Source organism: Pseudomonas sp. AC136, from assembly GCF_979258585.1.
The window spans coordinates 3,033,476-3,087,977 of record NZ_OZ409865.1 but is presented as its reverse complement, the minus strand read 5'-3'; the positions used below and the strand labels follow the sequence as shown (position 1 = coordinate 3,087,977).

At 59.2% G+C, this 54,502-nt stretch carries 58 protein-coding genes (2 of these 58 cut by a window edge); 23 read left to right on the top strand and 35 right to left on the bottom strand.

Translation table 11 applies throughout. The features are described 5' to 3' along the window. From ilvD to ACZZZU_RS13860, 3 genes are all read right to left on the bottom strand, one after another. Positions 1–930, bottom strand: the 5' portion of a protein-coding gene (gene ilvD / locus ACZZZU_RS13870; RefSeq protein WP_122492150.1) for a dihydroxy-acid dehydratase. Its footprint begins 912 nt before the window's first position; 930 of the gene's 1,842 nt are visible here — the first part of the coding sequence; the start codon lies at positions 928–930; the stop codon falls past the left edge of the window. 292 nt (positions 931–1,222) lie between these two features. Next, on the bottom strand, positions 1,223–2,419 hold the full coding sequence (locus tag ACZZZU_RS13865; RefSeq protein ID WP_122453000.1) for a class I SAM-dependent rRNA methyltransferase: 1,197 nt from the start codon (positions 2,417–2,419) through the stop codon (positions 1,223–1,225). 162 nt (positions 2,420–2,581) lie between these two features. Further along, the gene (locus ACZZZU_RS13860; protein ID WP_463550927.1) at positions 2,582–3,121 is read right to left on the bottom strand and encodes a type 1 glutamine amidotransferase domain-containing protein; all 540 of its coding nucleotides are present in this window, start codon (positions 3,119–3,121) and stop codon (positions 2,582–2,584) included. 214 nt (positions 3,122–3,335) lie between these two features. Here ACZZZU_RS13860 and ACZZZU_RS13855 point away from each other — a divergent pair, with 214 nt between their 5' ends. The 3 genes from ACZZZU_RS13855 (at position 3,336) to ACZZZU_RS13845 (ending at position 5,649) form a co-directional block, all read left to right on the top strand. After that, complete coding sequence (locus ACZZZU_RS13855; protein ID WP_463550926.1) at positions 3,336–4,202, top strand: HDOD domain-containing protein; 867 nt, start codon at positions 3,336–3,338, stop codon at positions 4,200–4,202. 77 nt (positions 4,203–4,279) lie between these two features. Next, on the top strand, positions 4,280–5,092 hold the full coding sequence (gene mutM, locus ACZZZU_RS13850) for a bifunctional DNA-formamidopyrimidine glycosylase/DNA-(apurinic or apyrimidinic site) lyase (protein ID WP_122492147.1): 813 nt from the start codon (positions 4,280–4,282) through the stop codon (positions 5,090–5,092). Between the two features lie 206 nt (positions 5,093–5,298). Continuing rightward, the gene (locus ACZZZU_RS13845; RefSeq protein WP_122492146.1) at positions 5,299–5,649 is read left to right on the top strand and encodes a multidrug transporter; all 351 of its coding nucleotides are present in this window, start codon (positions 5,299–5,301) and stop codon (positions 5,647–5,649) included. 80 nt (positions 5,650–5,729) lie between these two features. Here ACZZZU_RS13845 and ggt read toward each other — a convergent pair whose 3' ends face one another. The 6 genes from ggt to ACZZZU_RS13815 all read right to left on the bottom strand — a co-directional run bounded on the left by ggt (position 5,730) and on the right by ACZZZU_RS13815 (position 12,166). Further along, complete coding sequence (gene ggt, locus ACZZZU_RS13840; protein ID WP_463550925.1) at positions 5,730–7,442, bottom strand: gamma-glutamyltransferase; 1,713 nt, start codon at positions 7,440–7,442, stop codon at positions 5,730–5,732. Between the two features lie 4 nt (positions 7,443–7,446). Then, positions 7,447–7,698 carry a YfhL family 4Fe-4S dicluster ferredoxin gene (locus ACZZZU_RS13835; protein WP_122492144.1) on the bottom strand — a complete coding sequence of 84 codons (252 nt, stop codon included), beginning with the start codon at positions 7,696–7,698 and terminating at the stop codon, positions 7,447–7,449. Positions 7,699–7,864: 166 nt separating this feature from the next. Beyond that, on the bottom strand, positions 7,865–8,344 hold the full coding sequence (gene coaD / locus ACZZZU_RS13830) for a pantetheine-phosphate adenylyltransferase (RefSeq protein ID WP_122492143.1): 480 nt from the start codon (positions 8,342–8,344) through the stop codon (positions 7,865–7,867). A gap of 108 nt (positions 8,345–8,452) precedes the next feature. Then, the gene (locus ACZZZU_RS13825; RefSeq protein ID WP_463550924.1) at positions 8,453–10,048 is read right to left on the bottom strand and encodes a GMC family oxidoreductase; all 1,596 of its coding nucleotides are present in this window, start codon (positions 10,046–10,048) and stop codon (positions 8,453–8,455) included. 62 nt (positions 10,049–10,110) lie between these two features. Continuing rightward, entirely contained in the window at positions 10,111–10,656 is a 546-nt protein-coding gene (locus ACZZZU_RS13820) for a twin-arginine translocation pathway signal protein (protein WP_463384197.1), read from the bottom strand. A 79-nt stretch (positions 10,657–10,735) separates the two neighbouring features. Continuing rightward, entirely contained in the window at positions 10,736–12,166 is a 1,431-nt protein-coding gene (locus ACZZZU_RS13815) for a coniferyl aldehyde dehydrogenase (protein WP_463550923.1), read from the bottom strand. 306 nt (positions 12,167–12,472) lie between these two features. On the opposite strand from ACZZZU_RS13815, the gene ACZZZU_RS13810 reads away from it, so the two are divergent. Further along, the gene (locus ACZZZU_RS13810) at positions 12,473–13,132 is read left to right on the top strand and encodes a TetR/AcrR family transcriptional regulator (RefSeq protein WP_122492139.1); all 660 of its coding nucleotides are present in this window, start codon (positions 12,473–12,475) and stop codon (positions 13,130–13,132) included. A 3-nt stretch (positions 13,133–13,135) separates the two neighbouring features. Here the strand turns inward: ACZZZU_RS13810 and ACZZZU_RS13805 are convergent, their stop codons facing one another. The 4 genes from ACZZZU_RS13805 to ACZZZU_RS13790 are packed head-to-tail and all read right to left on the bottom strand — an operon-like array spanning position 13,136 to position 17,592. Beyond that, complete coding sequence (locus ACZZZU_RS13805) at positions 13,136–14,119, bottom strand: hydrolase (RefSeq protein WP_122492138.1); 984 nt, start codon at positions 14,117–14,119, stop codon at positions 13,136–13,138. Between the two features lie 2 nt (positions 14,120–14,121). Beyond that, the gene (rsmD, locus tag ACZZZU_RS13800; protein ID WP_463550922.1) at positions 14,122–14,721 is read right to left on the bottom strand and encodes a 16S rRNA (guanine(966)-N(2))-methyltransferase RsmD; all 600 of its coding nucleotides are present in this window, start codon (positions 14,719–14,721) and stop codon (positions 14,122–14,124) included. Further along, positions 14,721–16,244 carry a M16 family metallopeptidase gene (locus tag ACZZZU_RS13795; RefSeq protein ID WP_463550921.1) on the bottom strand — a complete coding sequence of 508 codons (1,524 nt, stop codon included), beginning with the start codon at positions 16,242–16,244 and terminating at the stop codon, positions 14,721–14,723. Before ACZZZU_RS13795 ends, rsmD begins: the two co-directional genes overlap by 1 nt. After that, positions 16,237–17,592, bottom strand: coding sequence for a M16 family metallopeptidase (locus ACZZZU_RS13790; RefSeq protein ID WP_463550920.1), 1,356 nt, complete (start codon positions 17,590–17,592; stop codon positions 16,237–16,239). The genes ACZZZU_RS13795 and ACZZZU_RS13790 overlap by 8 nt, the downstream gene beginning before the upstream one ends. A gap of 146 nt (positions 17,593–17,738) precedes the next feature. Between ACZZZU_RS13790 and ftsY the strand changes: the two genes are divergently transcribed. The 5 genes from ftsY (at position 17,739) to ACZZZU_RS13765 (ending at position 22,450) form a co-directional block, all read left to right on the top strand. After that, positions 17,739–19,106, top strand: a complete 1,368-nt coding sequence (gene ftsY, locus ACZZZU_RS13785) for a signal recognition particle-docking protein FtsY (protein ID WP_463550919.1) — start codon at positions 17,739–17,741, stop codon at positions 19,104–19,106. Then, entirely contained in the window at positions 19,103–19,771 is a 669-nt protein-coding gene (gene ftsE, locus ACZZZU_RS13780) for a cell division ATP-binding protein FtsE (RefSeq protein WP_122452983.1), read from the top strand. The genes ftsY and ftsE overlap by 4 nt, the downstream gene beginning before the upstream one ends. Next, on the top strand, positions 19,771–20,793 hold the full coding sequence (gene ftsX / locus ACZZZU_RS13775) for a permease-like cell division protein FtsX (protein WP_122492133.1): 1,023 nt from the start codon (positions 19,771–19,773) through the stop codon (positions 20,791–20,793). Before ftsE ends, ftsX begins: the two co-directional genes overlap by 1 nt. Before the next feature lie 111 nt (positions 20,794–20,904). After that, entirely contained in the window at positions 20,905–21,759 is an 855-nt protein-coding gene (rpoH, locus tag ACZZZU_RS13770; RefSeq protein ID WP_122452981.1) for an RNA polymerase sigma factor RpoH, read from the top strand. Between the two features lie 82 nt (positions 21,760–21,841). Next, positions 21,842–22,450 (top strand): hypothetical protein, encoded by a 609-nt coding sequence (locus tag ACZZZU_RS13765; protein WP_122492132.1) that lies wholly within the window; start codon positions 21,842–21,844, stop codon positions 22,448–22,450. Positions 22,451–22,462: 12 nt separating this feature from the next. On the opposite strand, the gene mtgA is transcribed toward ACZZZU_RS13765, so the two are convergent. Beyond that, positions 22,463–23,173: a monofunctional biosynthetic peptidoglycan transglycosylase gene (mtgA, locus tag ACZZZU_RS13760; protein ID WP_463550918.1), complete on the bottom strand. Its 711-nt coding sequence runs from the start codon at positions 23,171–23,173 to the stop codon at positions 22,463–22,465. Between the two features lie 358 nt (positions 23,174–23,531). Here mtgA and ACZZZU_RS13755 point away from each other — a divergent pair, with 358 nt between their 5' ends. From ACZZZU_RS13755 to ACZZZU_RS13705, 11 genes are all read left to right on the top strand, one after another. Next, complete coding sequence (locus ACZZZU_RS13755; RefSeq protein WP_463384192.1) at positions 23,532–24,095, top strand: fimbrial protein; 564 nt, start codon at positions 23,532–23,534, stop codon at positions 24,093–24,095. Between the two features lie 59 nt (positions 24,096–24,154). Further along, positions 24,155–24,682, top strand: a complete 528-nt coding sequence (locus tag ACZZZU_RS13750; RefSeq protein WP_463550917.1) for a fimbrial protein — start codon at positions 24,155–24,157, stop codon at positions 24,680–24,682. A gap of 36 nt (positions 24,683–24,718) precedes the next feature. Continuing rightward, entirely contained in the window at positions 24,719–25,468 is a 750-nt protein-coding gene (locus ACZZZU_RS13745; RefSeq protein WP_463550916.1) for a fimbria/pilus periplasmic chaperone, read from the top strand. Positions 25,469–25,485: 17 nt separating this feature from the next. After that, complete coding sequence (locus ACZZZU_RS13740; RefSeq protein ID WP_463550915.1) at positions 25,486–28,065, top strand: fimbria/pilus outer membrane usher protein; 2,580 nt, start codon at positions 25,486–25,488, stop codon at positions 28,063–28,065. Between the two features lie 170 nt (positions 28,066–28,235). Next, positions 28,236–29,342, top strand: a complete 1,107-nt coding sequence (locus tag ACZZZU_RS13735; protein WP_463550914.1) for a hypothetical protein — start codon at positions 28,236–28,238, stop codon at positions 29,340–29,342. A 61-nt stretch (positions 29,343–29,403) separates the two neighbouring features. Beyond that, positions 29,404–30,687 carry a hypothetical protein gene (locus ACZZZU_RS13730; protein WP_463550913.1) on the top strand — a complete coding sequence of 428 codons (1,284 nt, stop codon included), beginning with the start codon at positions 29,404–29,406 and terminating at the stop codon, positions 30,685–30,687. Next, positions 30,687–31,136, top strand: coding sequence for a DUF423 domain-containing protein (locus ACZZZU_RS13725; RefSeq protein WP_463550912.1), 450 nt, complete (start codon positions 30,687–30,689; stop codon positions 31,134–31,136). Before ACZZZU_RS13730 ends, ACZZZU_RS13725 begins: the two co-directional genes overlap by 1 nt. Positions 31,137–31,254: 118 nt before the next feature. Continuing rightward, positions 31,255–31,455: a sulfur carrier protein ThiS gene (gene thiS / locus ACZZZU_RS13720; RefSeq protein WP_122492123.1), complete on the top strand. Its 201-nt coding sequence runs from the start codon at positions 31,255–31,257 to the stop codon at positions 31,453–31,455. A gap of 56 nt (positions 31,456–31,511) precedes the next feature. Then, positions 31,512–32,306: a thiazole synthase gene (locus tag ACZZZU_RS13715; protein ID WP_122452972.1), complete on the top strand. Its 795-nt coding sequence runs from the start codon at positions 31,512–31,514 to the stop codon at positions 32,304–32,306. Between the two features lie 95 nt (positions 32,307–32,401). Continuing rightward, positions 32,402–33,049, top strand: coding sequence for a tRNA (guanosine(46)-N7)-methyltransferase TrmB (gene trmB / locus ACZZZU_RS13710; protein WP_241000495.1), 648 nt, complete (start codon positions 32,402–32,404; stop codon positions 33,047–33,049). A gap of 205 nt (positions 33,050–33,254) precedes the next feature. Continuing rightward, a complete protein-coding gene (locus ACZZZU_RS13705; protein WP_463384770.1) occupies positions 33,255–34,577 on the top strand; it encodes a DUF1329 domain-containing protein in 1,323 nt (440 codons plus the stop codon). Positions 34,578–34,702: 125 nt separating this feature from the next. Here the strand turns inward: ACZZZU_RS13705 and ACZZZU_RS13700 are convergent, their stop codons facing one another. The 13 genes from ACZZZU_RS13700 to ACZZZU_RS13640 all read right to left on the bottom strand — a co-directional run bounded on the left by ACZZZU_RS13700 (position 34,703) and on the right by ACZZZU_RS13640 (position 44,773). Next, complete coding sequence (locus tag ACZZZU_RS13700) at positions 34,703–34,957, bottom strand: hypothetical protein (protein WP_463384188.1); 255 nt, start codon at positions 34,955–34,957, stop codon at positions 34,703–34,705. A gap of 51 nt (positions 34,958–35,008) precedes the next feature. After that, positions 35,009–35,332, bottom strand: a complete 324-nt coding sequence (locus ACZZZU_RS13695; RefSeq protein ID WP_122492118.1) for a DUF3392 domain-containing protein — start codon at positions 35,330–35,332, stop codon at positions 35,009–35,011. Positions 35,333–35,363: 31 nt separating this feature from the next. Then, positions 35,364–36,572, bottom strand: a complete 1,209-nt coding sequence (gene hemW / locus ACZZZU_RS13690; RefSeq protein WP_463550911.1) for a radical SAM family heme chaperone HemW — start codon at positions 36,570–36,572, stop codon at positions 35,364–35,366. After that, positions 36,569–37,177, bottom strand: coding sequence for an RdgB/HAM1 family non-canonical purine NTP pyrophosphatase (rdgB, locus tag ACZZZU_RS13685; RefSeq protein ID WP_463550910.1), 609 nt, complete (start codon positions 37,175–37,177; stop codon positions 36,569–36,571). Before rdgB ends, hemW begins: the two co-directional genes overlap by 4 nt. Then, entirely contained in the window at positions 37,174–37,596 is a 423-nt protein-coding gene (locus ACZZZU_RS13680; protein ID WP_122452965.1) for a DUF4426 domain-containing protein, read from the bottom strand. The genes rdgB and ACZZZU_RS13680 overlap by 4 nt, the downstream gene beginning before the upstream one ends. Positions 37,597–37,622: 26 nt before the next feature. Then, positions 37,623–38,243 (bottom strand): methionine biosynthesis protein MetW, encoded by a 621-nt coding sequence (gene metW, locus ACZZZU_RS13675; protein WP_122492114.1) that lies wholly within the window; start codon positions 38,241–38,243, stop codon positions 37,623–37,625. 8 nt (positions 38,244–38,251) lie between these two features. Continuing rightward, positions 38,252–39,391 carry a homoserine O-succinyltransferase MetX gene (gene metX / locus ACZZZU_RS13670; RefSeq protein ID WP_463550909.1) on the bottom strand — a complete coding sequence of 380 codons (1,140 nt, stop codon included), beginning with the start codon at positions 39,389–39,391 and terminating at the stop codon, positions 38,252–38,254. 72 nt (positions 39,392–39,463) lie between these two features. Further along, complete coding sequence (locus ACZZZU_RS13665) at positions 39,464–40,075, bottom strand: zeta toxin family protein (RefSeq protein WP_463550908.1); 612 nt, start codon at positions 40,073–40,075, stop codon at positions 39,464–39,466. After that, positions 40,075–40,263, bottom strand: a complete 189-nt coding sequence (locus ACZZZU_RS13660; protein WP_122492112.1) for a hypothetical protein — start codon at positions 40,261–40,263, stop codon at positions 40,075–40,077. Before ACZZZU_RS13660 ends, ACZZZU_RS13665 begins: the two co-directional genes overlap by 1 nt. Before the next feature lie 62 nt (positions 40,264–40,325). Then, on the bottom strand, positions 40,326–42,308 hold the full coding sequence (locus ACZZZU_RS13655; protein ID WP_463550907.1) for a dynamin family protein: 1,983 nt from the start codon (positions 42,306–42,308) through the stop codon (positions 40,326–40,328). Positions 42,309–42,578: 270 nt separating this feature from the next. Continuing rightward, the gene (locus ACZZZU_RS13650) at positions 42,579–43,169 is read right to left on the bottom strand and encodes a YggT family protein (protein ID WP_463384183.1); all 591 of its coding nucleotides are present in this window, start codon (positions 43,167–43,169) and stop codon (positions 42,579–42,581) included. A gap of 10 nt (positions 43,170–43,179) precedes the next feature. Beyond that, a complete protein-coding gene (gene proC / locus ACZZZU_RS13645) occupies positions 43,180–44,013 on the bottom strand; it encodes a pyrroline-5-carboxylate reductase (protein WP_122492109.1) in 834 nt (277 codons plus the stop codon). 52 nt (positions 44,014–44,065) lie between these two features. After that, on the bottom strand, positions 44,066–44,773 hold the full coding sequence (locus ACZZZU_RS13640; RefSeq protein WP_463550906.1) for a YggS family pyridoxal phosphate-dependent enzyme: 708 nt from the start codon (positions 44,771–44,773) through the stop codon (positions 44,066–44,068). 92 nt (positions 44,774–44,865) lie between these two features. Between ACZZZU_RS13640 and ACZZZU_RS13635 the strand changes: the two genes are divergently transcribed. Continuing rightward, positions 44,866–45,900 (top strand): type IV pilus twitching motility protein PilT, encoded by a 1,035-nt coding sequence (locus ACZZZU_RS13635; protein WP_110615318.1) that lies wholly within the window; start codon positions 44,866–44,868, stop codon positions 45,898–45,900. Positions 45,901–46,064: 164 nt separating this feature from the next. Beyond that, a complete protein-coding gene (locus ACZZZU_RS13630) occupies positions 46,065–47,210 on the top strand; it encodes a PilT/PilU family type 4a pilus ATPase (RefSeq protein WP_122492107.1) in 1,146 nt (381 codons plus the stop codon). Between the two features lie 39 nt (positions 47,211–47,249). Here ACZZZU_RS13630 and ACZZZU_RS13625 read toward each other — a convergent pair whose 3' ends face one another. Further along, positions 47,250–47,849: a C40 family peptidase gene (locus ACZZZU_RS13625; protein ID WP_463550905.1), complete on the bottom strand. Its 600-nt coding sequence runs from the start codon at positions 47,847–47,849 to the stop codon at positions 47,250–47,252. A gap of 332 nt (positions 47,850–48,181) precedes the next feature. On the opposite strand from ACZZZU_RS13625, the gene ACZZZU_RS13620 reads away from it, so the two are divergent. Next, positions 48,182–48,586, top strand: coding sequence for a TM2 domain-containing protein (locus ACZZZU_RS13620; protein WP_122492105.1), 405 nt, complete (start codon positions 48,182–48,184; stop codon positions 48,584–48,586). A 69-nt stretch (positions 48,587–48,655) separates the two neighbouring features. On the opposite strand, the gene ACZZZU_RS13615 is transcribed toward ACZZZU_RS13620, so the two are convergent. The 7 genes from ACZZZU_RS13615 to gshB form a co-directional block, all read right to left on the bottom strand. Further along, complete coding sequence (locus ACZZZU_RS13615; RefSeq protein WP_463550904.1) at positions 48,656–49,927, bottom strand: dihydroorotase; 1,272 nt, start codon at positions 49,925–49,927, stop codon at positions 48,656–48,658. Further along, on the bottom strand, positions 49,927–50,955 hold the full coding sequence (locus ACZZZU_RS13610; RefSeq protein WP_122492103.1) for an aspartate carbamoyltransferase catalytic subunit: 1,029 nt from the start codon (positions 50,953–50,955) through the stop codon (positions 49,927–49,929). Before ACZZZU_RS13610 ends, ACZZZU_RS13615 begins: the two co-directional genes overlap by 1 nt. An 11-nt stretch (positions 50,956–50,966) precedes the next feature. After that, positions 50,967–51,482: a bifunctional pyr operon transcriptional regulator/uracil phosphoribosyltransferase PyrR gene (pyrR, locus tag ACZZZU_RS13605; protein WP_122492102.1), complete on the bottom strand. Its 516-nt coding sequence runs from the start codon at positions 51,480–51,482 to the stop codon at positions 50,967–50,969. Positions 51,483–51,515: 33 nt separating this feature from the next. After that, positions 51,516–51,953, bottom strand: coding sequence for a Holliday junction resolvase RuvX (ruvX, locus tag ACZZZU_RS13600; RefSeq protein WP_122492101.1), 438 nt, complete (start codon positions 51,951–51,953; stop codon positions 51,516–51,518). Next, positions 51,950–52,519: a YqgE/AlgH family protein gene (locus ACZZZU_RS13595; RefSeq protein WP_463550903.1), complete on the bottom strand. Its 570-nt coding sequence runs from the start codon at positions 52,517–52,519 to the stop codon at positions 51,950–51,952. Before ACZZZU_RS13595 ends, ruvX begins: the two co-directional genes overlap by 4 nt. Before the next feature lie 86 nt (positions 52,520–52,605). Next, the gene (locus ACZZZU_RS13590; protein ID WP_122492099.1) at positions 52,606–53,499 is read right to left on the bottom strand and encodes an energy transducer TonB; all 894 of its coding nucleotides are present in this window, start codon (positions 53,497–53,499) and stop codon (positions 52,606–52,608) included. A 194-nt stretch (positions 53,500–53,693) separates the two neighbouring features. Continuing rightward, positions 53,694–54,502: the 3' portion of a glutathione synthase gene (gshB, locus tag ACZZZU_RS13585; RefSeq protein ID WP_463550902.1), read on the bottom strand. 145 nt of this gene lie beyond the right edge of the window; only the last 809 of its 954 coding nucleotides appear in the window; the start codon falls outside the window, past its right edge; the stop codon is at positions 53,694–53,696.

Sequence of the window (54,502 nt, the reverse complement as noted above, 5' to 3'; positions counted from 1 at the left end):
GCACAGCTGCGGCACCAGGCGCGAAAGACGGTCGATATCGCGAAGGTCGAAATCGATTTCGGCTTCCTGGGCAGCGGCCAGCAGGTGAAGGATGGTGTTGGTCGAGCCGCCCATGGCGATGTCGAGCATCATGGCGTTTTCGAAGGCTTTGAAGTTGGCGATGTTGCGCGGCAGAACCGATTCGTCGCCCTCGCCGTAGTAGCGTTTGCACAGCTCGACCACGGTGCGGCCGGCTTGCAGGAACAGCTGCTCGCGGTCGCTGTGGGTGGCCAATGTAGAACCGTTGCCCGGCAGGGCCAGGCCCAGGGCTTCGGTCAGGCAGTTCATCGAGTTGGCGGTAAACATGCCGGAGCACGAGCCGCACGTTGGGCAGGCGCTGCGCTCGTATTCGGCGACTTTTTCGTCGGAGGCGGTGGAGTCGGCGGCGATGACCATGGCGTCGACCAGGTCTAGGCCATGGCTGGCGAGCTTGGTTTTGCCCGCTTCCATCGGCCCACCGGAAACGAAGATCACCGGAATGTTCAGGCGCAAGGCGGCCATCAGCATGCCGGGGGTGATTTTGTCGCAGTTGGAAATGCAGACGATGGCGTCGGCGCAGTGGGCGTTGACCATGTACTCGACGGAGTCGGCAATGATCTCGCGGCTTGGCAGCGAATAGAGCATGCCGTCGTGGCCCATGGCGATGCCGTCGTCGACCGCGATGGTGTTGAATTCTTTGGCCACGCCGCCGGCTTTTTCGATTTCGCGGGCGACCAGTTGGCCGAGGTCCTTCAGGTGCACGTGGCCGGGCACGAATTGGGTGAAGGAGTTGGCGATGGCGATGATCGGCTTTTTGAAATCTTCGTCTTTCATCCCGGTGGCACGCCACAGGGCGCGGGCGCCGGCCATGTTGCGACCGTGGGTAGACGTTTTTGAGCGGTAATCAGGCATGACGTGTTCCTGCGGCTAATCAGGTGTCTGTTTATTTACGTGTGTGAGCAGAGCCTGGGGCAACGGCAGATGGCCGCGCGGTCGGGGCAGGTCGCAATTCGAAACGGGGTCACCGCTCGTGCGGCCGGGGCTCATAAGCCCGCCGGGGATGGTTGGCGAGGAATGGGCCCGATTCTACGCCGCTCAGCGCGGGCGAGGAAAGGCTGGCTGTCAGGATGGGCGTTTGCAGGAATCGCGGCTAAAGCTTCCACAGACAGAGGTGGGAGCTTTAGCCGCGATCGGCCTCAATGCCTTAAGCGTTCGGCAGCAACCGGCAGGTCAGGCTCTTGATGTAGCGGGTTTCGGCAATCGCCATGTGCACCGGATGATCCGGGCCCTGGGCGCCGCGTTCGAGCATGATGATGTTGCGGTCCAGGTGACGGGCGCTCTGCAGCAGGATGTTCTGCAGGTTGTCTTCTTCCAGGTGCATGGAGCACGAGGCGCTGACCAGAATGCCGTCTTTGCTGAGCAGGCGCATGGCCATTTCGTTCAGGCGACGGTAGCCGGCTTCACCGTTTTTGATGTCTTTCTTGCGTTTGATAAAGGCGGGCGGGTCGCAGACGACCACGTCGAAACGTTCTTCCGACGACTTCAGCTCTTTCAGCGCGGCGAACACATCGCCTTCGATGCAGGTCACCTTTTCGGCCACGCCATTAAGGGTGGCGTTGCGCTCCACGCCGTCCAGGGCGGTGGCCGAGGCATCGACGCAGAACACTTCGCTGGCACCGAACGCAGCGGCTTGCACGCCCCAGCCGCCGATGTAGCTAAACAGGTCGAGCACGCGCTTGCCGTTAACGTACGGCGCCAGGCGCGCGCGATTCATACGGTGGTCATAGAACCAGCCAGTTTTCTGGCCTTCGATTACGGGCGCTTCGAACTTCACGCCGTTCTCTTCCAGCGCCACCCATTCCGGCACCACGCCGAAAGGCGTTTCCACGTAACGCGGCAGGCCTTCGGCATCACGGGCGGCGGAGTCGTTTTTGAACAACACACCGCGCGGTTGCAGCACTTGCACCAGGGCGGCGAGCACGTCGTCTTTGTGACGCTCCATGGTCGGCGAGCTGATTTGCACCACGAGAATGTCAAAGAAACGGTCCACTACCAGACCTGGTAGCAGGTCGGAATCGCCGTACACCAGGCGGTAGCACGGCTGATCGAACAGGCGCTCGCGCAGCGACAGGGCCACGTTGATGCGGTGCACCAGCAGCGATTTGTCCAGTTCGTGTTTGGTGTCGCGCGACAGCAGGCGGGCGCAGATCAGGTTGTTGGGGCTGATGCCCACAACGCCCAGCGGCTTGCCACCGGCGGCTTCGAGAATGGCTTGGTCGCCGGCCTGAAAGCCGGACAGCGGCGTGACGGCGACATCGATTTCGTTGCTGTAAACCCACAAATGCCCGGCGCGCAGACGGCGATCGGCATTGGCTTTTAGGCGCAGGCTGGGCAGGGACATGGGGGCGCTCTCCGAAAAAAGAGCGGGAGTATAGCCCAGACAGCACAGCGTCCGAAGCGCTGACGAGGGCCCTCTGTGGAAGCGGCTTTAGCCGCGATGCCTTTCTATAAGATCAAAAGCATCGCGGCTGAAGCCGCTCCCACAGGTTGGGGAGGGGCGTTGTTATGCCGCCAGGGTCTCAATCAGCTTCTTACTAAACGCCGGAATATCGTCCGGCTTGCGGCTGCTGATAAAGGTGCCGTCTTGCACCACTTCTTCATCCACCCACTTGCCGCCGGCGTTGGTGATGTCGTCTTTCAACGAGCTCCAGCTGGTCATGGTGCGGCCTTTCACCAGGCCGGCCGACACCAGCAGCCAGGCGCCGTGGCAGATCACGGCAATCGGCGTTTCTTTCTGCGCCGCTTGCACCACCAGGCTTTGCGCCTCGGGAATGGTGCGGATGGTGTCGGAGTTCATCACGCCGCCCGGCAGCACCAAGGCGTGGTAGTCGTCGATGTTGGCCGCTTCGAAGGTTTTGGTTACGGGGAAGTCGTCGGCAGGCTTGTCGTGGTTCCAGCCTTTCACTTGGCCGGTGCTCTTGGACAGGATGTCGACCGTCGCGCCGGCTTGTTCCAATGCTTCTTTCGGGCCGGTCAGCTCAACCTGTTCGAAACCGTCGGTCACCAGAAGGGCAACACGCTTACCTTGCAGAGAGGTGGTCATGGCAGCTCCTTTAATTTTGTGGAAGGTGTATTTCCGAGGGCGCTGGCGAAGGGAAAGTTCAGGCTGTTTGCTCCAGACGAGCGGCGCTGGCCGCTCGCCCGCGCCGTTGTTGATATCTTTCCGTCTGTCGGTGTTTTCCTACGTTGGTGAGGGTTACGTCTGCGAAGTTGGCGGTTAGACTGTGTAACTCGTCACGCTACTAGCCCGTGCAGTCATGGCCCACGAACTCTCCGCCGAACAAATCCAGAAAGTCCTGCAAGGCATCAGCGTACCGCCGCAGCCTCAGATCATGGTCGACCTGCAAATGGAGCAGGTGATGCCGCACCCGGATCTGAAAAGCATCGCCAAGCTGATCAGCCAGGACCCCGGCTTGTCTGGCGCCTTGCTGAAAATCGTCAATTCGCCGTTTTTTGGCCTATCGAACCGCATCGCCTCGATTCAGCAGGCGGTCAATTTGCTGGGCTGCAACACGGTCATCAACTTGATCAACGCGCAGTCGATCAAAGGCGAAATGACGGACGAGGCCATCGTCACCCTCAACCGCTTCTGGGACACCGCGCAAGACGTGGCCATGACCTGCCTCACGCTGGCCAAGCGCATCGGCTACCAGGCGGCCGACGAGGCCTACACCCTGGGCCTGTTCCACAACTGCGGCATTCCGCTGATGATCAAACGCTTTCCTCACTACATGACCGTGTTGGAAGAGGCGTATGCCAGTGCCACGGCGGAGCGGCGCATCGTCGACACGGAAAATCGCGTGCTCAATACCAACCACGCCGTGGTTGGTTACTTCACCGCCAAGTCGTGGAATTTGCCGTTGCACCTGTGCGACGCCATCGCCAACCACCACAACGCGCTGTCGATTTTTACCGACGACTCGGTGCGTGATGCCCAGCTGAAAACGCTGTTGGCGATTTTGAAAATGTCTGAGCACATCTGCGAAAGTCACCGCGTGCTGGGGAACCAGACCGACGATTACGAATGGCAAAGCATCGAGCAACTGGTGCTGGAGTACGTCGGCCTGTCTGAGTACGACTTCCAGACGCTTAAAGAAAGCATCCGCGATCTGAGCATGCACTGAGCCTCGGCGCCGCAGCCGAGCTTTGCTAAGGTGCTCTCCCTCTTTTTTCTGACCTGGCGTCACGCCTGAGCGAACCCATGCCTGAGTTGCCCGAAGTCGAAACCACGCGTCGCGGCATTGCGCCGTATTTGGAAGGTCAACGTGTGAGCCGCGTGATTGTGCGCGACCGCCGCCTGCGCTGGCCGATTCCGGAAGACCTCGACGTGCGCCTGTCTGGCCAGCGCATCGAAAGCGTAACGCGGCGGGCCAAGTACCTGCTGCTCACCGCTGAAGCGGGCACCTTGATCAGCCATTTGGGTATGTCCGGCAACTTGCGTCTGGTGCCCATCGATACGCCGGTGGCCAAGCACGAACACGTCGATATCGAACTGGAATCCGGCCTGGCGCTGCGTTACACCGATCCGCGCCGGTTCGGTGCGATGCTCTGGAGCACCGAGCCGCTGCTGCATGAGTTGCTGGTGAAGTTGGGGCCGGAGCCGTTGACCGAGCTGTTTGATGGCGACCGCTTGTTCAAGCTATCGCGCGGCAAAAGCATGGCGGTGAAGCCCTTCATCATGGACAACGCGGTGGTGGTGGGGGTCGGCAATATCTATGCGACCGAAGCGCTGTTCGCTGCGGGCATCGATCCGCGACGCGAAGCCGGGTCTATCTCCCGCGCGCGTTATCTCGAGCTGTCGCTGCAAATCAAACGCATCCTGGCCCACGCCATCGAGCGCGGCGGCACCACCCTGCGCGATTTCGTTGGCGGTGACGGTCAACCGGGTTATTTCCAGCAGGAATTGTTCGCTTACGGGCGCGGCGGCGAGTTCTGCAAAACCTGCGGCACCACGTTGCGTGAAGTGAAACTCGGACAGCGCGCCAGCGTGTACTGCCCACGGTGTCAGCGCTGATACAACGGTGAAAAAGCAGCGTGCTTGAGCGCGCTGTTTGCAGGGCGTGTGTAAGCGCACAGTTACAGGCGGTTTTTCGCTCGCCAATTGCCCTGTAAAACCCGCAGAATGCGATCTCCAGCGCTTGACGGCCGTCACGCTGACAATTTCCGGGGCGCTGTTATAGTTACAGCCACCGCACTTTGAATCGATGAAGGACCGCACTCATGAACCTGTTCCGCTCAACCGCTGTCGTCCTGGCGCTGACCACTGGCTTCCTGGCACTGCCGGTGATGGCAAATGGGTCGGGTCCTAGCAACCAGAGCGGCGACCCTGCTTATGACGTTCAGGCGCCACCTGCCTGGGCGATGATGGGCGACCTGATCGTTGCGCGTCCGTTGCTGATCGCCGCCACCATCATCGGCGCCGGCGCCTTCGTTATCAGCCTGCCGTTCACTGCCGCTGGCGGTAACGTCGGCGAAGCCGGCAAGGCGCTGGTGGTTGATCCGGGCCGTGAAGCCTTTGTGCGCTGCCTGGGCTGCACCGAAAGCGGTTACAAGCGTCCTGAGCAGCAATAACCCGCCTCGCTCGGCGACATAAAAAAGCCGGTCCATGTGACCGGCTTTTTTGCGCCCGCGTTTCGCCTTGCAAGGTATCGCTAGGGCTTGGCGCCCATCGACAACTTCGCCTGGCCAATGCCGCGAGGGTCGCTCGCCGCTTCCACCGTGCGGCTGTCTTTATTCCACAGCAGCACTTGCTGGTTGCCATAGGGCCGCGCTACCGGTTTGGGCGTGTAGCCGCGCGCTTGCAGGGCGTCGAGCTCGGCGGCCGTGAAGGCGTTGGGTTCGTACTCGACCACGTCGGGCAAATATTGGTGGTGATAACGCGGGGCCGCAGGCCAGCTCGCCACCGGTTGGCCGTCGAGGTATTGCAGCATCGCCAGTAGCACCATGCTCGGAATGCGGCTGCCGCCCGGTGTGCCGAATGCGCTGAATTGCGTGGGGCTTTCGATAAAGCTTGGGCTCATGCTCGACAGCGGTCGCTTGCCGGCGGCGACGGCATTCGCCTGGCTGCCGCTCAGACCATAGGCGTTGGCGCCTTGCACGTTGGCGGCGAAGTCGTCCATTTCGTCATTGAGCAACACGCCAGTGCCTGGCGGGGTGAAGGCCGCGCCGAAGGGCAGGTTCACCGACAGCGTGGCGGACACCGCGTTGCCCGCAGCATCCAGCACCACAAAGTGCGTGGTGTGGTTGCCTTCTTTCCAGGCGGGCGACGGCGGCAGGGCGCTGCTGGGCGTGGCTTTTTGCGGGTCGATGCCGCTGGCCAGCTGCTTCAAGTAAGCGGGGTCGAGCAATTTGGCGACGGGGTTGGCGATAAAGTCCGGGTCGCCCAACAGACCGCGATCCCGATAGGCACGGCGCAGCACTTCAATCACATAGTGCGCGCGCTGCAGTTTGTCGGCCTCCCGCCACGGCAGTTGCTGCAACATCGCCAAGCTTTGCGCCAACGCAATACCGCCGGCCGACGGTGGCGGGGCGCTGATTAGCTCACGGCCATCCTGTAACGGATAACGCAGCGGCTGGCGCTCCACCACCTCGTATTGCTCAAGGTCGGCAAGCGTCCAGATGCCGCCAGCGGCGCGGACACCGTCGACCAATTGTTGCGCCGTTTCGCCGCTATAGAAGCCTGGCTTGCCGTAGCGGCCAAGCCGCTCAAGGGTGTTAGCCAGCTCCGGTTGGCGCAGCAGGGCGAGCGCTTCGGGGATATCACCTTTGTCGTCGAGAAACAGCCGTGCGGTTTCCGGGTTGTCGCGCAGCGCCGACAACCGCCACTGGGCGCGTTCACGGTACACGGGGTCGATGGAGAAACCGTCACGGGCCAAGCGAATGGCCGGGGCCAGCGAATCCATCAGCGGCAGGCGGCCGTATTTGCGCGCCAGTTCCACGAGGGCGGCGGGCAAGCCGGGAATCGCGGCGGCGAGGCTGCCGTCGAGCGACAGCTTCGGGTCTATTTTGCCGTCGCGCTTGTACAAGTCGGCATGGGCTGCGAGCGGCGCGCGCTCGCGGGCGTCGAGGAAGCGGTACTGAGGTTGGTCGCCGGCTTGGCGCAACAGAAAGAAACCGCCGCCGCCCAAGCCCGAGCTGTAAGGCTCAACCACCGCCAATGCGGCGCTGACGGCGATGGCAGCGTCGAAGGCGTTGCCGCCGGCGGCCAGTGTTTCGAGGCCGGCGATGGTCGCGGCGGGGTGCGCGCTGGAGATGGCTGCCTGATTGGGCAGCGGCGCCGCGCTGGCGCTGAATACGACAAGAAGCAGCCAGGCCGCCAAAACAGCCTTGCTTGTGAAGGTGCTGAGTCGGCGGCAGTGGTGCATGGCGTTACGCTTTCCCTGTGAGGTGTCGATACTTTTGCATCAACTCATCCTTGCTCTCGACGTTGTTTTCATCGAGCGGGATGCAGTCGACGGGGCACACCTGCTGGCACTGCGGCTCGTTGTAGTGGCCGACGCATTCGGTGCACAGGTTGGGGTCGATTACGTAGATTTCTTCACCCTGCGAAATAGCGGCGTTCGGGCACTCGGGCTCGCAAACGTCACAGTTGATACAGTCGTCGGTGATGATTAAAGACATGAAACACAACTCCTGCCGCAGCTTACGGCCACGGCATGTTCGGACAGCGGAGCGCAAATTGTGCCGGATTGTCGGGGGAGGCGCCAATCGGCATGAGGCGGCCGGGCGATGAATGCCCAGCCGCAGCTGATCGTTCCCATGCAAACCGCGCAGGTGGCAGCGGCGTTTAGCGCTTGAAGCGTTCCAGCAATGCCTCGGCCACCGCAGGGTGAACGAATTTGCTGATGTCGCCGCCCAGGTTGGCGATTTCGCGTACCAGGGTGGAGGAAATGAAGGAGTACTTCTCGGACGGCGTAAGGAACAGGCTTTCCACGTCCGGCACCAGTTGGCGGTTCATGTTCGCCAGCTGGAATTCGTATTCGAAGTCGGACACCGCACGCAGGCCACGCAGGAAAATATTGGCGCCCTGCTCCTTAGCAAAGTGCGCCAGCAGCGTGGAAAAGCCCACCACTTCCACGTTGGGAAGGTGCTTGGTGACTTCACGGGCCAGTTCGACGCGTTGCTCCAGCGGGAACAGCGGGTTCTTCTTGGGGCTGGCCGCGACGGCTATAACCACTTGATCGAACAGGCGCGAGGCGCGTTCAACGAGGTCGCCGTGACCCTTGGTAATGGGGTCAAAGGTACCGGGGTACAACACTCGATTCATCGTGACGTCCTGGCGCAGGCCATAGGGGAGTCGGATGGTAGCGCAGCAACCCCCGTGGGCCAAGTCATCGGCGCGTTGGGGCGTAGGATTAATCCTGCACCCCTAGTCTCATGCGCTTTTCAGGCGATCAGCCAATTGTGTGGCGAGTTGCGCCGTGAGGCCGTACACCGACAATTGCGGGTTCGCGCCAATGCTGGTGGGGAACAGCGAACCGTCGTGAATCGACAAATTGCGTAGTTGGTGATGGCGTCCGAGGCTGTCGGTGACCGCCTGCGTTGGGTCTTCGCCCATGGCGCAACCGCCCATCACGTGGGCGCTGCCCAGGCGGGTGCGGTAGATCTCCATGCTCAAGCCGTCGATCAGGGTTTTCGCCTCGCCGATGGTTTTTACATAGTCGGCGTCGGCGTGCAGCGGCAGCACGCTTTTCGCCCCGGCCGCGAATTGGATGTCGGCCATGGTGTGGAAGGCGCGGCGAATGCCGTCCCAGGTGTAATCGGTCATCGGGTAATCGAGCACGGGGCTGCCGTCGCTGCGCAGCTCCACCGTGCCAGTGGTGCTGTCCGGATGGAAACCGTCGCGCAGCAAGGCGAGCATGGCGTTCGTATGCGGCAGTTGCTCCATGCGCATGGCGTTGTCGATGCCGAAGCGCCCGAGCAGCGTGGCGGTGAGCGCCGGTTGCATGGGCGGCACTTCGAGCTTGAACGACATGCGCCCGGTGGTGCCGTCGTCCCATTGGAAATGGTCGGAATAAATCGACTGCGGCGCACCGTAGAACGGGTTCACCACCTGGTCGAACTGCGCGGCGGAGAAGTTCACCACATGAATAAAGGTGCGTTTGCCCGCGCGGTTGTGCGGGTCGGGCGCGTTGGAGCGCAGCAGAATCGCCGGCGTGTTGATGCCGCCGCCGGACAGAATGTAATGCTTGGCTTTGACCGTAATGGTGCGGCCGGTGGGCGCCACGCAACGGTCATCCATGGCTTGGCATTGAATGCCGGTGACCTTGTCGCCCTCGATCAGCAACTTGTCGGCGCGCGCCAAATAGAGCAATTCGCCGCCCTTTTCCAACGTGGCCGGAATGGTGGTGACCAGCATCGATTGCTTGGCATTGGTTGGGCAGCCCATGCCGCAGTAGCCGAGGTTCCAGCAGCCGCGCACGTTGCGGGGAATGACTTTCCAGTGATAACCGAGCTTCTCGCACCCGGCGCGCAGCACGTCGTTATTGGCATTGGGCGGCATGATCCACGGCGCTACACCGAGGCGTTGTTCCATTTTCTCAAACCAGGGCGCCATCTCGGCCGCGCTATGGCCTTTGACGTTGTGCTCTTTGGCCCAGTGCTCGAGGGTCGGCTCGGGCGTGCGAAAGCTCGACGTCCAGTTCACCAGCGTGGTGCCGCCCACCGCTCGGCCTTGCATGATGGTGATGGCGCCGTCTTTGCTCATGCGCCCGATGCCTTCCTGATACAGCGCCGGGTAGGCCTCGGCCTCCTGCATTTTGAAGTCGCTGCTGGTTTTCAGCGGGCCTTCTTCAATCAGCAGCACCTTGTAACCGGCCGCGCTGAGAATTTCGGCCGTGGTGCCGCCGCCCGCGCCGGTGCCAACGATGGCCACGTCGGCTTCCAGGGTCAGGTCCTGTTCCAGGCGCGAGCCGTTATAGGTTTTCCAGCCGCGGCTCAGGCCTTCGGCAAACAGATCGGGTACGGGCATGCAGGCGGTTCTCGGTTAAGTCTTCGGTCGGTTCTTATTAGTAGAGGGTGCTGCGGCGCGGCTCAGACCTTAGGCGGGCCGGGATAACCGCAATGCGCCCACGACTCTGTGCGGCCGTACCAGGCCATCATCACCAGCTGCAACAGCGAGGCGTAGCCCATGCGCAGCAGGCTGAGCGAGCTGTTCTGCCAGCGGTCGAGGAAGTGGCGAACGTCGTCGCTGCTGGCGTTTTCCCAACTGCCCCAAATGCCGGTCAGCGGGCCGCGGGTAACCGCCATGGCCAGTACATCGAACAATTGCACGGTGAGCTTGAGCATTTCCGGCGACAGGCGATTGAGGCTGTAATCGAGGTTTTGCAGCGTGCCGTTCACGGCGCTTGGCATTTGCTCCGGCGGCACGGCGCCGGTCAGCATCACTGGAATCAGCGCCTTGAGAAACGGCAGGTCGGACTCGCGCAAGATGGCGAAACCGTTAGCCGGGGTGCTGGCCGAGCAGCCACTCAAGGTGGCGGTGAGCCCGGCCGTGGCCAGAAAGGCCGAGCCCATCAGCCCCACTTTGAGCAGGCCGCGACGGGAAAGGCCAGGTGTAGCGATTACCGAGTCATTCATTTTTATTATTGACCTCGCGCTAGCGCGTTTTAAAACGGCGCACCGGCAGGCAAACCGGGCGCCGCAAGCTCAGCTTGGTTTAGCGGATGAACAGTTTCAGCACCAGTTTTTGCAGTGCTTTGCCATACGGCGGGTAGATCACTTTCGAGGCGTTGAAGCGTTGTTTGATAAACACGCCCTTGGCCTTGGAGAAGGTCAGGAAGCCTTCGTGGCCGTGGTAATGGCCCATGCCGGAGGGGCCGACGCCGCCAAAAGGCATGTCGTCCTGGGCGACGTGCAGCAAGGTGTCGTTCAGGCACACGCCGCCGGCATGGGTTTCATGCAACACGCGTTTTTGCTCGGCCTTGTTGTAGCCGAAGTAATAAAGGGCGAGCGGGCGCGGACGGTCGTTGATGTAGGTGAAAGCGTCTTCGAGGCGGTCGTACGGCACGATGGGCAGCAGCGGGCCGAAAATTTCGTCCTGCATCAGCTTCATGTCGTCGTTCACGTTCAACACCACGGTTTGCGCCATACGCCGGCCCTGGCCTTCCGGGAACAACGGTATGAGTGTGGCGCCCTTGCTCTCTGCGTCGGTGAGCAGCCCTTTGAGGCGGTTCAACTGGCGGTCGTTAATGATGGCGGTGTAGTCGGCGTTGTCTTTGAGGCTGGGGTAGAAGCTCTGCACGGTTTTGCGGTACGCCTCGACGAACCCTTCCACGCGATCTTTGGGCACCAACACGTAATCCGGCGCCACGCAGGTTTGCCCGGCGTTCATGGTTTTGCCAAAGGCGATGCGTTCGGCAGCGTCGCTCAACGGCACATCCGCAGACACGATGGCAGGCGATTTGCCGCCCAGCTCCAAGGTGACTGGAACGAGGTTTTCCGCTGCTGCGCGCATCACGTGCTTGCCGATGCTGGTAGCGCCGGTGAACAGCAAATGGTCGAAGGGCAGTTTCGAGAAGGCCATGCCGACTTCGGCTTCACCGAGTACGACGCACACCAGGTCTTCGGGGAAGATGCGGGCCAGCAGGTCTTTGATCAGCTGCGAAGTTATCGGGGTGGATTCGCTCATTTTGATCATCACCCGATTGCCAGCCGCCAGGGCGCCAACCAGCGGGCCCATGGCCAGGAACAGCGGGTAGTTCCACGGCACGATCACGCCGACCACGCCCAGCGGCTGATAAACCACTTTCGCACTGGCCGGCTGAAAGGCCGAACCGACCGAACGGCGCGACGGCCTCATCCATTTTTTGATGCGCTTGGTGGCGTAGTGAATGCCGTGCACGCTGGGCATCACCTCGGCCAGCAGGGTTTCCTCGGCGGCGCGGTTGCTGAAGTCTTGGGAGATGGCCTGAACCAGCGTGTCTTTCTCTTTCAGCAGCAGGTCGCACAAGCTGTTGAGCCACTGAATGCGCTGCCCGGCTTCGGGCATGGGGTTGGCGCGGAACGCTTCGCGCTGGCGCTGCAACAATGAATCAAGCTGGTCGATTTGTTGTTGGTTGTGTTGCAGGTAAGCAATGTCGGCGACCATTTTCGAAGGCTCCTGGGCAGTCCAGTTAAAAGAACCCGGAACCGTCTTGAAGGTCGGTTTAGGGTTGCGCAAAACAACGTCGCTGGATTTTTAGAGCAATTACTCTAATGTGTCAAATAGGATGCCGAGAAGGGCTCTGGGATGCACCCCAACGAAAAGTTAGGGTGCGCAGTCGCTGTGTTGATGAGTAACAATTGCTGCGCTTGTGCGTGTACCTTTGGCGCAGCAAGGGAGCTGGACCGTTTAGGCAGGACGCAGTTGCTGACGGCTTTTTGTTCAAGAAACAGTGTGTGAGGTACGAGCGCCATGGCCGCGCCAATGAAAACCCGTGAGCGCATCATTCAAGCCAGCCTGGAGCTGTTCAATCTGCAGGGCGAGCGCAATGTGACGACCAATCACATCGCTGCGCATCTGGCGATTTCCCCCGGCAATTTGTATTACTACTTCCGCAATAAGCAGGCGATCATCGCCGAACTGTTCAGCCAGTACGAACACCAGGTCGACACCTTTCTGCGCCCGCCCGAGGGTCGTTCGATGACGGTGGAAGACAAAACCTTCTACCTCGAAGCCTTGCTTGCAGCGATGTGGCATTACCGCTTTTTGCACCGCGACCTGGAGCATTTGCTGGAAAGCGACACCGGCCTGGCGGCGCAGTACCAGCAGTTTTCGCTGCGCTCCATGGGGCAGGCGAAAGCGATTTATCAGGGCTTTGTCGACGCGCAGATTCTGGTGATGGGCGAACGGCAGATTGAAGCGTTGACGCTGAACGCCTGGATCATCATGACCTCGTGGGTGCGCTTTCTCTGCACCTCGCGAGGCGACATGGGCGACCTCAGTGAAGAGATGCTGCGCCGTGGCATTTATCAAGTGTTGGCGCTGGAGGGTGGCTATATCGCACCACAGGCGCGCGAGGCGGTGGATGCGCTGCAACAGCGCCTGTTCGTGCCGCTCGATGGCGTGGTGTAAGCCTTAACCGAGTGCGGTTAGCCACTGCGGAATGCGCCGTTCCAGGTAGTACTCCGGACGGCGCCACGAGCCCTGAACGAAACCCACATGCCCACCATGGTCGTGCAATTCGAATTGCACGCAGCTCGCCAATTCGCTCGCTTCGGGCAGGCTGTGGGGAAACACGAACGGATCGTCGGCCGCCTGAATCAGCAGCGTCGGCGTCTGGATGCGGCCCAGAAAATAGCGGCTCGAAGATCGCTTGTAATAGTCGTCGGCATCGGCAAAACCGTGGAGCGGGGCGGTGACGCGGCCGTCGAAATCCCAGAACGTGCGCATGTCGGTCAGCGGGCCGAGCTTTTCCAGAATCGATAACTGATCGGCCTGGCCTTTGTGAGCAAACAGGCGCTGCTTGTCCTTCACGTAGGCGACCATCTCCCGCATGAAGTGCGCCTGGTACACCTTGGAAAAGCCCAAGCCGATACGGTCAGCGCATTGGTCCAACCGAAACGGAACCGACACCGCGACCGCACCTTGCAGATGGCTGTCGGCGCCGCTTTCGCCCAGGTACTTGAGCAGCACGTTGCCGCCCAACGAATAGCCGGCGGCATACAGCGGTGCCATGGGACGCTTGGCGCGCAGGTGGCGGATGGTTTCGGCCAGGTCTTCGCTGGCGCCGGAGTGATAGCCGCGCGGCAATAAGTTGGGCTCGCCGGAACAACCGCGCCAGTTCAGCGCCACACTCGCCCAGCCTTGGGCGGCCAGGTTTTGTTGCAGACCGAGCACGTACAGCGAACTCGATGAACCCGTCAGGCCATGCAGCACCAGCACCAACGGCGCATCGGCTTCGTGCGGGCCGTGCCAGTCCAGGTCCAGGAAATCGCCATCCTCCAGCCACAGCCGCTCGCGCTGACGCTCAAGCGCAGGCGGCTTGCGACACAGCGAATTCCACAAGGTTTGCAGATGCGGGTTGGGCAACCACCAGGCCGGGGTGAAACCAGTGTTCATGGTTACGCCGTGCGGTGCCACAGGGCGTAATACACCTGGCCGGCTTTCTGCTCGCGGTGCAGGCGCCAGTTGCCCGGCATGGTCAGGCTCGACGGCGGGTTTTCGCTTTCGGTGTATACCCATGCGTCATCGGCCAACCAGCCTTTTTCCTCCAGCAGCGTGCAGGTGGGTTGCAGCAGGTTCTGGTTGAACGGCGGGTCGAGAAACACCAGGTCGAACGGCGACGGGCTCTGGGTTTCCAGGTAGCGCAGGGTGTCGGTTTGCAGCAGTTGGCCGGTGGCGCATTTCAACGCGTCGAGCGTTTGCCGCAGGCTGGCGATCGCGGCGCCGTTGAGGTCGAGCGCCAATGCCAAGCTGGCCCCGCGCGACAACGCTTCGAGGTATAGCGCGCCACTGCCGGTGAACAGGTCCAGCACCCGAGCGCCTTGAATGTAAGGCGCCAACCAGTTGAACAAGGTTTCGCGCACGCGGTTGGGCGTTGGCCGCAAGCCGTGAGCCATGGGAAAGCTGAACTGGCGACTGCGCCACTCACCGGCAATGATGCGCAACTGGCCTTGGCCGCCATGGGCGGGGGCGTTACCTGGTTTTACGGGACGGGCCATCAGTGCTCCGGAACGCCAAGCGCGGGCTCGGCGGGATGATCGGTTGGGGGCGGCAGTGGCTTCTGCGGCACGGTAGGTCCGGCCGTGACGATGACCAGCGCATCCGCATTCAGATGCTTGGCCATGGCGGCTTTGACCGATGCCACGTCCAGCGCCTGTACCTGCTGCATGAAGTCTTCCAGGTAAGTCAGCGACAGGTCGTAGAAGCCAATGGCGCCCAATTGCGAAACTATATCGCTATTGCTGGCGGTAGACAGCGGAAAGCTGCCCGCGAGTTCCCGCTTGGCGTCATCCACTTCTTTTTGCGTCGGTCCATTGGCCAGGTAGTCGCGCAAAATGTCTTGCACCAGCTTCAGCGCGCCTTCGCTTTGCTCCGCCCGGGTTTGCAGGCTGATCATAAAAGGCCCGCGCGCCTGCATAGCCGTGAAGCCCGAGGAGATGCCGTAAGTAAGGCCGCGTTTTTCTCGCACCTGATCCATCAAACGCGTGCCAAAGCCGCCGCCACCGAGAATCTGATTACCCAGAAACAGCGCGGCGTAATCCGGTTCGGCTCGGTCGATGCCCATTTGCGCCAGCATCAACGTGGTTTGTTTGGACGGGAACTCAATGTGGCTGAGGCCCGCTTTCGGTTCGGCTGGCTGTGGCATTTTCGGCAACGCTGGCCCTTTGGGCAGCGCGGCGGACACTTGGGCAGCCATGGCTTCGGCCTCTGCACGCGACAAGTCGCCCACCAGCGCGATCACCACGTTGCCGGCGGCGTAGGCCTTGCGATGGAAGGCCTGCATTTGCGCAACGGTAATGCGCGGAATGGACGCCGCATCGCCGTCGCTGGAATGCGCGTACGGATGACTGCCGTACAGACGCTTGAACAGCTCCAGGCCCGCGAGGCGGCCGGGGTTTTGTTTCTGGTATTCGAAGCCAGCCAGCACCTGATTGCGGATGCGCACGAGCGAGTCGGCGGGGAAGGTCGGTTTGCCGATCACTTCGGTGAACAGTTTCAGCGCCGGCTCACGTTTGTCGGCGGCGGTGAGGCTGCGCAGGCTGGCCACGCCCATGTCGCGGTAAGCGCCGTTACCAAAGTCGGCGCCCAGGTCTTCGAAGCCGGCGGCGATGGCGCTCACGTCTTTACCGGCAATGCCTTCGTTGAGCATGGCGTTGGTCATCATCGCCAGCCCTGGCGCGTCGCCGTCCTGGCTGCTGCCAGCGGCAAAGGTCAGGCGCAGGTCGAACATCGGCAATTGGTGCGCTTCAACAAACAGCACCTTGGCGCCTTCAGCGGTTTTCCAGGTTTGAATGTCGATGGCGCGATGGCTCGGCGCCTGGCCTTCCAGCGCAGCCAGCGACTCCAAGTGGCCTTCGGCTTTCGCTGGCGTTTCTGCAGCCGGCTGAGCGGCGGCAGCTTCGCTAGGCGCCGGCTCGGTTGGCGCTTGCGCCGGGCGGCTGACCACAAACACCAGCACCGCCAGCAAGGCCAGCAGGCTTAGGCCGAGGAGGCCGTATCGCAGACCGTTGCGTTCACTCATGGGTTTGTTCCTTCGGCAGTACTTCGGCGACGCTCAGGCGTTCGCGAGTGAAATAGGTGCGGGCGGCTTGCTGGATGTCGTCCGGCGTGACGGCCTCGATGGCGGCCAGGTCTTCGTCCATCAACTTCCACGACAAGCCAACGCTCTCAAGCTGGCCAATGGTGCTGGCTTGGCTGCTGATGGAGTCGCGCTCGTACACCAGGCCGGCGATAACCTGCGCGCGAACGCGGGCCAGTTCGGCAGCGGTGGGCGGGGTCTTTTTCAGCGCTTCCAACTGGCGCCATAGGCCCGCTTCGGCTTGGGCCAAGGTTTTGCCGGTTTGCACGTTAGGCGTGGCGGAGAGCATGAACAGGCTGTCGCCGCGGTTGTAGGCGTCGTAACTGGCGGAGGCGCCAGACACCAATTCCTCGCCGCGCTCCAATTGCGTGGGCAAGCGCGCGCTATAGCCGCCGTCGAGCAGCGCCGAAATTAGGCGCAGGGCGTGGGCATCGCGCGGGCTGGCGGCGGTGGCCAGGCTTGGCACGTTGAAGCCCATCATCAGGCTTGGCAGTTGCGTTTGTAGGTACAGACGCAGGCGTCGCTCGCCCGGCTCCGCCAGTTCCAACGGCGCTTTCGCGGTGGGGATCGGGCGGCTGGGAACGGGGCCGAAGTAGCGCTCGGCCAGGGTTTTCACCTCGGCGACCGTGACGTCACCTACCACCACCAACGTGGCGTTGTTGGGCGTGTACCAGGTTTCGTACCAGTGGCGCAGTTCTTCCACGCTCATGCGCTGCAAGTCGGCCATCCAGCCGATGGTGGGGGTGCCGTAGCCGCTGCCGGGATAGGCCATGGCCTTGAAGCGCTCATAAGCCAAGGAGCTGGGTTTGTCATCGGTGCGCATCCGGCGCTCTTCTTTGATGACTTCGATTTCACTGCGAAATTCTTCCGGCGGCAGGCGCAGGCTGGCCATGCGGTCGGCTTCAAGCTCGAAGGCCACGGGCAGACGGTCGCGGGCCAGCACTTGGTAGTAGGCGGTGTAATCGTCGCTGGTAAAGGCGTTTTCTTCGGCGCCCAGTTCGCGCAGCACCAGGGACGCTTCGCCGGGTTTCATCTTGGCGCTGCCCTTGAACATCATGTGTTCGAGGGCGTGGGAAAGACCGGTTTGCCCGGGCGTTTCATAGCTGGAGCCGACCTTGTACCAAACTTGGGAAACCACCACCGGCGCGCGGTGATCTTCGCGCACCACGACCTTCAGGCCGTTGGCCAGGGTGAACTCTTCAGTGGGTTGGGTATCGGCGGCAAATGTAGACAGCGGCAGGCAAAGGGCCGCGAGCAGCAGCCCGGTGGCGCTGCGGGCAAGCATTTTCATGAAGTGAATGACCTGTCGAGAAGGCCCGCTTGGTCTTAGCGTCGGCGGGCGCGGAGGTGCTAGGATACTCATCCATTTTATTGGCGGCCACGGCTGTTGGGTTTTTACCCTGTTGGCGCGTCGCACCCTTGAGATAGCCGCTCTCCATGTTTGGTTCCAAAGACGACAAGAAGACCCCAGCCGCTGCTGGGAACGACGCTCCGGTCACTTCCGATGAGAAGGCCGGCGAGAAAAAAAGCCTGTTCGGTTGGCTGCGCAAAAAGCCTCAGGAGCCCGCTGCGGCGCCTGAAACTGCGGTCGAAACCATAGCGCCGAGCGAGTTTGCACCTGCTGAGGCGGCACCGGTTATGGACGCTCCGGTAACCGAGTTGCCCGCTCAGGAACAGCAACCGATCGTAGTGCCCGAAGTGGTCATCGCGCCGGTTGTGGAGCCCATTGCGGCACCCATCCCAGCGCCAGAGCCGATCTTTCCGACACCGGAACCGGTTGTGGCTGAGGCAGTTGTTGCTGCGCCAGTCGCGCTGCCTGTAAGCGAAGCCCCCGTGGTGGTCGCGCCAGCGCCTGCGGCATCGCCAGAAAGCAAAGCCGGCTTCTTCGCCCGCCTCAAGCAAGGGTTATCGAAAACCAGCGCCAGCCTCGGCGAGGGCATGGCCAGCCTGTTCCTTGGCAAAAAGGCCATCGATGATGACCTGCTCGATGAAATCGAAACACGTCTGCTGACCGCCGACGTTGGCGTCGAGGCCACCACGGCAATCATCCAGAGCCTCACGCAGAAAGTAGCGCGCAAGCAGTTGGTCGATAGCGGTGCCTTATATAAAGCTCTGCAGGAAGAACTGGCGTCGCTGCTCAAACCGGTCGAGCAACCGCTAGTGATTCCGGCGGAGAAGAAGCCATTCGTGATTCTGGTAGTCGGCGTTAACGGCGCCGGCAAAACCACCACCATCGGCAAATTGGCCAAAAAGCTTCAGCAGGAAGGCAAGAAAGTGATGCTCGCTGCAGGCGACACCTTTCGCGCGGCGGCGGTCGAGCAGTTGCAGGTGTGGGGTGAGCGTAACCAGATTGCGGTGATTGCTCAGCACACCGGTGCCGACTCGGCCTCGGTCATCTTCGATGCGGTTCAGGCGGCGACTGCCCGTGGCATCGACGTGCTGATCGCCGACACAGCGGGCCGTCTGCATACCAAAGACAACCTGATGGAAGAGCTGAAAAAAGTCCGTCGCGTGATCGGCAAACTCGACGAAACCGCCCCGCACGAAGTGTTGCTGGTGCTGGACGCCGGCACTGGGCAGAACGCCATCAGCCAGGCCAAGCAATTCAATCAGACCGTTAACCTCACCGGCCTGGCGCTGACCAAGCTGGACGGCACAGCCAAGGGCGGCGTGATCTTCGCGCTGGCCAAGCAATTCGGTCTGCCTATCCGCTACATCGGCGTGGGTGAGGGCATTGATGACCTTCGCACCTTTGAAGCTGAAGCCTTTGTTCAGGCCTTGTTCGCCGAGCGGGAGCACGCATGATTCGCTTTGAGCAGGTGGGTAAACGCTACGCCAACGGCCACGTCGGCCTGCATGAGCTGAGTTTTCGCGTGCGACGTGGCGAATTTCTGTTCGTGACCGGGCATTCGGGCGCCGGCAAGAGCACCTTGCTGCGCTTGATTCTGGCGATGGAGCGGCCCACGTCCGGCAAGCTGCTGCTGGCGGGCCAGGACCTGGCGCAAATTACCACCGCTCAGATTCCTTTCCTGCGCCGCCAGATCGGCGTGGTTTTCCAGAATCACCAGCTGCTGTTTGATCGCACCGTGTTCAACAACGTGGCGTTGCCGCTGCAGATTCTCGGCTTGTCCAAGCCTGATATCGCCAAGCGCGTCGATGCCGCACTCGAGCGCGTTGCCCTGAGCGACAAGCGTGATCTGTTTCCTGGCGATCTTTCCACTGGCCAGCAACAGCGCGTCGGTATCGCCCGCGCCGTTGTGCACCGCCCCGCCTTGCTGCTGGCGGATGAACCGACCGGTAACCTCGACCCTCGATTGGCGGCGGAAATCATGGGCGTATTCGAAGATATCAACCGCATGGGCACCAGCGTGCTGATCGCCAGTCACGACCTGGCACTGATCGCGCGCATGCGCCACCGCATGTTGACGTTGCAACGCGGCCGATTGATCGGTGATGGGGAGGCTGGTTAATGAGCGCCACTCGTAATCCTCAGGAACCGTCATCCGCCGCTGAGCGCGTCGGCGCCGCGCCAAAGAAGAACGATCAGAAAAAAGACGACGGCAGCCCGGATTTTTCCACCTTGCTGCACGCCTGGGTGGAAGCCCATCGTTCGAGCTTGATCGACAGCTTGCGCCGCCTGGCCAAGCAGCCCATCGGCAGTTTCTTTACCTGTCTGGTCATGGCCGTGGCGCTGAGCTTGCCCATGGGCTTGTCGCTGCTGCTCAACAATGTCGAGCGCTTGGGCGGTTCCTGGCAGCGCGCGGCACAGATTTCTTTGTTCCTGACGCTCGATGCCAACGAAGCGGACGGCGAAAAGCTGCGCGCGCAGATCGCAGAAATGAACGATGTGGCTGAGTCTGAATGGATTAGCCGCGAACAAGCGCTGGCCGAGTTTCAGCAGCAGTCCGGCTTGGGTGAAGCGCTGAAAGAACTACCCGAGAACCCGTTGCCGGCCGTGATTCTGGTGACGCCGAAGGAAGTGGATAAACCTGCGCTGGAAGCCTTGCGCTTACGCCTGGCGGAACTGCCGAAGGTTCAGCAGGCGCAGCTGGATTTGCTGTGGGTTGAACGCTTGAGCGCCATTTTGAAACTGGGCGAGCGGTTCGTCTTCGGGCTGACGCTATTGCTGGTGATGGCCTTGCTGCTGGTGATCGGGAACACCATTCGGCTGCACATTGAAAATCGTCGCACCGAAATTGAAGTCATCAAGCTGGTAGGCGGAACTGACAGCTACGTGCGGCGTCCCTTCCTTTATATGGGCGCGTTGTACGGCTTGGGTGCCGGCGTCCTGTCTTGGGCCGTGCTGGCGTTTGGTCTGGATTGGCTAAACGGCGCCGTGGTGCGTTTGGCCGGGCTTTACGGCAGCGATTTTGCGTTGGCTGGGGTGCCATTATCCGATGGTCTATCCCTGCTGCTTGGCGCTGTGCTGTTGGGGTATATTGGCGCCTGGCTTGCGGTTGCCCGTCACTTGAACGAGTTGGCCCCGAAGTAGTAAGTTATTGTTTATTAGTGTTTTTTCGTGTTTTTGAACTTTCGAGTCAACTGTCTGGTCTTATCCGGGCAGTGCTCAAAAGGCACGAGTTTCGTGAGTCGGAGGATTCGCATGAGCAATTCTTTGCAACCTGTCCATGCTTTAGTCCCGGGTGCAAACCTTGAGGCCTATGTGCATGCTGTCAATAGCATTCCGCTGCTGACTGTTGAGCAGGAGCGCGAACTGGGCGAGAGTCTTTTTTACCATCAAGACCTCGAAGCCGCTCGCCAAATGGTGCTCGCGCACCTGCGGTTTGTTGTCCATATCGCCAGAAGTTATTCCGGTTACGGCCTGGCTCAGGCCGACCTGATCCAAGAAGGCAACGTTGGCCTGATGAAGGCCGTCAAACGTTTCAACCCAGAAATGGGCGTGCGTTTGGTGTCGTTCGCTGTGCACTGGATCAAAGCTGAAATTCACGAGTTCATCCTGCGCAATTGGCGCATCGTCAAAGTGGCCACCACCAAGGCCCAGCGCAAATTGTTCTTCAACCTGCGCAGCCAGAAAAAGCGTTTGGCTTGGCTCAATAACGACGAAGTTCACGCTGTGGCCGAAAGCCTGGGCGTGGAGCCGCGCGAAGTGCGCGAGATGGAAAGTCGCTTGACCGGTCACGACATGGCGTTTGACCCTGCCGCAGAGGCGGACGACGAAAGCGCCTTCCAGTCGCCGGCCAATTACCTGGAAGACCATCGCTACGACCCTGCTCGCCAATTGGAAGATTCCGATTGGAGCGACAGCGCCACGGCGAATCTGCATGAAGCGCTGGAAGGCCTTGATGAACGCAGCCGCGATATTCTCTACCAGCGCTGGCTGGCTGAAGAAAAAGCGACTCTTCATGAGTTGGCCGCGAAGTACAACGTTTCAGCCGAGCGTATTCGTCAGCTGGAAAAGAACGCTATGAACAAACTCAAAGGCTCAATCGCCGCCTGAGTGTCAAAGCGAAAGGACTGAAGCCGCACCCAGGTGCGGCTTTTTTCTGCCCGTGTGTTTATTCCTGTTTCGGAGACTGACCATGTCCATGCCACCGCTACGTATGCAGCACTGGCTGCTTTTTGTGGTGATTGCCGTTGCCTTCTTTGCCTGGGGCGGCTGGTTAATGTACGGGCGGAGCGTTCCGGAACCGCTGCCTGGCATGGCGCGCTGGCAGAAAGAAATTGTCTCGCCGATGGCAGAAGGCACACTCACGTTGGGACGTTTAAACGCAGTGAATACTGGAGAGCTATGGCTAAAACCTAGACTGGACGGCCCTCAGCTACTGTACCGGTCGAGGCTGGGAAGCATGGGTGAACAATGGAAGCTCGAAGCCGTTCTGGTGCTCACCGAGCAAGAGCACACCAGCTTGATGAAGGCGACGGGCCTCAAGCCTACCGACCCCGAACAACCCCTGAGCAGTCACATGCTGGGCGAGCTGAGCGGTCACGGGCTCTCTGCTTTGATGCTGCGTCCGGAACAGCCTGTGGCCGAAGATCAGATCGTCGCGACTTTTGGGCCGCCGCGTTTGCGCTTGCAGCTCAATAGCGGGGAAGGCTGGGTGTATCCCGCGCAGGGGTTAACGGTTCATGTAGAAAATGGGGCCCTCTTGCTACTGCACGTCGTGCCCCGCAGCTCGCTTAAACAGTAAGCGAATCGCCAATCAGGAGCGGCGGCCTTTCTGCATTTGCACGATGTAGTCACTGCCGCCTAGCTGGCGCATCTGTTGGCGAATCCAGTTCGCTCGACGGTTGATATAGCCGGTCGGCTTACCGGCGCTCCACTTCAGCGGATTGGGCAACACAGCCGCCAACAAACTGGCCTGCCTCGCGGTTACATAAGAAGCTCCCACGCCAAAGTGTGCGCGCGCAGCCGCCTCTGCTCCAAACACCCCGCTACCCCATTCCACGGTGTTTAAGTAAACCTCAAGGATTCGCTGCTTCGGCCAGAGCAACTCCAGCAAGCCGGTAAACCACACCTCCAGTCCTTTACGCAGCCAGCTTCGCCCGGGCCAAAGGAAGAGGTTCTTCGCCACTTGCTGGCTGATCGTGCTAGCGCCGCGCAAATTGCCGCCACGTTCGTTGTGATCAAGGGCCGCCTGAATAGCCTCCACATCAAACCCCCAATGCTCGGCGAACTTCTGGTCCTCACCCGCGATCACGGCGATTTTCAAATCATCCGACAGCTCCGCCCATGGGCGCCACGTGCGCTTGAGGTCGATCGGCTTGCCATCAATCCATGACTCAATCTTTCGCTCCACCATAAGAGCGGAACCAGGCGGCGGCACCCAGCGGAACACAAGCACCAGCAGCACAGAGGCTGCGGCGAACCAGAGCAAAAACCTGAACATACGTCCGAAAAGTTTGCAAACCATGCGTAGCGGGGCCTTAAAAGTAGGCAAAGAGTATAGCGCTGGTCGCATAGAGAGCCTCACCCACATTAAGGGTTTTGAGGTCAAAGGCTCCCGCAAGCTCCCGGGAGCGTCTTCGCGACCTGTCCGGGAGCGAACATTTCTGAGTCTCGTCTACCGAAGTCCGGCATGCCGTGCACAGTATTTCGACGACACCTTAGACATATATCCGTCTTTCAGGTCGGGAAATTCCACGCTCTACGGATTATTCCCACGTCTCGGTCGGAGGCTGATTGCAGTTTCGAAGTGAGATTTAACTAAAATTACTCGGGCTTTAGATATCAATATTTTTTCAAGTTAAACAAAACTTTACGGGTCTTCTATGAAAAACAAATTGGCTGTACTCAGCGCTAGCGTCGTTCTGGCTAGCTTTGCCCAAGTGGCGACTGCGAACGAAGGAAAAATCAACTTTGAAGGCGGTGTTTCTGATACCACTTGCACGGTAGTAGTAAATAAGCAAACCAATAACGCAACGGTGAAACTGCCCATCGTTTCATCCAAGCTTCTTGCGACGAAAGACTCTACTGCGGGTCGCGTCTTCTTAAATTTTCAGCTTTCCGATTGCTCGTCCGCGTCCACGCTGGCAAGTAAGGCAAAAGTGTTTTTTTCCGCTGGAGGTAACATTACTCCGGAAGGGCATTTGCGGAATACTGCACAAACGAACGCAACCAAGAACGTCGAACTTCAAATATTGAACAAAGATGGCAAAGTAATGGATTTGTCTCTGGAGGCTGATTCGCAAGGCGCTATCGGAGAAGACCTTGTTGCTGACGCTAATGGTATAGGAACCGCATATCTTAGCCATTTTGTCCAGTACATCTCACAAGGCAATGCTACTGCGGGTGGCTTGACCTCCAGTGTCGACTATGAAATTGACTATGAGTAAAGTCTAAGTTAAATGCCTGGCCTCGCCAGGCATTGCTTTTCCAATATACTGGGTGCTACATGAAAAAATCAAAAGTTTACGCACTCTTGTTTTTGTTCTCGCACTATTGCAATGGGGCAACTTCGAGTTTCACAGTCGAAGGAAAAGTTACCGCCGCTACATGTGCTGTTGTAAGCAAAGAGCAGCGGGTTAAGTTACCAATCGCGCCGAGTACTTCACTTAGGAATGCCAGCGATACGACTGGCCGGACACCGTTTTCAATCGAGATTAAAGGCTGTCCACCTGATTCGTTCATCTACTTCGAAGGCGATCCGCTCGCATCAATTGTAGTTGGGACTTCAGGACGACTGCCAAATACTGCGGTTAAAGGGGCGCAAAATGTCCAGTTGCAGATACTGAATTCCGATGGGAGTGCAGTGGATGTAAATGCAGCGAAAGGCCAGCAAGTTAGCAGCGCGGGCGTTGCTGTAGGAGGGGCGGACGAAAATAGAGTGAAATTCGATTTTTTTGTTCAGTACTACGCTACCGGTGCAGTCGTCGCAGGAAAAGTGACTGGTACAGTTACCTTTTTAGTCGAGTCAATTTAATAGTTTTAGTTTTGGTTTTCGGTGTCAGGTGAAAATATGCACACTAATATACTTCAGTACTTACGGTCAGCTTTTAAAATATCCCCGTTTATTATTTCTATTATTTTTTCCGGTCCTGTATTTGCCTCGGTCGTTTTGGATGGCACGCGCGTGATATATCCCGAAGAGAAGACCGAAGTTTCTATACGTATGACAAATGAAGGCGCAGAACCAAAACTCGTTCAGATTTGGATTGACGATGGCGACAAAAAAGCGAGTCCGGAAAATATTCGGGTTCCATTTGTCGTGACGACCCCAATCTTCCGAATTGATCCGAAAAAGGGGCAGGTCGCGAAGATACAGTACACCCGTAATCTTCCGGTGCCGTCGGACCGAGAGTCAGTGTATTGGTTGAACGTTCTGGAAATTCCCAGCAAGCCAACCTTAAACGCTGATGATGATAACTATCTACAGTTTCGCTTTCGAACCCGCATAAAAATATTCCTGCGGCCTAAAGGGTTGAATGGGGTCGCGAATGATGCTCCGGAAAAGTTGGTTGTTAAATACCAGCCTGGGAGAGTGATGTTAGAAAACCCTACTCCCTATCACGTGGATATCAGCACGTTAGGCGTCGGATCTAACGCTGATGGCGGCGTTGTAGAAGCGGAAATGATAGCGCCTTATACGACAAAAATATTTGAATTAAAAAGAGTGCGTAGCTCTCAGCATTCGCCATCAGTTACCTATAAGTCAGTCAATGATTATGGCGGGTCCCCTGTTTGGAATAAGCCCGCCGCTACGTTCTAATACCTTCTGGTTATAATATGAAAAATCGAAGCCGGAACCTGACAGCGTTTTCACTCATGTGCGCGCATTTTGTGTTGATCTTCGCTGCTCCAGCGTTGGCCACACCAGAAAAATACGCCGCCGTCGAGTTCGACAATCGTATGTTGTGGGGCGCGCCTGGCGAGAAGCACGGTGCAGATTTATCGAGGTTTACTGACGGTAATCCAGCGCCTCCTGGAAACTTTAAAGTAGATTTATATCTGAACGACGATCTGCAAAGGTCAACTTCGATAAAATTTATTTCTGTGGCAGACAAAAAGTCTGCAATAGCCTGTTTTACTGCAAAGGATTTTTCCTTGCTTGGTATTGACATCTCCAGGTTGCCTGAAGAAGACTCGAAGTGGATTTCGGAAGGCGCAGCCACTGGTAAATGCCGTCAGATAGGAAACGTCGTACCTGGCGCCTCGGTGAACTTCGATTTTTCCGAGCAACGTCTTGAAGCTTACATTCCTCAGGCCTATTTAATAGAGCGGCCCAAGGATTATATTAGTCCGCTTGAATGGGATAGAGGCATCAACGCCGCGCGGTTGAACTATTCCATAGATGCATTTAATTCAAGCAGTTATGGTAACGCCTCGACACAAGCCTTCGCGTATTTTGAAAGCGGAATGAATGTCGAGGGGTGGCGGATTCGGAACATTTCCTCTGTAGCGGCTGACGGTGAAAACCGTTCATATCAAAATCAGCGTACCTATGCGCAGACGGATCTAGAGCGGTTGAGCAGCACCCTTACGGTTGGGCAGAATTATACCGATGGCCAACTGTTCGACTCCTATGGCTTGCAAGGCGCGTTTGTTTCAACAGATACGCGGATGTTGCCTGCCTCGCTGAGAAGTTATGCGCCGGTGGTAACCGGAACGGCGGACTCGAACGCTAAGTTGACGATCAAACAGGGGGGCGCAATTATCTATGAACGAGCCGTGCCGCCGGGCCCTTTTGAAATTAAAAATTTAATGCTGAGTGGTTACGGTAATGATTTGGACGTTACCGTCACGGAGGCGGATGGCTCGAGTAAAAGCTTCACTGTGCCGTACTCGTCTTTAGTGCAATTGCTCCGTCCTGGTCAGTCTAAATACTCGGCGAGTCTCGGGGAAGCTTGGGCGCCGTCTTACAGCAGTTTTAAACCCGTGGTTGGGCAGGTTAACTTTCAGCACGGCGTAAACAACTACGTTACAGCGTTCGGTGGATTTGTCGGAAGCGAAGCCTACCAGGCTGTGGCCCTAGGCAGTGCCGTTAGTACGTATTTAGGTGGTATATCGGCTGACTACACCTACTCAAGTGCGAGTCTGGGAGGATCGGATGCTATTAATGGCGATAGCATCCGATTTGTCTATTCAACGCTTTATGAGCCAACTGGCACTAACGTCACGCTATCCAGTTACAGGTTCTCCAGTCGCGGCTTCTGGTCATTTAGTGAGTTTGTTACGAGCCAGGATTCAAAGTTTCAGAACGGACCCACCGAGGACGGTCTGGGATACGGTTACCGGGCGAAGCAGAAAGGGCGTTTTGATATGAGCTTGCGCCAAAGACTCCCTTACGATCTTGGCGCTGCATCTGTCAGCGGCTCTACGCGCAATTTCTGGAATCGCGAAGGGTCAGATACACAGTTTCAGCTCTCGTATGCAAATCGTTTCCGAGACCTAAATTATGACGTCGCTCTATCACGGGTCAAAGATAAGGATGACAGGAGATATAACGAATTTCGGCTGAACTTTAGCATCCCGATTTTCGCTTCTAATTATGGCCGAAACTATGTTTCGGCAAGTACGACGCGTAATTCGGAGTCGGGCAGTTACGGGCAGATGCAACTGGGTGGTATAGCAGGCAATGACCAAGAGTACACTTACGGCATCTCAACCACCCAAGGTCTTGACAGCCAGAATGCGTCCGCCAGCTACGGGCTCAATGGCACCTATCAAGGCTCCAAAGGATTTGTCACTAGTGGTTATACCAAAGGGGACGACTATCAGCAGGCTTCTTTAGGTGTGTCTGGATCGGTGCTGGTCCATGATGGGGGCGTGACGTTAGGTCAAACTTTGGGCGAAACCGTTGCATTAATAGAAGCCAAAGATGCCGATGGCGCTCGTATCACCAATTCCAGCGGCGCGGTGGTGGATGGCCGGGGCTACGGAGTCGTTCCATATCTTTCAGCCTATTCGCGTAATCGGGTCGAAATTGACTCGGAGGGATTGTCGTCAGATATTTCAATTGCCGATACAAGCAGCGAGTCAGTCCCTGTCGCGGGATCAATCGTTAAAGTTACGTTTGAAACGCTGCGCGAAAACACCATTGTTATAAATGGTATGTTCGAAGATGGCAGTGCGTTGCCATTTGGAGCGGAAGTGTTCAACAACACGTCGGGCAACGTTGTGGGATATGTAGGGCAGGCAGGAAGTATTTTTGCTCGGGGTGTGGACGCGCAAGGAAAACTTCTCGTGAAGGTGGGTGGACGCAATTGCATGATGGATTATCAGTTTAACAAGCAGGATAGCGCTGCGAACTTGGATATGCGCGCTTCAGGTAAGGACAGAAATTACACGACATGTAAATATGAGTAATCACCATGCTTGCGTTAGCTAGGCTCTTTATCCGACGGGTAATCGTTGTCACGTGTGCGGGGGGCGCTTTGTTCTGGTCGTTGATGGCGTCGGCTGCCTGCTCTTGGGGCGGAGCGTCGTTACCGAATGCCATTACTACACCCATCGTTTTCCAAACCGCAGGTTTTAAGATGTTGGCGAACAAACGCTGGTATAACGATTCCCGTCATCCCGTCGGAACGTATATGGGAATGTCTTTGACAACCCTAACAGGAAGTGTATGTACCAACCTTCGAGAGCTTAAAGGGCAGAAAGCGGCCGTTGTTTACGTGCCCCCATTGAATGCAATACAGACTGGATCCGGATTTCGAATACCGACTAATGCTGCGGGCGTCGCCATTGAAATAGAGTTTCCGAACGGGACATTCCAGGCCGGAGGCATCTATCTTACTGCCAGCGCAGGGAATGTCGCTGCCTCCGGCGCTCTCACGCAATCCACCGCCAAATTCGCGCCTATCCCTGTAAAACTGTCGGTGGTTAAAACCGGCTTATTTGCCAATACTTCTGGCGACTCCAGTAAAGGCGAGATAACCGTTGCAGGCGGACTGGGTTGGTTCACCTATCGCGGAGTTCAAGATCCTACCTTAGTTTCAGCGGCTCAAGATCAACTGTTGATGCCTGCCCGTTATAACGGTGGGGGGAATAACCTCACTTATCTCGGATTAGCCAGCGCACCGAGCTGCGAAATATTGGGGTTTGACAAAATCCCCCTGAACTCGGGGCTTAAGATTATTTCTATGTCGCCGGTGAGTACATCTGCGTTTCAGGGCATTGGACCGGTCGAAGCGTCGTCCAAGTCTCATCAATTTAGGTTTTCCTGCAAAGGGGTCGCTGATACCAGACCTGCCATTTCCTTTAGCGCAACGTACCCACTTAATAAAGGGGCGGAGGGGGTCGGTATGCCTGAAGCCGACAGCGATATCGGCATACAGCTGCTTCTGGATGACGTGCCCGTAAAGTTTGGCGTTGCATCGAAAGCGTTACCTTGGAACCTGACCGCTCTCAATAACGATGTTGCAGACCAGTTTCACGGTCTTCTTAAACAACAGGGTTGGATTTGTGAGAAAAATTGTGACGCAGATATGATTGGCCCTAACTGGGAGAATAGCGGCGCTGCTTCGGGTAACAATGACGGTTTGGGTGCGACGGTTACGTTTAAATATTATCAAACGACCACGGCTGCGCCTGAGCCACGCACTATCTCGGTCCCGTTTACCGTAACGTTAGATGTGCTTTAGCTCGGTGTTTTATTTACATTTTTAGGTTTATTTTGCAAATGGATTTGCGGGAGTGGCGAAGATGGATCTTGGCACATCATGTAGTTCGGCCGGTTTATTGTCCGGCTTTCTTTTTATTTGTTTTATTTCACTTTCTCCTAGCTCGTTTGCCGGCTGCGATTGGTCGAGCGCAAGCGCTGGTGTCAGTAGTTCTGTAGCCTCTCGGCAGATCGTGTTAGAGGCGCCCAGTTATCGAATGTTATTCAATCGTTCGTGGCGTGAGGATTCTCGCTTTCCTGCTGGCTCCTTATTAGCGCTAGAAACGCTAACGCTTAGTGCCCGAATGTGCAGCGACCTGTACGAGCTAAGCGGCAAACTTCTCGATGTTATTTACTATCCTCCTTCGAACTCCAGTCCGCGGGGCTTGGGGTTTATGGTGCCAAGCAGTGCCGATGGCGTTTCGATGTTTGTCGAATTTCCATCCGGAAGCGTCCGAGCCGGTGCCGTCGTGCTGGCGACCAGCAGTGAAACGGTTCGTCCGGGTGGACAGCTGTTGCTGAACCGAACAGGCATCCCTCCAGTTCCTATGCGGCTGAGCTTGGTGAAGACGGGAGCGTTTTCCGGCGATACAGCTAATGCCGTGATCCATTTTCCTGAGGGCGTCGGTTTCATTAAATATTTCGCCGCCGGCCAGGTGGATACGTCAGCAGCTGATAACCAACTCGTCGTTTCGGGGTTGCTGAACCCCGCTGTTGCAAATGACGCTAGCCGTCTTGCTAACGCTAAAAATCCTGCATGCCAAGCTCACGATTCAAGCGGAACGGGCATGAACGCTCTGTCCACTATTCGGTTGGCGTCGCTCCCAACAACTTCCTTCGTTGGTCCCGGCGCAACTGAGTTGGCGCTGCACCGTCAGCCGCTCTTATTCAGTTGCGAAGCCGCTTTGAGTAGCGTGGTTTCTGTGTCGTTTAACGCCGCCTTTCCACTGAACAATGGGGTCGACGGTGTAGGCATGCCGTCCGCAGCGAGTGATGTCGGCGTGCAGATCCTGCTCAACGATTCGCCAGTGGTGTTCGAACAAAATTCGCCTGCATTGCCTTGGTCTCCTGTCAGCTATGACGCGCAGGGCCGAGGCTACGTCGACCCGGCTTCAGGCACCGTCTCTTCTTCACATGGTCATTATTGCCGGGCGGATTGCGGGGACCATATGGCCGGTTCGAACTGGTTCGACGGTGGACCCGCTTCGGGAAGTAATCGTGGGGTCGGCGGCGCGTTGTTGACGTTCAGGTACTACCAAACCACCGCCGACACCCCGGCTGCGCAACAGTTTTCCGTACCGTTTACTATCAGCCTCGACGTGCATTAATGAGCCCAGCCGTTGCTGTTCGGCGCAACGCACGTTTTGAAGTCTTCTGCGCTCACCCATTCCGGAGGTTTACGTTGCGTCGATTTTTATTGCTGGGGGCATTTTTTGGTTTCACGGGCGTCGCGTTAGGAGCCTTTGCAGCGCACGGTCTCAAGGCCACGCTGTCGCCCGAGTACTTGGCGATCTTCCAGACGGGCACCCATTATCAAATGCTGCATGCCCTCGGGTTATTGGCAGTGGCCCTTTTGGCGCCGCATCTGCCGAGTCGCTCGCTGAGTGCGGCAGGCTGGTTATTTGCAATCGGCAACGTATTGTTTTCCGGGAGCCTCTACTTATTGACCCTGACCGGGATGACGAAGCTGGGCATTGTTACGCCGTTTGGCGGCGTGGCTTTTCTCGGTGGCTGGTTTTGCCTCGGGCTCGCGGCCTGGCGCAAACCGGGCCGATGAGCGAAACGAGACAACCTGACCGCGGCGTCAATTGTGAGACGAATGGCGTGCCTTTGCCTTGGTCGGCGCTTGCGTTGGGGCTAGAATGCCGGCCCCCTCACTTTTGTGATTGCCTGTTATGCGCATTCAGTTGAATGGTGAACCTTTCGAAATGGCTGACGGCCAGACCGTTGCGGACCTGCTGGTACGCTTGGATCTCACCGGTCGGCGCGTTGCGGTCGAGCTCAACCTCGACATCGTGCCCCGTAGTCAACATGGCGAAACTGTTTTGCACGAAGGCGACGCGCTGGAAGTTGTGCACGCCATAGGCGGCGGTTAACACGTTCGCTTCCGACTGTCGCCCACCCGATTAGCGTTACTGCATGAGGATTTTCGATGAGCCAATCTCGCACCGATAAGCCGTTTACCCTGGCCGGACGCACTTATCAGTCTCGCCTGCTGGTGGGCACTGGCAAGTATCAAGACCTCGACGAAACCCGTCGCGCCATCGAAGCTTCAGGCGCCGAGATCGTGACGGTGGCTGTGCGCCGCACCAACATTGGCCAGAATCCGGATGAGCCGAATCTGCTCGATGTCATTCCGCCAGATCGTTACACCATTCTGCCCAACACCGCCGGCTGTTACGACGCCGCAGAAGCCGTGCGCACCTGCCGCTTGGCGCGTGAGCTGTTGGACGGTCACAAACTGGTGAAGCTGGAAGTATTGGCTGATCAGAAAACCCTGTTTCCCAACGTCATCGAAACCCTTAAAGCCGCCGAAGTGCTGGTTAAAGATGGCTTCGACGTAATGGTTTACACCAGCGACGACCCGATCATTGCGCGCCAGCTGGCCGAGATGGGCTGCATTGCTGTCATGCCGCTGGCGGGGCTGATTGGTACGGGGCTAGGCATCTGCAACCCCTACAACCTGCGCATCATTCTTGAAGAGGCGAAGGTACCGGTGCTTGTAGATGCCGGCGTCGGTACGGCCTCCGACGCTACCATCGCCATGGAACTCGGTTGTGAAGCCGTGCTCATGAACAGCGCCATCGCCCACGCGCAAAACCCGGTGCTGATGGCCGAAGCAATGAAGCACGCCATTGTGGCTGGGCGTATGGCGTATCTCGCCGGGCGCATGCCGAAAAAACTCTATGCCAGCGCATCTTCGCCGCTGGATGGTCTGATCAAGTAAGAGCCAACATGACTGAACCGTTAGATACCCAGGCTGACGTCCAGAACGAAGCCCCAGCCGATACGCGCAAGCACCGCGCAATCAAGAGCTTCGTGATGCGCGCTGGTCGCATGACCGAAGGACAGCAGCGTGGCCTGGACATCGGCAAGCCGCTGTTCGTGCTGCCGCTGGCCGACGACTTTGTGGATTTCGATCAGGTGTTCGGCCGCTCGGCGCCGCGCACGCTGGAAATCGGTTTCGGTATGGGGCATTCGCTGCTGGAAATGGCCGCCGCTGCGCCCGAGCAAGACTTCATCGGCGTCGAAGTGCACCGTCCCGGTGTCGGCGCGTTGCTCAATGGCGTGTTGACCCAGGACCTGAAAAATCTGCGCGTGTATGACTGCGATGCTATCGAGGTGCTCAAGCGCTGTGTCGCCGATGCCAGCCTGGACCGCCTTCTGTTGTTCTTCCCCGACCCCTGGCACAAGGCGCGTCACCATAAGCGTCGCATCGTGCAGCCTGAATTCGCTGAGTTGGTGCGGCAGAAGCTGAAGGTCGGCGGTGTGCTGCATATGGCCACCGACTGGCAGCCTTACGCCGAAGTGATGCTGGAAGTGATGCAAGCCGCCCCCGGTTACCGCAACCAGGCGGCAGACGGCACTTATGTGCCGCGTCCCGAAGAGCGTCCGATCACCAAATTCGAGCGCCGCGGCGAGCGTTTGGGCCACGGCGTGTGGGATCTTAAATTTGAGCGTCTAGACTGATCGATAAATGCTCTGGGCTGTTGGCAGTTAACTCCTACCGACAGCCTGGAACATGTTGAAAGCGTGCTGCACCGTTACTACATCAGACCGGCCCAAGCCGGCTACCTCACCACAGCAATACGCATGACTGGCTGGATAAATAATAAAGGTGGCGCGTTACCGACTCGTCCCAAGGAGAAAGTCTGTGTTGAGAAGTATTGGAGTAATGCTGCTCGCGATGTGTGCAGTAAATGCATACGCCAAAGTCGACGCGGTTCAGGCCAACCGGCTGAACGGCGACCTCACCCCGCTGGGCGGCGAACGCAAAGGTAATGCCGCTGGCACGATCCCCGAGTGGGACGGTGGTCTGGCGCAGCCGATTCCTGGCTATAAGCCCGGCATGCATCACCCCGACCCGTATGCCAATGAGTCCGTGCAATACACGGTTAACAGCAAAAACGTCGCGCAATACCAGGCGCAACTGCCAATCGGCCTGAAGACGTTGCTGGAAACCAATCCGGATTATTACCTGCGCGTTTTCCCGACCCACCGCAGTGCTGCGGCGCCGCAACGCATCTACGACGCCACTCGCTATAACGCTACAAACGCCGACCTGATCTCTGGCGGTAACGGCGTTCAAGGCGCGGCCTCTGGCATCCCTTTCCCGTTGCCACAAACCGGCCAGGAAGCGATCTGGAACCACGTGATGCGTTACCGGGGCGAGCAAATCCACTTCGTCACCAACCAGGCAGCGGTGCTGTCCAACGGTGCGTACAACCTGCTCAAGCTCGACCGTGACATCTACTTCCGCTACGGTCGTGAAGGCGTGACCCCGTCGGACCTGGACAACACGTTGTTCTTCTACAAATACAGCGTGGTCGCCCCGGCCAAGCTCGCCGGTTCGGCGCTGGTAGTGCAGGAAACCCTTGATCAGGTGTTGTCCATCCGTAAAGCGTGGCGTTTCAACCGGGGCGAGCGCCGCGTGCGTCGTCTGCCGATGCTGGCCTTCGACACGTTGCAGCCAGACACCAACGGCATGGCCACCGCCGACATGGTCGACTCCTACAACGGCGCGCCGGACCGCTACGACTGGACGCTGGTGGGCAAGAAAGAAATGCTCGTGCCGTACAACAGCTATGCCGTGCACCAGAAAGGCATTCCGTACGACACCATTCTGCAAGCCAAGAGCGTGAACCCTGAGCTGTTGCGCTACGAGCTACACCGCGTGTGGATCGTCGAAGCGTCGCTGCGCAAAGGCTTCAGCCACCCGTATGCCAAACGTCGCTTCTACCTCGATGAAGATAGCTGGCAGATCCTGGCGGTAGACCTGTACGACAAGGACGACAAGTTGGTCGGCCTGCAGGAAAGCCACCCCATCAGCTATTACGATGTGCCAATGTTCGGCAGCACGTTGGAAACCATCTACGACTTCGCCGGCAAGCGCTACTTCGCCGATGGTCTGGATAACAACGAAATCATGTACGACTTCAACGCCAAGCTGGGCCCAGGTGACTTCACGCCGCAGGCGCTGCGCCGCGAAGGGAATTGATTGATGGGCTGCTCGCAGCCCGCTCTGAAATAGCGTGACGTTGAAAAGAATCGCGGCTGAAACCGCTCCCACCGAGGCTGGATTGTGTGGGGGCGGGGTCAGCCGCGATTTTTTATGGGCGACCGTTAATCCACCAGCACCGCGCCCACCAGGGTTGGCTCCGGCAGCGACGACGGCGCCGGGCTGATTTGCAGGTACTTGATGCTCTCACGCGGAATCATCAGAAGGTCGCCGTTAACGGCGATGCTCAGAAACGGTGATTCAAGCTGTTTACGCAACGCGCGCGCAATCACCACCGGGTCCTCGCTTTGTTCGGGGAAGCGCATGATCAAGCGCTGCCCGTCCTGGAAGTACAGATAAAGATGTTTGAGCGCTTTCATAGCCCTGCTCCTCTGCTGGCTGCCGCATGGCCGCCAGGCGGAAGCCGCGGCTTAGTTGCGGTCGGCGATCACGCCGATGAGGAAGAAGACTAGTAGCAGAACCGGCGCCAGGGTGTAGTTATTGAAGTAGCCAAGACCCTTGGCCACCCACGGTGTGAGGAAAATCATCGCCAGGCCGTAACCGACCGCGCAGATGAGCACGAACAGCAACGTACGGAAAATAAAATTCAGGCCGCCGATACGTTGTTGAATCCAGGTGTTGATCCCTGGACCAAACAGCACCAAGACGGTGGCCATAATCGCCAGCGAAATGTCGTAAAGATGGCCACGAGTCCAGCGCGAGACGGTGGCGATCAGGTCGAGAATCAGGTCCATCTGGTGTCCTTAGCCCAGCGGGGCGTCGAAGTCAGGGCAAAAAATACTGCAGCAGGTCGTTGAGAAACAACTGACCTTCAGGCGTCGCCACCAGCCGGTTTTCGTCGGCGACGAGCAGGCCTCGCTGTTGTGCTTGGTCACGGGCTTTAGCTAACGCTGCCAGGGGCAAACCTGTGCGCTGGCTGAACAGCTCTGCCGCTACGCCATCAGTCAGGCGCAGTGCGTTCATCAAGAACTCGAACGGCAGTTCCTCGGCGGTTAGCGCCTTGGCACCGGCCTGGAAATTTTTTGTCGGGTCGAGGTAATCCTTGGGCAACCGCGTTTTCCAGGTGCGCAGTATCTGCCCGTCCGGGCTGCTCAGTTTGGCGTGGGCGCCCGCACCGATGCCGAGGAAATCGCCAAAGCTCCAGTAGTTCAGATTGTGCCGCGCACGCTTGCCGTCTCGGGCATACGCCGACACTTCGTACTGCGCGAAGCCATGCTCGGCCAGCAGCGCCAGGCCGGCCTCCTGGATATCCCATAGCGTGTCGTCTTCGGGCAGCGTCGGCGGCTGATTCCAAAACACCGTGTTCGGCTCCAGCGTCAGCTGGTACCAGGACAAATGCGTCGGCGACAGCGCAATGGCCTGGCGCAGGTCGCCCAAGGCATCGTCCAGCGACTGATCGGGCAAGCCGTGCATCAAGTCGAGGTTGAAGTTATCGAAGCCGGCGTTACGCGCCATATCGGCCGCGCGCATGGCTTCATCGCCGTTGTGGATACGGCCGAGTGCTTGCAGCTTGGTCTGCTGGAAGCTTTGCACGCCGATGGACAGTCGATTGATGCCAAGTTGCCTGTAGGCGCTGAACTTGTTTTGTTCAAACGTGCCCGGGTTGGCTTCCAGGGTGATCTCGATGTCGCCGGCAAAGCGGATGCGTCGCTCGACGCCTTCCAACAATCGCCCCAACGCCTCGGCGCTAAACAGGCTGGGCGTGCCGCCGCCGAAGAAAATCGAGGTCAGCTCACGGCCATGGGCCAGCGGTAAATCACGCTCCAGATCCGCCAGCAGAGCGTCGACGTAGGCGACTTCCGGCAACTCCGGGCTCGCCGTGTGAGAGTTGAAGTCGCAGTACGGGCATTTGCGCACGCACCAGGGAATGTGGATGTACAACGCCAAGGGCGGCAATTGCAGGAGGTTGCCGTCATCTAACGAACCTTGATCAGCCGCGCGCGGAAAGATCAGCCCGCCTGTGGTGTCGTTCATGCCAGGCCCAAACGCTCACGCAGCAACGTCATGGCACGGGCGCGGTGGCTCAACTGGTTTTTTTCGGCAGGGGTCAGTACGGCGCTGGAACAGTTACGTTCCGGCACCCAGAACAGCGGGTCGTAGCCGAAACCGTGTTCGCCCTCGGCTTGCTCAAGAATGCGCCCATGCCAGAGTCCTTCGCAGATGATCGGCAGCGGGTCGTCGGCATGGCGCACCAGTGCCAGGCAGCATACGAACTGCGCGGTGCGTTTTTCGGCCGGTAGGCCTTGAAGGGCGAGCAGCAATTTGGCGTTGTTCGCCGCATCGCCCTGGCCGTCGGCATAGCGTGCCGAGTAAATGCCCGGCGCGCCGCCCAGGGCATCCACCGCCAGGCCCGAGTCGTCGGCCAGTGCTGGCAGGCCGGAAACCCGCGCTGCATTACGCGCTTTGAGAATGGCGTTCTCGATAAACGACAAGCCGGTTTCTTCCGGCTCGATTTCACTGAATTCGCCCACCGAACGCACCTGCACCGCGTCGCCGAGCATGGCTTGCAGCTCCTTCAGCTTGCCGGCGTTGTGGCTGGCGAGCACCAGTTGGCTGAGGTCGAAAGTAGCGTGGCTCATTTGTCGTCCGGGAAAAATTCTTGGTTGAAATCGAGGCTGTTCGCCGCGCCTTCGCCAACCTGTACGGTCAGTTTGAAACGCAGTACTTCCCGTTGTTCAAAAGGGAATTGCGCCAGGTAGTAAATCGCGCCGCTCTCGGTGACTTGCTTGAATTCCAGCGGCCGCGCTTTGCCCAGCAGGTCGGTGACCGTACCGGTGACGTTGGCGGCGCTGGCTTTGCCGGATTTGAGGACGGCCACGTTGAGCACGCCCAGGGTTTTGCTGCGGGTCAGGCCAGCGGCAGCGGCGATATCGGGCTGCAAGAAGCCGGAGTTGAAAGCGTTGTAGTGCACATCCAGCTCACCAAAGCTGACTTTGCGCTCGGCCAGCACCGGCAAGGCCAGGCACATACTGAGAAGGAAAACGGCGAGGCGACGCATGGGAATTCTCCTGAAACGAGGGCGGATCAAACAGCGATGCGGTGTTCCTGAACGCCAGGCCCGCTAACGCGATAAATGCCGATTTCACCCAGCAGATTAGGCCACATACGGCTGGCCCAACTGTGTCGATGCAAGTGGTCGACAGCGAGGCGGTCGAGCACCTTGACGCTGCGCTCCAGGCACAAAGCCTCGAAGTCTTTAAAGGTGCAGAAGTGAATGTTCGGCGTGTTGTACCAGGTGTACGGCATGAAGTCCGACACCGGCATACGACCATTGCGGGCCAGGTAATAGCGGCAACGCCAGTGGCCGAAGTTCGGGAACGTGATGATGCACTGGCGGCCGACGCGCAGCATTTCTTCCAGAATCTTGTCCGGGTACTGCACCGCTTGCAGCGCCTGGGTCATGACCACGACGTCGAAGCTGTTGCTGGCGAAGTTGCCCAGCCCCAGGTCGAGGTTTTGCTCAATGACGTTCACGCCCTTGGTTACGCATTGCGCGATGTTGTCCGGGTCAATTTCCAGACCGTAGCCGGTTACCTGTTTATGGTCGCGCAGCCAGGCCAGCAATTCACCGTTACCGCAGCCCAGGTCGAGCACGCGGCTACCGGCGGGTATCCAGTCCTGGATGATTTCAAGATCGGCTCTCACGACAATCCTCAGAGGCTGATGCGGTTCATGTAACCGCTGAATGCTTGCAGGTAACGCGGGATGGGCATCAGGAAGGCGTCATGACCTTGCGGCGCGTCCACTTCCAGGTAGCAAACGTTTTTGCGTGCCGCCATCAGCGCATCGACGATTTCCCGCGAGCGCGCTGGTGAGAAACGCCAGTCGGTGGTGAAGGAAATCACGCAGAAGTCTGCTTTGATGCCGGCCAGGGTTTTCGCCAGATCACCATCGTGTACGGCGGCAGGGTCGAAATAGTCCAGCGCCTTGGTCATCAACAAATACGTGTTGGCGTCGAAGCGGCCAGAGAACTCTTCGCCCTGATAGCGCAGGTAGCTTTCCACTTGAAACTCGACGCTGTGGAAATCGTAATTGAGCTTTTCGCTTTTGAGCCCGCGACCGAATTTTTCGCCCATGGCGTCATCGGACAGGTAGGTGATGTGCCCGACCATGCGTGCCAGCATCAGCCCGCGTTTGGGGATGACGCTGTGCTCCTGGAAATGGCCGCCGTGGAATTCCGGGTCGGACAAAATGGCCTGACGCGCCACTTCGTTGAAGGCGATGTTTTGTGCCGAGAGCTTGGGCGCCGAGGCAATGGCCAAGCAGTGACGAATGCGATCCGGGTAACTGATCGCCCATTGCATCGCCTGCATGCCGCCGAGGCTACCACCGACCACCGCCGCCCACTGCCCGATGTCGAGCCGATCTGCCAACAGCGCCTGGCTGTTGACCCAGTCTTCCACGGTTAGCACCGGGAAGTCCGCGCCGTAGGGTTTGCCGGTCGCCGGGTTGATGCTTGAGGGCCCGGTAGAGCCGTTACAGCCGCCAAGGTTGTTGAGGCTGACGACAAAAAAACGGTTGGTGTCGATGGCCTTGCCCGGGCCGATGCAGCTGTCCCACCAACCGGGCTTGCGCTCATCGGCGCTGTGGAAGCCGGCGGCGTGGTGATGCCCCGACAAGGCATGGCAAATGAGGACGGCATTGCTGCGGGCTGCGTTCAGTTCGCCGTAGGTCTCGTACACCAATTGGTACTGACCCAGGCTGCGGCCGCACGCCAAGGCCAAGGGCTCGGCAAAGTGCTCGACTTGCGGCGTAACCAAACCAACGGAGTCTTCGGGAAAGGCGGTGGGCATCGACCCTGCTCTCGCAAAAAGGAGGCGCCAGTCTAAAGAGCACCGTCCCGTGCGGCAAGAACAGCTCGGGGCTCAATCAACAGTGCATTCTTTGATCTGTCGTGCCCACTCGGGAATCTCGCTGTCGTCGGCGTAGGTCTTGCTCAACAGACCTTGGCTTGTACGAAACAGCAGGCGTGGCTCCTGATCATTTATCGAGTTGTCGTACACATACAAACGATCAACCAGCCGCGCAAGCACTACACAATTGGCAATCGACTTCGTATACCGCGAAACGATTTTGTTGATTGGCACTTCATGACCGCCATCCATGTAGCGGTAAGTGATGCGGTAAGCATTGATAGCCGGGTGCGTCGTGCTGACGAAAAAGACCCGAACGAAGAAGCCGGCTTCGATAGCTCGCAAGATGAAGTCGATTTTGCTGTCAGTTGAGAGAACCGTCTCAAAAGCCAAGCTGCGTTTTTCCAGCAGGCACTGCTCGCGAAGTTGCTCCGCTTTATCGGCAGCCTGCTTGAAGGCTTCTTCGGAATTCCATCCGCCAAACTGCTCCTGTGCCATTTCATCTGGATTGATGAACGTGCAGTCCGAGAGCCAGTGATGCTCGCGTAGCATTTCAGTGATGGATGTTTTTCCGGAGCCGTTGGGTCCGGCAAAAACAAGCAGCTTGGGCTTGATGTCGGCCATTACGAGCGGCGCGAGTGCTGGTCTTTCTTAGCGTTGATCGCTTTGCTCAGGCTTTCGTTGAGCTGATTGTCGACTCGGGTCACTCGGCTGCGGGCAACTTGCCTCACGTGCGACATGAGCTCGGACAGCTGGGAATCGCTGGGGTCATCTTGAGAGCTGATCAGGTTGAAACCGTTCTGGCTATTCATGGTTAACCTCCGTTGTGGCCAAGTCGGCAGCATAGGAGGTTTGGCCATTCAAGCCAACCGCCTTACTCGCTCGTCTGCGCCTGACGAGCCGAGGAGGGCAGCGTCACCACTTTGCCCTGGCGCGAAATCGGCGCGGGGCGGCGCAGGGTGCGCAGCATTTCGTTGGCCTGGCTCAGTTGCAGCTCCAGCCCTTTTATATAGCCCAGCATTTGCTGGCTGCGGGCGCGGGCCTGTTGGGTGTTCTGCGCCAACGATTTAAGCCGCAGCATGTGGGTTTCCAGCAGCTGCTTGTGTTCCAGCGTGTGCTGCATCAGCGGCATCAGCGCGTCGGCGGCCCACTGTTCCACTTCGCGGCGCAGGCGTTGGTGCAGGCCGATGACTTCCTGTACCAAGGTAGCGAAGAAGCGGCGGGTCACGGTGCGTTGTTCGGTGAGCAGGGTGCGCAGGTGCAGGCGGAACTGGTCGGCTTTGCCTTGCAGCCCTTTGAGCTCGCGTTGGTAACGCTTCACGTTGAACTGCGGGGCGTCCACGCCGTTCAGCGGGTTCTCTTCGTTATGGCGACGGTAAATGGCCGAGACCATTTTGTTGGCCATCTCCACTTCCTGGCCGAGGTTGGCGAGGTCGTGGTCCACGGAGCGGAAGAAATGCAGAATCGCCTGGTTGATGCCCAGCGTGGTCCAGCTTCCGGTGAGGTTGGTGCGCACCTTGTTCAGGTGCTCTTCCAGGCGCTCGGAGCGGGCGGCGTTGCGCAGCAGGTCACCCTGGCGCTTAAGCAAGCGTTGGTTGGTTTTTAAACCCAGCAGGCGACGGTGGTGTTGGCTGTGGTCGTCTTTGGTTTTGGCAGTCAGTTCGAACAGCAATTGGCCGTTGTCGTGCTGATGGTTGGCCAGCAGCGCTTGCTGCTCGCGCACTTTCTCCAAACGCAGGTTGAGCACGTGTTGGCTGTTTTGCAGCAAGGCCAGCACTTGGTTAACCACGCGATCCTCAAGCAGCCGCTCTTTCTGCGCGACGATGCGTTCGCACAGCAGGTTTTCCAAGTGGCCCAACTGGCTGCGTTCCAGCAGCGGTTGGTCTTTGCGCACTTTGGCCAGCAGCGCCTGCTTGGCGGACAGCGGCAGCACGTCTTCTATGCCGATGCCGAGTTGTTTGGCCGTGGCGCTCTGAATCTGGCTGATGGCGTTCTGCACAAACGCCTCGCCAGCGAGGTCGTCCCACAACACGTCGATTTTGTTCAGCACGGCGAACAGGCTGCTTTGGGTTTCTTCGTCGAGCTGGCGAATGTGGGTTTGCCACACGGCCATGTCGCTGGCGGTGACGCCGGTGTCTGCCGAGAGCAGGAAAATGATCGCCTGCGCGCTTGGCAGCATCGACAAGGTCAGTTCCGGCTCGCTGCCCAAGGCGTTGAGGCCGGGCGTATCGAGAATGCGCAGGCCCTGGCGCAGCAGCGGATGGTCGAAGTTGACGATGGCATGGCGCCAGGCCGGCACCAGAACCTGGCCGGGTTTGCCGGCGCTTTCGAGCATGTCCGGGTGGAAGCCCAGTTGAATGGCCTGCTCGACCGCCATGGGTTTGGTCTTCGCCACTTGGGTGAAGGCTTGCACCATGTTGTCGGGGTCGGTGATGTCTAGCGGAATATTCACCCAGTGCCGTGGGATGCGCTTGAACTGCGCGACGCTGGCGTCTGTCATGCGCGTTTCAATCGGCAGCAGACGGATGTAGGAACGCTCCGAGCGTGGATCAAAAAACAGCTCAGTCGGGCACATGGTGGTGCGCCCGGCGTGAGATGGCAGCATGCGCTGGCCGTATTCGGAGAAAAACAGGCTGTTGATCAGCTCGGTTTTGCCGCGTGAAAACTCGCCGACAAAGGCCAGAGTGATGTGATCGGTGCGCAGTGTGCGCAGGGCGCGGTCGAGCTTGGCTTCAACGGCGTCGGTGATGAGGCGGTTAGTGGCGAGCCAACTGCGGTAGCGGGTGATTTCCCGAACCAGTTCGCGCTTCCAGCCTACGTATGCACTGACTTGTTGGCTGAGACGTTCCATGCTCATTCCTGCACTCCTGTGGGCAACGCATCCTGCGACTGGTTTTTAGCGATGATCGGCGTGGTCAACAGTGGCGGCAAGCGCCGAGGCGGCACGCTGTGACGGGTGCACGCTAGAGTGGCAGCTTGCGACTGCGGGGCATTATGCGGGAAGCATCCTACGCGTCAATCAGCCTTGGATGGCAGCCCGCCTTAAGGTCGGCGGGCGTGACCGAGCGGTCGTGCCGGGAGAGATGGACGGGCGCTGGGTTTGCCACCCAGCGCCCCGCTACAGGCGTTACAGCAGCATGCGCAGCACATCCGGCATGCCGCTCATGATCATCAGGTTTTGGATGACCAGCATGTCCAGCAGCTTCAACGCCAGGAACGCAAAGATGGGCGAAATATCCAGACCGCCCAGGTTCGGCATGATGCGGCGGATCGGCGACAGCACCGGCTCGCAAATCTGGTTCACTAGTTCCACGCCCGGATTGTGGCTGCCCTGAGCCACCCAAGACAGAATCACGCTGATGATCAGGGCGAAGAAGAACACCTTGAGGAACAACGCGGTGATGCCAATCAACGACCAGATCAGCATTTGCAGCGGGTTGGCGATGATCCCGTAAGTGAGCAGCAAGGTCAGCGCGATCAGGATGAATTGCAGCACGATCGCCAGCACCAGCGAGGCGACATCGAGCCCGCCGAAGCCCGGAATGATCTTGCGCAGCGGTTTAAGCAGCGGCTGGGTGGCGCGAACAATGAACTGGCACAGCGGGTTATAAAAGTTGGCGCGCACCAGTTGCAGAATAAAGCGCAACAGCACGATCAACAGGTACAGGCTGCCCAGCGTTTGCAGGATGTAAACGGCAGCGGTGTTCAATCCAATCATCGTCAGCTCCTTATTGGCCCAATTGCTCGGCCAGTTCCGCCGAGCGATGCGCCGCGGCGTTGAGTGCTTGCTCGACCAGCGCTTCAAAACCGCCGGCCTGGAAGCTTTTGATGGCCGCTTCGGTGGTGCCGGCGGGCGAGGTCACGCGGCGGCGCAGTTCGGCGGCGTCCACGTCGCTGGCGACTGCCATGCGTGCAGCGCCGAGCGCGGTTTGCAGGGTCAGCTGTGCAGCGGTGGCGGCAGGTAGGCCGAGTTTTTCGCCGGCTGCAGTCATCGCTTCGATCAGCAGAAAGAAATAAGCGGGGCCGCTGCCCGACACGGCGGTCACCGCGTCAATCAGGTGTTCTTCATCCAGCCACAACGCTACGCCGACTGCCGACAACAATTGCTCGGCCTGGGCGCGTTGGTCGCCGGAAACGTCGGAGTTGGCGAACAGACCGCTCACGCCTTGGCGCAGCAATGCCGGGGTGTTGGGCATGCAGCGCACGATGGGTCGCGTCGGGATTGTCGGCGTGCTCAACCAGGTTTGCATGCTCGCGCAGGTGATGCCGGCGGCAATCGAAACGACTAGCTGGTTACTTTTCAGGTGAGGCGCCAAGGCCAGGCACACGCTTTTCATCGCTTGCGGCTTGATCGACAACACCACCACATCGGCGCCATTCACCGCGTCGGCGTTGTCGGCGAACACATCAATGCCGTGCTCGCCGGCAATTTTGCTGCGCTGCTCGGCGCCCGGATCGCTGGCACAGAGCTGCTTGCTGTCCATGCCCTGGGCGCGCAGGCCGCCAATCAAACTGGCGGCCATGTTGCCGGCACCAATAAAGGCAATACGGGGGTTGCTCATAAAACGCTTCCTTTATAGAGGCATGGGTTGTGACCGTTTATGCAGGTCAGATTCATTGAGTGGGGGCGCCGGCGGCCTGGCCGTAGTCGCGCGCGCCGAACAGCGCGGTGCCGATACGCACCCAGGTGGCGCCTTCGGCCACGGCGGCTTCCAGGTCATGGCTCATGCCCATCGACAAGGTGTCCAGCGCGGGCATGTTCAAGGCGGCTTGCAAGGTGCGCACCGTCGCGAAGGCTTCGTGCTGGGCGCAGTAGTCGTCGGTGGGCTCGGGAATGGCCATCAGCCCGCGCAGTTTCAAGCGCGGCAATTGCGCGACGGCGGCGGCGAGGGCGGGAAGGTCTTGCGGCGTGCAGCCCGACTTGCTCGCTTCGCCGCTGACGTTTACCTGAAGGCAAACATTCAGCGGCGGCAGGTGCGCGGGGCGTTGTTCAGAGAGGCGTTGAGCGATTTTCAGGCGGTCCACCGAATGTACCCAGTCAAAGTGCTCGGCTATGGCTTTGGTCTTGTTCGACTGGATGGGGCCGATGAAGTGCCAGATCAAGGGCAAATCGGTCAACTCGGCCTGTTTGCTCAGGGCTTCTTGCAGGTAGTTTTCGCCGAAATCGCGAAGGCCGGCGGCGTGTGCTTCGCGAATGGCGTCTGCGGGTTTGGTTTTGCTCACGGCCAGCAGGCCGACCTGTGAAAAATCTCGCTGCGAGGCTTGCGCCGCCTCACGGATACGCTCACCGAGCTTTGCAATATTCTCTGCTATCGTGGACATTACCTACACCAGCCGCCAGTGGTTCAGCGGCATTCTACCTGCTTGCTTGTCATTTGATGCTCGTCATTAGACGCACTTAATTAGGGAATTCCATGGATATCACTGAGCTGCTCGCCTTCAGCGCGAAACAGGGCGCTTCGGACCTGCACCTCTCGGCGGGTTTGCCGCCGATGATCCGGGTTGACGGCGATGTCCGCCGCATCAATTTGCCGGCGCTGGACCACAAGCAAGTGCACGCGCTGATCTACGACATCATGAACGACAAGCAGCGCAAAGATTTCGAGGAATTCCTGGAGACCGACTTCTCGTTCGAAGTGCCGGGCGTCGCGCGTTTCCGGGTAAACGCCTTTAACCAGAACCGTGGTGCCGGTGCGGTATTTCGGACCATTCCTTCCAAGGTTCTGTCCATGGAAGACCTGGGCATGGGCGAAATCTTCAAAAAGATTTCCGACGTGCCGCGCGGCCTCGTGCTGGTGACCGGGCCGACCGGTTCGGGCAAATCCACCACCCTGGCGGCCATGCTCGACTACATCAACAGCAACAAATATCACCACATCCTGACCGTTGAAGACCCGATCGAATTCGTTCACGAGTCGAAGAAATGCCTGATCAACCAGCGTGAAGTGCACCGCGATACGCTCGGCTTCAGCGAAGCATTACGCTCGGCACTGCGCGAAGACCCGGACATCATTCTGGTCGGCGAGATGCGCGACCTTGAAACCATCCGCCTGGCGCTGACCGCTGCGGAAACCGGTCACTTGGTATTCGGTACGCTGCACACCACCTCTGCGGCAAAAACCATCGACCGCGTGGTCGACGTGTTCCCGGCAGAAGAGAAGTCGATGGTGCGTTCGATGTTGTCCGAATCGCTGCAATCGGTTATCTCGCAAACCCTGCTGAAGAAAATCGGCGGCGGTCGGGTAGCCGCACACGAAATCATGATCGGCACCCCGGCGATTCGAAACCTGATCCGCGAAGACAAAGTGGCGCAAATGTATTCGGCCATCCAGACCGGTGGCGCGCTGGGCATGCAGACGCTCGACTCGTGCCTCAAGGGCCTGGTGGCTAAAGGTCTGGTTTCCCGCGATGCGGCAAAAGAAAAAGCGAAAACCCCGGAAAATTTCTGACGCGTATCCCATCCTGCGTCACTGCTGTCTTGGAACTGTGGGCCAGACAGCAGACTATGCGTGGATCTTTATTTGTCTCGGTGGCGGTACACGCGCGCTGCCGATTCGTCCTATTGGCTGACGGCAATCGCCGTCGCCCAGCTGCGTGATAGGCGAGAACCTCGATGGAATTTGAAAAGCTGCTGCGTTTGATGGTCGAAAAGGGCGGTTCGGACCTCTTTATTACCGCCGGCGTGCCGCCGTCGATGAAGGTCAACGGCAAAATCATGCCGATCACCAAGACGCCCATGTCGCCGGAGCAAGCCCGCGAAACCGTGCACGCGGTGATGAACGAGCAGCAGCGCCGCGATTTCGCCGAAAACCACGAGTGCAACTTCGCCATCAGCGCCCGGGGCATCGGACGTTTCCGCGTTAGCGCGTTCTACCAGCGCAACCTCGCGGGCATGGTGCTGCGTCGCATCGAGACCAATATTCCGACGCTTGAAGACCTCAAGCTTCCTGAAGTGCTGAAGAAGTTGGCGCTGACCAAGCGTGGGCTGGTGCTGTTTGTGGGCGCCACCGGTACCGGTAAGTCGACGTCGCTGGCGGCCATGATTGGCTACCGCAACAAGAACAGCAGCGGCCACATCATTTCCATCGAAGACCCTATCGAGTACATCCACCAGCATCAAAGCTGCATCGTCACGCAGCGTGAAGTGGGCATCGACACCGAGTCGTTCGAAGTGGCACTGAAAAACACCCTGCGCCAGGCGCCGGACGTGATTCTGATTGGTGAGGTGCGAACCCGCGAAACCATGGACCACGCCGTGGCCTTCGCCGAAACCGGCCACTTGTGCCTGGCCACGCTGCACGCCAACAACGCCAACCAGGCGTTGGACCGGATCATCAACTTCTTCCCCGCCGACCGTCAGCAACAGGTGTGGATGGACTTGTCCTTGAACCTCAAGGCCATCGTCGCCCAGCAACTGATCCCAACGCCGGACGGCAAAGGTCGTCGCGCTGTGATCGAGGTGTTGATCAACACCCCGCTCGCCGCAGACTTGATTCGAAAAGGGGAAGTGCACGAGCTCAAAGCGCTGATGAAGCGCTCGACTGAGCAGGGCATGCAGACATTCGACCAGGCGCTGTATCAGCTCTACAGCCAGGGCGAAATTACTTACGAAGACGCGTTGGCCTATGCCGACTCGGCGAACGACCTGCGCTTGATGATCAAGCTGGGCTCGGAAACCGACGGCGATCACCTGACCACCATGTCGCAAGGCCTGTCGCTGGAAACCAGCGACGAAGACAGCGGGCGCCGCTTCCGCTGATTGGCCCATAGAGTGAAGCCCCTTCCGGGGCTTCGCTTTTTATCTCGACGTAACCCGCAGCTGCGGCTCGCTGCTCGGCAGCACGCGCTTAGCCAGGGCGTAGCGATTTTTCCAATACGGTTTGTTCAAGGTGTCGATGGTGACCGCCTTGCCGCGTCGTGGCGCGTGGATAAAACGGTCGTTGCCCAGATAAATGGCGACGTGATTGACGCGGGCGCCGCGCAGGTTGAAAAACAACAGATCGCCCGGCTTCAGATCGCTGCGCGCGACCTTTTTGCCTTCAGCGCGCGCCATGGCGCTGGAGGTGCGGGGCAAGTCGACCGAGTCGATGTCGTCAAAGGCGTAGCGCACCAGGCCGCTGCAATCGAAACCTTTCTCCGGGGAACTGCCGCCCCAGCGATAACGAACGCCGAGAGTATTTACTGCGCGGCCGAGTACCGAGCTGCTGTTTTTAGCGGCCTCAATGGCGGCAGCAGAGGTGCTGGTGGTCTGGGTGGACGGTGAAGAAGTCGTCGCGGTGTGCCCGGTGGAATGGGCGGGTAACGGTTGATACCGGTTGCTGGCCTCGGCAGGGTTCAGGGCAGCAGCAAGCGGGAAACACAGGCAGACAGAAAGCCAGGTTTGATGGAAAAAACGCATACGGCAAAGCTCTTGGTTTCACGAAAGCGCAACTTTATAACAGCTTTTTTGCTCATTTTTTAACCATTGGTCGATTGGAACTCTGGTCCTTCGCGCAAAAGGTAGTGATTAAACCCTGCTTTTTTTTAGTTTCTAGGGACAAATCCTGGCCCTCTCAGCGGGTCGATATTCCTAGTGCACGCACCGTCGTCCTTGCGAAACCGGGGATCCAGAAACTGCTGGAAACATCCCGCGCACCCGGTTCTTCGTATACGAGCGAGCGCAGCAGTTGAATCCGCAACCCTTTGCCGTAGCCTAGGTCCAACGTCGCGACTCACTTGAGGAACCCATAAATGAACATGCAGCGAGACACCCACAGCAAAGTTATTGGCTATCTGCTGTGGATTTTTGGCTTTCTCGGCGCCCACCGTTTTTATTACGGTAAGCCGGTCACCGGCACGATTTGGTTTTTCACCTTTGGCTTGTTTTTCATAGGCTGGATCATCGATTTCTTTCTGATCCCCTCGATGGACCGGGAAGCGGACCTGCGTTTCAACGCGGGCGGGCTTGATTACAACGTCGCCTGGATTCTGCTGACGTTCCTCGGCGTGTTCGGCGTGCACCGCATGTACCAGGGCAAATGGATTACCGGGCTGATCTACCTGTGCACCGGCGGTTTGTTTTTCGTGGGCGTGCTGTACGACTTCTGGACGCTCAACGATCAGGTGTCCGCGCGGAACGTGGCGCAGCGCATCTAGCTGAAACGCGCATAAAAAAGCCCGCCTGATGGCGGGCTTTTTGTTGGGCTTGGTTCAGCGGCTAACGGGCTAGGCCTGATAGCTGATATGCCCATCCACCAGCGTGTACCGCACGGCGCCGGGCAGGCAATGGCCCATAAACGGACTGTTCTGGCCCTTCGAGAACCAGCGCTCGCCGGCCACGGTTGAGGCTTGTGGGTCGAACAGCAGCACGTCGGCCGGGCTGTTCACCGCCAGTTCGCCAGCCGGTAGGCGCAGCGCAGCAGCTGGGCCAGCGCTCAGGCGTGCGAGCAGCGTCGGCAGATCCAAAAGGCCGTCTTGCACCAGGCTCATCGCCAGAGGCAGCAGCAACTCAACGCTGCTGATGCCCGGTTCGGTGGCGCCGAACGGAGCCAGCTTGGCGTCGGCTTCGTGTGGTTGGTGGTGGCTGGCAATGGCTTGAATCACCCCCGCCTTCACGGCAGCGCGCAGGCCGTCGCGGTCGGCGCTGGTGCGCAGCGGCGGTTGCACGTGGTAGAGGCTCGAGAAATCGATCAGCGCCTCGTCAGTGAGAATCAACTGATACAGCGCCACGTCCGCCGTCACCGGCAGGCCGCGCGCCTGGGCGTCGGCGATCAGTTGAGCGCCGCGGGCGCTGGTGAGCTGGCTGAAGTGCGCGCGCACGCCAGTCTGCTCGACGAGCAACAAATCCCGCGCCAAGGCCACGGTTTCGGCCGTTTCCGGAATACCCGGCAGGCCGAGGAAGCTGGCCGTGGCGCCTTCATGGGCGAGGCCGCCTTCCGCGAGGTCGTGGTCCTGGGAATGAAACACCACGGTCAGATCGAATGTGGCCGCATATTCCAGCGCGCGGCGCAGGGTGCGGTTGTTGCGAAAGCTGTCCAGGCCGTTGCCAAACGCGACGCAGCCGGCATCGCGCAGGGCCACCAGTTCAGCCAACTGCTCGCCCGCCAGGCCTTTACTCAAGGCGCCCACTGGAAAGACTTTGGCGTGGCCGGCACTGCGGGCGCGGTCCAGGATCAGCTCGGCCACTGCCGGTGTGTCGAGAATCGGTTTGGTGAACGGCGGGCAGCACAGACTGGTCACGCCGCCGGCTGCTGCGGCGAGGGTTTCGCTGGCGATGCTGCCTTTGCGGCTGTAGCCCGGCTCGCGCAGGGCGACGTTCAGGTCCACCAGTCCAGGGCTGGCAACCAGGCCTTTGGCGTCGATGCTTTTATCCGCTTCAAACCCTGCAGGTCTGGAGCCGATGCCGGCAATTTTGCCGTCGGCAATAAACAGGTCGGCAACCTTGTCCAAGCCACTGTTTGGATCGATTACGCGGGCACCGAGGATTTCAATACGCATCAGTTGTGCTCCTCAGTTGCGGTGTTGGCTTGGGCTTCCTGGTTGAGCAGCCGCTGCGTGGTTTGTCCGCTCATGGCCATGGAAAGCACGGCCATGCGGATGGCGATGCCGTATGTCACCTGGTTGAGGATCACCGATTGCGGACCGTCGGCCACCGCCGATTCGATTTCAACGCCTCGGTTGATGGGGCCGGGGTGCATGACCAGCGCGTCGGGTTTGGCCAACTTCAGGCGCTCACTGGTCAGGCCGTACAGGCGGTAAAACTCGCCTTCGCTGGGCAGCAGGCCGCCGGTCATGCGTTCACGTTGCAAGCGCAGCATGATCACCACGTCGACGTCTTTCAGGCCTTCGGCCAGGTCGGTGTAAATATTCACGCCGTACTGCTCGATGCCAACGGGCAGCAAGGTTTTCGGGCCGATGACGCGGATGTCCGGGCAGCCCAATGTCTTCAACGCCAGCATGTTCGAGCGGGCGACGCGCGAGTGCAGGATGTCGCCGACGATTGCCACGGACAGGTTTTCAAAGCTGCCTTTGTGCCGGCGGATGGTGAGCATGTCGAGCATGCCCTGGGTCGGGTGCGAATGGCGGCCGTCGCCACCGTTGATGATCGCCATGTCCGGGCATACGTGCTCTGCAATAAAGTGCGCAGCGCCGGAGTCGCCGTGGCGTACCACGAAGATGTCCGCCGCCATGGCTTCAAGGTTGCGCAGGGTATCGAGCAGGGTTTCGCCCTTGCTGGTCGACGATGTCGACACGTTCAGGGTGATCACATCTGCCGACAATCGCTGCGCCGCCAGCTCAAAGGTGGTGCGCGTGCGCGTGGAGTTTTCGAAGAACACGTTGCACACGGTCTTGCCGCGCAGCAACGGCACCTTCTTCACGGCGCGGGCACCGACTTCGAGAAAGGAGTCGGCGGTGTCGAGAATTTCGGTCAGCAACTCGCGAGGCAAGCCGTCGAGCGAGAGGAAGTGGCGCAGCTGGCCCAAGTCGTTGAGCTGCAGCGGGCGCTTGGCGTCTGTTGGCGTCATCGGAAGAAGTCTCAGTGGGCGGCGGAGGCGGGAGCCTGATGCTCGAGGGTGAGCGGGGCGGGGCCGAGCACTTTTACGCGCTCGTTGGGTGCCAACGACAAGGTGGCGCCGACCACGTCCGGGCGAATCGGCAATTCGCGGGAGTTGAGGTCCAGCAGGTTGACCAGCGTTACGCTGGCCGGGCGGCCGTAGTCGAACAGCTCGTTGAGCGCTGCACGTATGGTGCGTCCGCTCATTAATACGTCGTCCACCAGGACCAGGTGCTGACCTTCGATTTCGAACGGCAGCGCCGAGGGGCGCACCTGCGGATGCAGGCCATTCTGGGTGAAGTCATCGCGGTAGAACGACACGTCGAGAATGCCCAGCTCGGTGTCGCGCCCCATGGCTTGCAGCAGCGCCTGCGCCACCCACACGCCACCGGTGTGAATGCCGATAAAGCGCGGCTCGGTGATGTTTCGCTTGAGCAGGTGATCGGTGAGCGCGCTGGCCATTTGCGGCAGCAGCTCGGCGGGGTTGGGTAGCTTCATGGTCTCTCCTTGAATCGCAAAAAACGCAGAGCTTCAGGCGCCGCTGTGTTCGGCCAGCCAGCCCTCAAGCAGCAGAGCGGCGGCGAGGGCGTCGACCGGATTGTCGCGATAACCGCCGCGCTGGCCCTGTTGAAGTCGCTCGCCTTTGGCAGCGTAGGTGGTCAGGCGCTCGTCGTGGGTGTGCACCGGCAAATTGAAACGGCCATTGAGGCGGCGGGCGAACTTCTCGGCGCGCTCGCTCATTTCGCTCGGTGTGCCGTCCATGTTCAGGGGTAGGCCAACCACAATGGCGTCTGGCTGCCATTCGCGCACCAACGCCTCGACTTTCTGCCAGTCCGGCACACCGTTTTGGGCTTTCAGTACGCAGAGTTCGCGCGCCTGGCCGGTAATCACCTGGCCGACGGCGACGCCGATCTGCTTTGTACCGTAGTCGAATCCGAGCAGCAGGCGTAGGGGCTTGTCGGCCATCAGGCGTGCCCGGCTTGAGAAGTGAGGAGGTTCAGGTTGATGCCCAAACGAGCGGCTGCGGCTTCCAGGCGTTTGTCGTAGGGCACGTCAAACAGGATGTTCGGATCGGCCGCACACGTTAGCCAGGTGTTGCCGATCAGCTCGCTTTCCAACTGCCCGGCTTCCCAGCCCGCGTAACCGAGCACGATGATGTGTTTGTCCGGCCCGAAGCCGTCGGCGATGGCAAATAACACATCTTGCGAAGTAGTCAGCGCCAGCTCGCCCAGTTCGACGGTGGCCTGAAACTGCGGGCCGCTGGGGTGCAGCACGAAACCCCGATCGGTTTGCACCGGACCGCCGGAAAAAATCGGCAGGCTCTGGCAAATGGCTGGCGGCAGGGTTTCGGGGCGCAATTGTTCGAGCACGTCGGCGAGGTTGAGGCCGTTGGGGCGGTTGATCACCAAGCCCATGGCGCCCTGTTCGTTGTGTTCCACCAAGTAGGTGACGGTGTGCGCGAAATTCGGATCGGCCATGTGCGGCATGGCGATCAGAAGATGATTTTTGAGGTAGCTGGGGTTGGCTGCTTTCATGGCGCGTAGTGTCGCCGTTGGCTGGTGGCGATGACAAGCTGAGGGGGCGATTTGCTCGGGCGACGAGTCGTCGCTGGTCGGCGCTGTTATTTGCTGGACAGCTTGTCGCCGCGCTCGAAGCGCCAGGTGCGGATGATTTCCAGGCGGTCGATGTCAGCCAGATCTCCGGTGAAGGGTGCGAAGGGTGCCGACAGCCGTACGATGCGCAGCGCCGCCTGGTCCAGCAGTGGCTGGCCCGACGATTCCAGCACCTGAACTTCGTAGAGGCTGCCGTCCCGGTTGATTGACACCAGCAGCCGGAGGCTGCCGTAAACCCGTTGCTTGCGGGCTTCTTCGGGATAGTTGAGGTTGCCGACGCGTTCGACCTTTTTGCGCCAGTCATCCTTATACCAAGCGCCCTTGTCACGCATGGTCGATGCGGCGTTCAGGCGATGGATTTTTGGGCGTTTGGCATACAGCTGTTGTTCTTTGGCCAGCTCCGCTTCCAGCCCGGCGATTTCGGCAGACAGCTGCTCGGTGTCAAAAGCGGGCGCTTTACGGGCGTCTGGCTGCGGCTTGGCCTCTTCACGCTTGACCGGAGTTTTCGCTTGTTTGGGCGCTGTGGTGGCCACGGCGGCTTTCGGCGCTTGTTGCTTGGTGGCCGGCGCTGGCGCAGTTGGTAGCGTGATGCGCTTGATTTCTTTGTCTTGGAACAGCGCCTGTTCGGTGGTCTTGGGTGCCGCTTTTTTATCCAGCGTTCCGCTGCCCTGTTGGTTGTCCTGAGCGAGGAAATCAGCCTCTTTCGGCTTTTCCTTGCTCTTGAAGGTGGACAGGGTGATTTCCAGGGTTTTGCTGATCTGGCTAGGCGGTGCCAGCGTGAAGCTGACGCCGAGGATCAACGCCGCGTGCAGCGCCACCGCGAGAAACAAGGTAAAGCCCAGCCGGTCCGCAGGACGGACGCCGTAGTCAGGAAGCTCGGGCAGGAGGGCGGGTGATTTCATCGCGCAACGGGGTCAATTCAGGTTGCCGCGCAGTCTGCCGAGGGCTCGGTGAAAAGTCCATGAAGCACTGCGCGGCTTGGTGAAGCACTGGGCATTTCTGCGCTGTGGGTCTCGTGTCGCACCGACACGTCGCTCTGTTCCCTTAAATGCTGAGGACAAATCGGCGCGCGGTGGCACATTCCTTCCGCGAGCGGTCAGCGCGCGTCCAGCTGAGCCTGAATGGCGGCCATCAACTGATCGCCAATGCCGGTGTTGAAGGCGTTGTCGATCTCGCGGATGCAGGTCGGGCTGGTGACGTTGATCTCGGTGAGGTAGTCGCCGATCACGTCCAGGCCCACGAACAGCAAGCCTTTCTCGCGCAACGTCGGGCCCACCTGGGCGGCAATCCAGCGGTCGCGCTCGCTCAGCGGTCGCGCTTCGCCCCGGCCGCCGGCGGCCAGGTTGCCGCGCGTTTCGCCGGCTGCCGGAATGCGCGCCAGGCAGTACGGCACCGGCTCGCCATTGATCATCAGGATGCGTTTGTCGCCGTCCTTGATCGCCGGCAGGTACGCCTGCGCCATGATCTGCTGCTGGCCGTGCTGGGTCAGGGTCTCGAGAATTACCGACAGATTCGGGTCGCCTTCGCGGTGGCGAAAGATCGAGGCGCCGCCCATGCCATCCAAGGGTTTGAGAATGATGTCACGGTGCTCGACTGCAAACTCGCGCAGAATGTCGGCGCGGCGGCTGACCAGTGTCGGGGGCGTGCAGTGTGGGAATTGCGTGGCGAACAACTTTTCGTTGCAGTCGCGCAGGCTCTGAGGGCGGTTAACCACCAGCACCCCGGCCCGCTCGGCTTGCTCCAGCAGGTAAGTGCTGTAGACGAACTCCATGTCGAAGGGCGGATCCTTGCGCATCAGGATCACATCCAGCTCACTCAGAGGCGCGTCGGTTTCATCGCCCAGCTCGAACCAATGCTGAGGATCGGCGAAGACTTTAAGGGCACGCATGCGCGCCTTGGCTTCAC

What these genes read in the sequence shown, in the direction of transcription:
- ACZZZU_RS13865 (WP_122453000.1), bottom strand. Translation starts at nt 2,419, where the DNA reads ATGTCCCTGCCCAGCCTGCGCCTAAAAGCCAATGCCGATCGCCGTCTG.
- ACZZZU_RS13860 (WP_463550927.1), bottom strand. Translation starts at nt 3,121, where the DNA reads ATGACCACCTCTCTGCAAGGTAAGCGTGTTGCCCTTCTGGTGACCGAC.
- ACZZZU_RS13855 (WP_463550926.1), top strand. Translation starts at nt 3,336, where the DNA reads ATGGCCCACGAACTCTCCGCCGAACAAATCCAGAAAGTCCTGCAAGGC.
- mutM (WP_122492147.1), top strand. Translation starts at nt 4,280, where the DNA reads ATGCCTGAGTTGCCCGAAGTCGAAACCACGCGTCGCGGCATTGCGCCG.
- ACZZZU_RS13845 (WP_122492146.1), top strand. Translation starts at nt 5,299, where the DNA reads ATGAACCTGTTCCGCTCAACCGCTGTCGTCCTGGCGCTGACCACTGGC.
- ggt (WP_463550925.1), bottom strand. Translation starts at nt 7,442, where the DNA reads ATGCACCACTGCCGCCGACTCAGCACCTTCACAAGCAAGGCTGTTTTG.
- ACZZZU_RS13835 (WP_122492144.1), bottom strand. Translation starts at nt 7,698, where the DNA reads ATGTCTTTAATCATCACCGACGACTGTATCAACTGTGACGTTTGCGAG.
- coaD (WP_122492143.1), bottom strand. Translation starts at nt 8,344, where the DNA reads ATGAATCGAGTGTTGTACCCCGGTACCTTTGACCCCATTACCAAGGGT.
- ACZZZU_RS13825 (WP_463550924.1), bottom strand. Translation starts at nt 10,048, where the DNA reads ATGCCCGTACCCGATCTGTTTGCCGAAGGCCTGAGCCGCGGCTGGAAA.
- ACZZZU_RS13820 (WP_463384197.1), bottom strand. Translation starts at nt 10,656, where the DNA reads ATGAATGACTCGGTAATCGCTACACCTGGCCTTTCCCGTCGCGGCCTG.
- ACZZZU_RS13815 (WP_463550923.1), bottom strand. Translation starts at nt 12,166, where the DNA reads ATGGTCGCCGACATTGCTTACCTGCAACACAACCAACAACAAATCGAC.
- ACZZZU_RS13810 (WP_122492139.1), top strand. Translation starts at nt 12,473, where the DNA reads ATGGCCGCGCCAATGAAAACCCGTGAGCGCATCATTCAAGCCAGCCTG.
- ACZZZU_RS13805 (WP_122492138.1), bottom strand. Translation starts at nt 14,119, where the DNA reads ATGAACACTGGTTTCACCCCGGCCTGGTGGTTGCCCAACCCGCATCTG.
- rsmD (WP_463550922.1), bottom strand. Translation starts at nt 14,721, where the DNA reads ATGGCCCGTCCCGTAAAACCAGGTAACGCCCCCGCCCATGGCGGCCAA.
- ACZZZU_RS13795 (WP_463550921.1), bottom strand. Translation starts at nt 16,244, where the DNA reads ATGAGTGAACGCAACGGTCTGCGATACGGCCTCCTCGGCCTAAGCCTG.
- ACZZZU_RS13790 (WP_463550920.1), bottom strand. Translation starts at nt 17,592, where the DNA reads ATGAAAATGCTTGCCCGCAGCGCCACCGGGCTGCTGCTCGCGGCCCTT.
- ftsY (WP_463550919.1), top strand. Translation starts at nt 17,739, where the DNA reads ATGTTTGGTTCCAAAGACGACAAGAAGACCCCAGCCGCTGCTGGGAAC.
- ftsE (WP_122452983.1), top strand. Translation starts at nt 19,103, where the DNA reads ATGATTCGCTTTGAGCAGGTGGGTAAACGCTACGCCAACGGCCACGTC.
- ftsX (WP_122492133.1), top strand. Translation starts at nt 19,771, where the DNA reads ATGAGCGCCACTCGTAATCCTCAGGAACCGTCATCCGCCGCTGAGCGC.
- rpoH (WP_122452981.1), top strand. Translation starts at nt 20,905, where the DNA reads ATGAGCAATTCTTTGCAACCTGTCCATGCTTTAGTCCCGGGTGCAAAC.
- ACZZZU_RS13765 (WP_122492132.1), top strand. Translation starts at nt 21,842, where the DNA reads ATGTCCATGCCACCGCTACGTATGCAGCACTGGCTGCTTTTTGTGGTG.
- mtgA (WP_463550918.1), bottom strand. Translation starts at nt 23,173, where the DNA reads ATGGTTTGCAAACTTTTCGGACGTATGTTCAGGTTTTTGCTCTGGTTC.
- ACZZZU_RS13755 (WP_463384192.1), top strand. Translation starts at nt 23,532, where the DNA reads ATGAAAAACAAATTGGCTGTACTCAGCGCTAGCGTCGTTCTGGCTAGC.
- ACZZZU_RS13750 (WP_463550917.1), top strand. Translation starts at nt 24,155, where the DNA reads ATGAAAAAATCAAAAGTTTACGCACTCTTGTTTTTGTTCTCGCACTAT.
- ACZZZU_RS13745 (WP_463550916.1), top strand. Translation starts at nt 24,719, where the DNA reads ATGCACACTAATATACTTCAGTACTTACGGTCAGCTTTTAAAATATCC.
- ACZZZU_RS13740 (WP_463550915.1), top strand. Translation starts at nt 25,486, where the DNA reads ATGAAAAATCGAAGCCGGAACCTGACAGCGTTTTCACTCATGTGCGCG.
- ACZZZU_RS13735 (WP_463550914.1), top strand. Translation starts at nt 28,236, where the DNA reads ATGTTGGCGAACAAACGCTGGTATAACGATTCCCGTCATCCCGTCGGA.
- ACZZZU_RS13730 (WP_463550913.1), top strand. Translation starts at nt 29,404, where the DNA reads ATGGATCTTGGCACATCATGTAGTTCGGCCGGTTTATTGTCCGGCTTT.
- ACZZZU_RS13725 (WP_463550912.1), top strand. Translation starts at nt 30,687, where the DNA reads ATGAGCCCAGCCGTTGCTGTTCGGCGCAACGCACGTTTTGAAGTCTTC.
- thiS (WP_122492123.1), top strand. Translation starts at nt 31,255, where the DNA reads ATGCGCATTCAGTTGAATGGTGAACCTTTCGAAATGGCTGACGGCCAG.
- ACZZZU_RS13715 (WP_122452972.1), top strand. Translation starts at nt 31,512, where the DNA reads ATGAGCCAATCTCGCACCGATAAGCCGTTTACCCTGGCCGGACGCACT.
- trmB (WP_241000495.1), top strand. Translation starts at nt 32,402, where the DNA reads ATGCGCGCTGGTCGCATGACCGAAGGACAGCAGCGTGGCCTGGACATC.
- ACZZZU_RS13705 (WP_463384770.1), top strand. Translation starts at nt 33,255, where the DNA reads ATGCTGCTCGCGATGTGTGCAGTAAATGCATACGCCAAAGTCGACGCG.
- ACZZZU_RS13700 (WP_463384188.1), bottom strand. Translation starts at nt 34,957, where the DNA reads ATGAAAGCGCTCAAACATCTTTATCTGTACTTCCAGGACGGGCAGCGC.
- ACZZZU_RS13695 (WP_122492118.1), bottom strand. Translation starts at nt 35,332, where the DNA reads ATGGACCTGATTCTCGACCTGATCGCCACCGTCTCGCGCTGGACTCGT.
- hemW (WP_463550911.1), bottom strand. Translation starts at nt 36,572, where the DNA reads ATGAACGACACCACAGGCGGGCTGATCTTTCCGCGCGCGGCTGATCAA.
- rdgB (WP_463550910.1), bottom strand. Translation starts at nt 37,177, where the DNA reads ATGAGCCACGCTACTTTCGACCTCAGCCAACTGGTGCTCGCCAGCCAC.
- ACZZZU_RS13680 (WP_122452965.1), bottom strand. Translation starts at nt 37,596, where the DNA reads ATGCGTCGCCTCGCCGTTTTCCTTCTCAGTATGTGCCTGGCCTTGCCG.
- metX (WP_463550909.1), bottom strand. Translation starts at nt 39,391, where the DNA reads ATGCCCACCGCCTTTCCCGAAGACTCCGTTGGTTTGGTTACGCCGCAA.
- ACZZZU_RS13665 (WP_463550908.1), bottom strand. Translation starts at nt 40,075, where the DNA reads ATGGCCGACATCAAGCCCAAGCTGCTTGTTTTTGCCGGACCCAACGGC.
- ACZZZU_RS13660 (WP_122492112.1), bottom strand. Translation starts at nt 40,263, where the DNA reads ATGAATAGCCAGAACGGTTTCAACCTGATCAGCTCTCAAGATGACCCC.
- ACZZZU_RS13655 (WP_463550907.1), bottom strand. Translation starts at nt 42,308, where the DNA reads ATGAGCATGGAACGTCTCAGCCAACAAGTCAGTGCATACGTAGGCTGG.
- ACZZZU_RS13650 (WP_463384183.1), bottom strand. Translation starts at nt 43,169, where the DNA reads ATGATTGGATTGAACACCGCTGCCGTTTACATCCTGCAAACGCTGGGC.
- proC (WP_122492109.1), bottom strand. Translation starts at nt 44,013, where the DNA reads ATGAGCAACCCCCGTATTGCCTTTATTGGTGCCGGCAACATGGCCGCC.
- ACZZZU_RS13640 (WP_463550906.1), bottom strand. Translation starts at nt 44,773, where the DNA reads ATGTCCACGATAGCAGAGAATATTGCAAAGCTCGGTGAGCGTATCCGT.
- ACZZZU_RS13635 (WP_110615318.1), top strand. Translation starts at nt 44,866, where the DNA reads ATGGATATCACTGAGCTGCTCGCCTTCAGCGCGAAACAGGGCGCTTCG.
- ACZZZU_RS13630 (WP_122492107.1), top strand. Translation starts at nt 46,065, where the DNA reads ATGGAATTTGAAAAGCTGCTGCGTTTGATGGTCGAAAAGGGCGGTTCG.
- ACZZZU_RS13625 (WP_463550905.1), bottom strand. Translation starts at nt 47,849, where the DNA reads ATGCGTTTTTTCCATCAAACCTGGCTTTCTGTCTGCCTGTGTTTCCCG.
- ACZZZU_RS13620 (WP_122492105.1), top strand. Translation starts at nt 48,182, where the DNA reads ATGAACATGCAGCGAGACACCCACAGCAAAGTTATTGGCTATCTGCTG.
- ACZZZU_RS13615 (WP_463550904.1), bottom strand. Translation starts at nt 49,927, where the DNA reads ATGCGTATTGAAATCCTCGGTGCCCGCGTAATCGATCCAAACAGTGGC.
- ACZZZU_RS13610 (WP_122492103.1), bottom strand. Translation starts at nt 50,955, where the DNA reads ATGACGCCAACAGACGCCAAGCGCCCGCTGCAGCTCAACGACTTGGGC.
- pyrR (WP_122492102.1), bottom strand. Translation starts at nt 51,482, where the DNA reads ATGAAGCTACCCAACCCCGCCGAGCTGCTGCCGCAAATGGCCAGCGCG.
- ACZZZU_RS13595 (WP_463550903.1), bottom strand. Translation starts at nt 52,519, where the DNA reads ATGAAAGCAGCCAACCCCAGCTACCTCAAAAATCATCTTCTGATCGCC.
- ACZZZU_RS13590 (WP_122492099.1), bottom strand. Translation starts at nt 53,499, where the DNA reads ATGAAATCACCCGCCCTCCTGCCCGAGCTTCCTGACTACGGCGTCCGT.